Here is a 57,306-nt window from a genome sequence, read left to right as displayed (position 1 = left end):
AAGTTGCGGAGGTCCGGCGCGGTGCCGTCGCGGATCATGTCTTCATCCGCCTCGTCGCCGAGGCTTTTCGTCAGGCTTTCGCGCGACCAGACGGCCATGAGTTCCAGGGCTTTTTCCGGGTCCCCGAACAGGTCGGCAAACTCCAGCCGCCGCCCCGAGGCCAGGTCATAATTGCGGCAGGTGATGACGAGGTTGCCGTGCGCGCCGCCGCTGTAGCTGTAAACGTTGAACGTGACGCTGACGATGTCCGGCGAGGGACGCTCGAGGCTGAAGATGCCCGTCAGATCCCACATGCCGTAACTGCCCGGTTTTTCGCCGTCCGGGGCGATGCTGCCGCGCACCTCTTCGTCATAGGAGCGTGCCACGCCTTCGGCCCAGGCGCGGATGTCGGCATCCACGGCATCCACCCCGAACGCGGGATAGTACAGGCTCACTGCGGGCGAACCGTCGCCGCCGCTCTGGATATGGACATTCCGCACATTGGGGTACACGGCCTGCTCGGGCGCGGCGTTTTCCGGCTCGGGCGCAGCGGCGGGACTTTCCTGAGTGATGCTTTCGATACGGGACACAGCGGACTCGTTCGGGGTGTCTGTGGTTTCGGGCGCAGGGTCGGCGGCTGCGGGAGCTTTGCCGGCGCTTTCCGCATCGGGGGCGCCCGCTTCCCGCGCCGGCGTTTCAGGGGGCGCCGCGTTCACGCGCGGGACAAGGAAAATACAGGCCGCCGCCACGAGGATTGCGAAAATCACCAAAGTGGAGAAGGCTGTGCGCTGCATGGCGTTTCCTCATGCTTGGAGGGTGCCCGGCGGGCCGCTTCAGGCCCGGAAGCCGCGCCGAAGCTCCCATACGCCGTGCCGGTGCCTGATGAGGAGGAGCACGGCGAGGACCAGATAGAGCCAGGCATAAACATTGTGCAGACGCAATGGATCGTGCGCCAGCCCCAGAAAGGCTTCCAGCTGTGCATCGTACAGCGGCGAAAGCAGCTGGGCCGCAAAAAGCGTCAGCAGGGCAAGCGCCTCACGAACGCGCAGGCGCAGGTCGGCCAGAAGCGCCACGGCAAACAGGGATTGCCCCGCTGTCAGTAGTATTTCCTGGAACTGGTGGCTGTCAAGATTTATGGGCGCAGAAAATCCGCCTGACGAAGCGGCGTAGACCCCGGGGATCATGCCGACGAGGAGCGTCCACTGATTGAGCTTGGAGGAAAGCAGGCTGCCCAGGGCCAGCGCGGCGTTGCCCCGAAAGGCGAACATGAGCGCCACGATGAATTCCGGCGCTTCGGAAGCGATGGGCGCGAGCCACTGCACGAGCAGAAATTCATTGATGCCCAGGAGCTTGCCGCTGGCGACAAGGCTTTCGCTGAAGGGTTCCGCATTGCAGAGGATGACAAGCGCCGCAAAGACGAACAGGCCAATGATGGCCGCGAGGCGTCCCTTTCTGGGCAACGTGGCGAGCGCCGCGGCCGGACCTTCCGGTTCTTCATCGACACAGGGGCGGTGCGCCACGATCCAGATATACCAGGCGTAGATGCAGAGCAGGATGACGCCGTCCACCCAGGTGAGCGAACCCTTGAGAGGGATGAAGAGGGCGTACACCGTTGCCATGCCGAGAAAGAGGACATCCGTGCGCTTGTCGTCGGGCAGGGCCACCCCCTTGTGATAGCGCATCGCGAAAATAAGCACGATGGCCGACCAGCCCACACCGATGAGCAGCCGGTTGGCGCCGGTCATGTTGGCGATGGCGTAATGGGAGTAGGCGCTTTCGGGGTGCTGGCCCGCCATCCAGGTGAAATACATGTCCACGGCGTATTCCGGGAGCACGGCGATGAACGCCACCACGGCCACGGCAATGGCCTGGGGGATGTCAAGCTGGGCGACCTCGCAGGCCCACGTCAGCAAAAAGGAGGCGCCGAGGATGGCTACTCCCGCCAGGAGCGCCGTCCAGAGCGGCGAGATGTCGGGATGCGTGACACGGAGCGCAAGCCCTGGAACTGTCAGCAGGATAGCCAGAAAAAACGGCCTGAGGGCGCGGAGGGACATATCTTCTCCTTGCGTTTGGCGACCAGGGGCGGGAGCTGCTCCAAAAACAAAAAAGACCTCGGCATTGCTGCCAAGGTCTCACTCATCGGCGTGGCCGACGACGACGCCAGACCGTGAGGTCATGCTGTTGACGCCGTCCGGGTCTCCAGGACCCAGTTACTCCCCTTGTCCGCGACAAGTATGCCCGTCGCCGCGTGACGTGTCAAGGGGAGGAGGCGTACTTCCCCTTCCGGGCTTGCCAGCGTTGCCGCCAGCGGCTATTAAGGGCGGAGGATGACGCGGTGCCTGTTTCACAAGCGAGAGGAGAAACGCGTGGATATCGTGTGCCCGCAGTGCGGTTTCAGCCGTCGGCTGCCGGAAGATCGCCTGCCCGGAGAAGTGGTCATTGCCACCTGCCCTCAATGCGCGTGCCGGTTCCGTTTTTCCGTTCGGGAGGGGGTGCTGACCGTCCTGCCCCCGCGGGGGCAGGATTCCGCCCCGCAGGCACGCGGCCCCGCGCAGGGGGCGCCTTCCGGCGCGGCGCGCGGGGAAGATCTGCCGCCGGGCGCCGTCATTCCCGGCCGGGACGTCTCCCCGGGGGACGCGCGCGCGTCCGCGCGGGACGACCATGGCGCGGATGGCAACGCCTCGGCGGGAGAGGAAGAGGAGGATATCCGCGAGACGGCGCGGCGCGCCTATGCCCGCGAGGCGGAGCGTTTCTCCCGCGCGGACGCGGCGCCGGAGCCTTCCGGCATGGCGGATGGCGCGATTTCGGAAGAAAACCCGTGGGACGCGGCCCCCGGCGATGGGGGCTGGCTCCAGGCATTTTCCCAGACCGTTCTCCGGGTGATGTTCGCCGCGCCACGGTTTTTCGCTGTGCTGCGGCCGCATGCGCCGCTGGTGCGCCCCCTGATCTTTTATCTCGTCATCTGCGTCATCCAGACCATTGTGGAGCGCTTCTGGGGCACGATGCTCATTTCCGCCCTCACCCCCTCGGCGGCTACGGACCCGCAGCTGGCAAAACTGCTGGAAATGCTCGCGCCCAAGAGCGATCTGGCACTGAGCCTGCTGTTGCGCTGCGGTCTGCTCGTGCTCCAGCTCTATGTGTTCACGGCCCTCATGTTTCTGGCCTACCGCATCGTGGCCCGCGAGCGCACGAGCTTTTCCCTCATCTTTCAGATCATGGCCTACAGTTCGGCTCCCGCATTGCTGTGCGTGGTGCCCGCGCTCGGCTCCCTGGCGGGGATGATCTGGGGACTTGCCTGCCTGGCGGTGGGCTGCCGCGCCGCGCTGCGCCTGAACTGGGCGCAGACGCTGTTCGGTTTCGTCCCCCTTGCGCTCGTTTTCGGGCCGCTGCTGTTGCAGGCCATGACGGCCCTTCAGGGCTGACGCGCCCCGCTTGCCAGAGAATGTTTGGCATGGATATCGCATGATGTCCGGCAGCCGGTTGCGTCCGGCGGCATCGGTGGCTGTCGTCCCCCTGCCGCACGACGCGCAGCGTGTTTGCGCGTCAGGATGAACGGACGTGGCCGCAAAGGGAGGGACTGTCATGACTTCGACGCCAAATGCCGCCGGCGTTGCCGCCGGAACCGGCATGACCACACGGAAGGGCCATCTCGCGCGGGTGGCGCTTGTCGCGTTTTTGCCGCTGCTGGTGGCGCTGACTGCCCCGGGATGCGCGAAATCGCCTGATGACAGCCGCTCTGCGGTCACGCTCACCGGCGACCTGAGCACCCCCATCCAGATCCAGACCGACAATTTTGTGCGCCGCCAGCCGCCCGTGGCCTATGTTTCGCCCATTGCCCCGCTGGGGCACAGGCCGCGCGCCCTGTTCGTGCCCCTGCGTATGGTGCAGCAGACCACCAATGCCGTCAGCTTCAGTGATCTGCTCTCCCGGCAGGTCTGGCAGGTCTGGCTCTCGCTCGGGGCGTTTGAGGCGCTCGAATACGCGCCCTGGGCCGGTCCCTTCGACCGCGAGCGCGCGTTGGCCCTGGCGCGGCAGCAGGGGGCCGAGCTTCTGGTGGGCGGCTATATCAATCATTTCATCGATGGCGGTTCCGGCGGCGAGAGTTCTATTTCGCTTGCCATGGAAGTCTATGACGTGAAGAGCGGCTCCCTGATCTGGTCGCTGGCCGAAGGGGGCAGCATGGAAGCCCGCAAAGTGCATGATTTCTATCTTTTTTCCATCGCCGAGCGCAATCCTGCCGACCCTTCGGGGCTGATCGCGCGCAGCCTTGCCTGGGACATGGGGCGCGTGATCCTTGGCTGGGTCGATCCCACGGCTGTCCCCCGGGGCGAAAGCTCGCTTCTGGACAGGATCTTGGGCAATCAGGCATTTTAGAGCGGTCTGGTACGTACTGAAAATATCCAACATGCCCCGCTTCGGCGGGGCTTTTTGTATGAAGAAAAGGGCTGCTTCCCCGCAGCCCTTGATATTCCTTGGTGCCCGGAGCGGGGGTCGAACCCGCATGGCCTGTGGCCGAGAGATTTTAAGTCTCTTGTGTCTGCCTGTTCCACCATCCGGGCATGTCCTGAGGGAGCCGCCATGCTCCCGGTCCGGCATCGGCGAAGCGTAGCAAAAGCGCGGCGGGCGGACAAGCCGTGGCAGGGTCGTTCGGCTGTCAGCATCGTCTGCGGGCAGGATATGCGGGCCGCCGCATGCCGGAAAAGTTTTCAGCCTGGTATCGCTGTCTGTCAGAAGCCTCCCCTTTCGGGAGGGTCAGGCGGAGGGGGCGCTGTCCTCCGGAGCGTCCTGGGGCACCGGCCACAGAGTTTGCCGCCATTGCCCCTTCTGGAGCCAGAACAGGTGCAGCCCCGAAAGGCTCTTGTCCAGAAAGAGCAGACGTCCCTTGATGCCATCGGGCAGGATCGCGGCGATGTGCGACGCTATGTCCCGGAAATTTTCCGGATCAAGGGTCTCAAGCGCGCACTGGAACCTGAGCATGTCGCCAAGGGGAGTGAAATCCAGGTGCTGGCCGCCTGCCCCGGCAAGGATGTGCTCAAGCCGGGCCATGAGCGCGCTTTCCGCGTTCAGGAGTTCATCGTATGTCAGGCTGTCGGCGTAGGTGAACTGGGCGAAAACTTCACATTGGTTCTTGTCCATGGTAACCTCAATGATGTGCAATCCACGCGAGAGCGCGGGTGCAGCGGACCCGGGGCGCAGCGGGTGCCGGGGAGGAAGAATGCGGTTTCAGGATTCATGTACGCTGGCGTTCTGTCGGCTGGGGATCGCGGGCCTTGCCCCCCGTGCTCCGGGCACCTGGGGCACGGCGCTTGCCTGCCTGATGGCGCCGGTGTGTTTTTTGCCGCTCGGTCTCGGCTGGCGCGTGCTCTTGCTCATGGCGCTTTTTGCAGCGGGCGGCGTGGCCGCCGGCCGGGCCGAAACGCTTTTGGGCCGTAAGGACCCCGGCGAGGTGGTCATTGACGAACTCGTGGGTGTGTGGCTCGTGCTGCTGCCGTTCGCCCATCCTGATTTCTGGCTGATCCTTTCGGCCTTTGTCTGCTTCCGCATTTTCGATATTGCCAAGCCCTGGCCTGTGCGCGCTTCGGAAACATGGCTTCCCGGCGGCTTTGGCGTCATGATCGATGATGTGCTGGCAGGGCTTTGGGCGCTCGTGTGCGTGGCGCTTCTGCACTGGATCGGGATCGTGTAGGCGCCACCGGGGCGGGGACACGCGGCCGCCGGCCGGGGTATGCACGCAAGGAAAAGGATGAAACGACGGGAACGGCATCCATCACATGAAGAGGGCGCTGTACGGTGATGGGCCGTTCTGCCGCTGCTGCGCCACGGGCGCGGATATCCTGCCGGCCCGCGAATGCGCCTCCTACTTCATGCGATAGGTGATACGCCCGCGCGAGAGGTCATACGGCGAAAGCTCCACCTTGACGCGATCGCCGGGAAGGATACGGATATAGAATTTACGCATCTTGCCGGAAATATGGGCCAGCACTTCGTGGCCGTTTTCCAGCTCCACGCGGAACATGGCATTGGGCAGGGCTTCCTGCACCACGCCGTCAACTTCAATGGACCCTTCTTTCGCCATGATGCCTCCGCTGCAAGATATTCAAGCGGCAAGAGGATGCACAAAAAAACGCCGTACTGTCAAGCCGCAGGGCCGCGGTCCTGTCCGTCCCGGCCTTGTGCGCCCGGCCCGGATGCCTGAGAAGGAGATGCCATGCTGTTTCCCGTTTCCGGTGTCGAATGCTCCGCCGCCCTGCCCGTGGCCGCGGCTTTCTGTATCTCTTTTCTGACATCCATGGGGGGGGTCTCCGGCGCCTTTCTGCTGCTGCCGTTCCAGATCAACGTGCTTGGCTACGTCCATCCCGGCGTGAGCGCCACCAACCAGGTTTTCAACATCGTGGCGTGCCCGTCGGGGGTCTGGCGCTATTGGCGCGAGGGGAGGCTCCTCGGGCCACTCACCCTGCTCATGGCCCTGGGCACTCTCCCCGGTGTTTTTGCAGGCGCGTTCATCCGCGTGACCCTTTTGCCGGAGGCCTCGCGATTCGCCCTGTTCGCGGCCATGGTCCTGCTGTATATGGCGGGCCGCCTCCTTTTCGACGTCTGGCACCCGCGCCGGCTCCGGAAACCGCGCACGGGGGCTGCCGGCACGGCCGCGCCCTGCCGCGTTCTGCATTTCGGAGTGCGGGAATTCGTGTTTGCCAGCGGGGAGGAGACATTTCGCGTTTCCTGCCGGGCGGTATCCCTGCTGAGCCTGGTGGTGGGGCTTGTGGGCGGCATTTACGGCATTGGCGGAGGCGCCATCATGGTGCCGTTCCTCATTTCCTTTTTTGGGCTGCCGGTGCATGCCGTGTCCGGGGCCTCCCTGTTCTGCACGTTTCTGACGTCCATTGCGGGCGTTTGCTTTTACAGTCTGCTCGCGCCGTTCTGGCCTGCCCTGGAGGTGCGGCCCGACTGGCTCCTCGGTCTGCTCTTCGGTGTGGGGGGCATGGGCGGCATGTATCTGGGCGCCCGCTGTCAGAAGTTCGTTTCCGCGCGCATGCTGAAATACCTGCTGGCCGCGATTTTGCTCTTTACAGCAGTGCGCTGTCTGGGCCAAGCTCTCTAGCGCTTTCGTCCCCTTTTTTTCTCCAAGGAATGCCCCATGCAGGACTCTTCGCAATTGCCCATCGCCATTTTTGATTCCGGAGTGGGCGGCCTGACGGTGCTCAAGGCCGTTTCCCGGCGTCTGCCCGCTGAGAATCTGCTGTATCTGGGCGATACGGCGCGCCTGCCCTATGGCACCAAGGGGCGCGACACCATTGTCCGTTATACGCTCCGTGCGGCGCGTACCCTGGTGGAACGTGGGGCAAAAATGCTGGTGGTGGCATGCAATACGGCCACCGCCGCCGCGCTGCCGGCCTTGCAGCGCGAATTTGCGCCGCTTCCGGTCGTTGGCGTGGTGGAGCCGGGCGCGGCCGCGGCGGCGCGCGCCAGCCGCAATGGCGAGATAGTGGTCATTGCCACGGAGGCCACCATTTCCGGAGGGGCATATCAGGAGGCCATTGCGCGCATCCGGCCCGAGGCGCGCGTGCGCGGGCGCGCCTGCACGCTCTTTGTGCCCATGGCCGAAGAAGGCTGGATGGAGGGGGCGCTGGTGGAGGGCGTGGCACGCCGCTATCTGGATGACCTGTTTTCTCCGGTCATGACGGCATCGCGTCCGGACACGCTCGTGCTTGGCTGCACGCATTTTCCGCTCCTGCTGCGCGCTTTGCAGAATGTGGTGGGTCCTGAGGTGGTCATTGTGGACTCCGCCGCCACCACCGCCGAATGCGTGGAGGGGGAACTGCGGCGCCAGAACCTGTTGAACCGTTCGGGAATCGGCGGAAGCTGGCGTTTCCTGACAACGGACAATCCCGATCGTTTCGTCCGTACCGGGGGGCTGTTTCTGGGCAGTCCACTGCGTCGTTCCGAGGTCGAGCTGCTGGATCTCTGAATCTCCGGCGCCGTTTTCCGCGCTTTTTCTGTTGACATGCCCGCGCCCATTACTTAGAGAGGAGAGCAACTAAGGGTATTGTCATCAGGCCGGCGGTCGTGACCGGGCGTGTTTCCGGCGCGAGGCGCTTGTCCCGTAACAGGCAACGGCGTTCACGCCAGGATGCCGTTGCAGGGCTTTGGTTTCTGGCCTGCCTTTGGCATTTGCACGTCAACCTGAACTTCTGGAGACACATCATGACGAAAGCTGAGCTTGTGGAAAAAATTTACGCCAAGGCCGGCCTGCCCACCAAAGCCAAGGCTGAAGAAGCCCTGGACGCGGTGGTGGCTTCGTTGCGCGACGCCCTGGCCGGTGGCGAATCGGTGACCTTCACCGGTTTTGGCAGTTTCAAGGTCGTTTCGCGCGCCGCGCGCAAGGGCCGCAACCCCAGGACCGGCGCCGAGATCACCATCCCTGCCAGCAAGGTCGCCAAATTCACGCCGGGCAAGGGCCTGAAAGACGCCATCAAGTAGTGGCTTTGTCCGTTCCGATGTTCAGGCGGCGCCGTTTCCCCATGGAAGCGGCGCCGTTTTGCATGCGGGGCGCGTCCGTCCGGAAGGAGGGGGCCGCAGACAACAGTTTAGTTTTTCCGTCGGCAGTTCTGTTTTGTTTTAATATTCACAACCTTGAAATACGTCCTTCCAGTTGACCATGGGGCAAAAAGTATCTTATTCATTTTTTGAGGCAGAGTACCGCTGCTGAAATACAGGACCACCGTTACGTGGGAACCACTGTCCGGGGTCGTCGTGAAGCATATGAGGGGATGACGCGCGTCAGATCCACGGTCCAAAAACTTGCCGAGGTGCCTATGTCGATGCAAAAACCGGAAAATCTGTTGTATGAAAACAGCAGCTATCTTCCCCCTCGTCACGGCAAGGATGTGGCGCGCGTACGCAGCAGAAGGGAATATGAAGAATTGTGCCGACTGGCGCGGACAGATCCTTCCGAATTCTGGGCGAGCCGTGCCAGAAGCCTTCTGCACTGGTTCAAGCCGTGGCATACGACAGATGCCTCGGATTTTTCCATCCCGAAAGTTTCCTGGTTTGCCGGCGGCCGGTTGAATGCCGCCTATAATTGCGTTGACCGGCATATCATTACCGATCATCGCAACAAGGCCGCCCTGATCTGGCAGGGTGAGCGCGAAATGGAAGTGCGCGCCTACACCTATCAGATGCTGTATAATGATGTTTGTCGCGTGGCCGCCGCCCTGGATGCCCTGGGAATAAAAAAGGGCGATCGCGTGGCCCTGTATCTGCCCATGATCCCGGAGCTTGTCATCGCCATGCTGGCATGCGCGCGCCTGGGTGCCATCCATACCAATATTTTTACCGGCTATGCCGAAGGCGCCGTCCAGGGGCGCATCCATGATTCAGGCTCGAAAGTCGTCATCACGGCGGACGCCGTGATGCGGGGCGGTCAGCCGAAACCGCTCAAGGCAAATCTGGACAAGATCCTCAACAACTGCCCCACCGTGCAGAAGGTGGTGGTCGTCAATCGCACCAACGACAGCGTGAGCATGCTCCGGGGGCGGGATATCTGGTGGCAGGATTTTCTGGAGGATTTTACGCTTGACGCTGATTTTCCCTGCGCCTCCATGGATGCCGAAGACCCTCTCTTTATCCTGCACACGAGCGGGAGCACCGGACGCCCCACAGGCGTGATCCATTCCACGGGCGGCTACCTGACCTATGCCGCGCACACCACCCAGTGGGTCTTTGATCTCAAGGATACGGACGTGTACTGGTGCACGGCCGATTGCGGCTGGATCACGGGGCATACCTATCTGGTTTACGGGCCTCTGAGCCTGGGGGCCACGACCATCATGTTCGAGGGCACGCCCACATGGCCCAAGCCCGACCGCTATTGGCGCATGGTGGAAAAATACCGCATCAATATCCTCTACACAGCGCCCACGGTCGTGCGCAGTCTCATGCGTCATGGGGTGGACTGGGTCAGCCGGTATGACCTTTCCTCGCTGCGGATCCTTGGCTCGGTGGGCGAGCCTATGAATCCCGAGGCCTGGATGTGGTACCACACGCATATCGGCAAGGGCGAGCTGCCCATCGTGGACACCTGGTGGCAGACCGAGACCGGCGGGGTCATGATCTCTCCGCTGCCCTATGCCACACATCTGCGCCCGGGTTCCGTCACCAAACCGTTGCCCGGCGTCGAAGCGGAGATCCTGCGTTCCGACGGCGCGGCCGCTCAGGCCAATGAGGCCGGGAACCTGGTCTTTAAAAGGTCCTGGCCGGGCCAGTTCACCGGCGTGTTCCAGAACGAGGACAAATTCAAAAGCTATTTTGACCGCTTTCCGGGAAACTATTTCTCCGGAGATGGCGCAAAAAGGGATGAAGACGGCAATTACTGGATTTTGGGGCGCATGGACGACACGATCAATGTCTCGGGCCACCGCCTTTCCACTGTGGAGATAGAATCTGTTCTGGCGGCCCATCCCGCAGTGGGAGAGGCCGCGGTGGTGCCCATTCCCCACGAGATCAAGGGCGAAGCCATCTATGCGTATGTGGCGCTCCGGGGCGAAGTGGACTGGACGGAAGAACTGCGTAACGAACTGCGGGACTGGGTACGGAAAAATATTGGCGCCCTGGCAAGCCCGGAGCGCATCCAGTTTGTGGAAAACATGCCCAAGACGCTGTCGGGAAAAATCGTCCGGCGCCTGTTGCGGAAAATCGCTTCCGGCGAGGCGCTGGAAAACCTGGGGGACATATCGACCATCGCGCGGCCGGAAGTCCTGGAGGAAATCCATCGCGCGTGGCTTCGGCTGGAGGCCGGACAAAGCGAAAAATAGCGACCGTGGCGCCATGTGGGTGGCGGAGGCTGCCGGCTTTTCGACGATCCGCGGGGGGGCCGCGGGCCGATGCCGTCCGTTGCGTTGCAGTCGGGGCATCGCTGCCCCTGCCATGCCTGTTCTGATGACGGCAGCGCGGTTTGGATACTACCAGCACCAAACCGCGCTGAGTGCTGACCGGGCAGCGGCGGCAGGGGCATCCTCCCCTGGCGCAGCTCCGCTGCCGGGGAGCGCGGACGGGCAACGCGAACGCGCGCATGGCATGCGCGCTTGATCCCGGTGCGAACCAGCGCCGCACTGCGGCGGAAAAATCACGCTTTTCCGCCGCTTGTCCCGCCCTGCGAGAAAATGCCGGCAGCGGAAACTGAGGAAAATATATGTCTTGCAGATATTTTCCTCAGCAAGATGCTCTAGGAAGCGCGCCGCAGGATTTCTTCGGTCGTGGTCAGATGACCAAACGCCGCAAGAATATCCACGATATGCTCTTTCATGTCCTGTTCATCAAAGCGGGCCGAACGTTTCGCGCAGGTGGCGTCCGCAACGAAGGTAAAGTCGTAGCCGCGATGATGGGCGTCGATCATGGTCGACAGGCAGCACATGCTTGTGCCGTATCCGGCAAGGATGATCTCGTCGTGCCGGTATTTATCCACCAGGGCCTGAAACTCGCGGCAGGAAAAGCAGGAAAAGTTTGACTTCACCATGCTTTCCTCCCCTTCCTGCGGGCCAAAGCCATCGATGAACTCCGCATAGGGGCTTCCGTAGGTGAAGCACATGGAATTCTGCTCGTGGCGCATATGCGCTATCTTCCAGTCGTGCTTCCTGGCATGGGCCAGGAGTTTTTGCAGGTTCTCCAGCGAAGGGCCGATGGTTTCAAGATAAAAGGGGCGTCCTTTCGTCACATATTCCTTTTGCGCGTCCACGATGACCAGAACAGGCATGTCCGCTCCTTGGCGATTTTCCTCAACGTCGCATGTCGGTATCCATCTGTGCTGACGGTACAGGAGAATCCGGGGAAAAGGAAGAGCCGCGGCCCTGATAACTGCGCCTTGGATGGCGCCGGGAAACCTGCGACCGGGAAAGGCCGGGGTCCGGGCGCGCCCGGAGGACGGCCGGACCGCAAAAAACGTCCGCCTGATCTGCCACACAGGGCGCATCACGCGGACGTTTGTCGGCCGGACCTGGCGCGCGCCTTCAGGGCCTGTCGCCGATGGCGGCGGTGATCTGCGCTTCGGCCGCCAGTTTGCCGTCCACATAGGCGCGCGCTTCCATTTTGCAGAGCTTGAGTTTCATGCGCATGTTGCCGCATTCAAGATCAAGCCGATCCCCGGGAACCACCTGGCGGCGGAATTTCACGCCGTCAAGGCCGGTGAAGAGAAAGAGCTTGTTCCCCAGGTCGCCCATGCCGGCCGCGGCGAGCAGGCCGCCGGTCTGCGCCAGCGCTTCAAGGATCAGCACGCCCGGCATGATGGGAACGCCGGGGAAATGCCCCTGAAAAAATGGCTCGTTGACGCTGACGTTCTTGTAGGCGCGGATATGCGAACCAGGCACGCATTCCACAACGCGGTCCACAAGGAGGAAGGGGTAGCGGTGGGGCAGGAGGGAAAGGATGCGCTGGATGTCCATGGTTTGCGCGTCTGCCGCGGGGGACTGGCTCATGGTTGGCTCCGTGGGATAGGCATTATTATATTTTGGGGTTGATGACGCCCCTGCGCTGTGTGGGCAATGCCGCAATTATCCGTCAAAAACAGCCTCTTCGGCGCTGGCGGCGTCAGAGAAAAATTTTCTTGGTCGAGTACCTGAGTACACTCCCTGCGAAAATTTTTCTCTTCCTTGCCAGCGCCGAAAAATCGTATTTTTTCGGATTCTTCCGGCACCAGCATCCGTCTGTCGCTCCGCTCCAGACGGAACCTGGAATATCCATCAACCGCAGTATACAACATAACCGTGGGATGATGGGGATGATTCGGGGCGGAACGGGGCACCGGCAGGGGGCGCCAGCAAAAAGCCTCCCGCGCGGGGAGGCTTTGCGTCCGAAGTTACTTCTTGTCGGCCTTGCCGCTCTTTTCGGGCTTTTTCTTTTCCTTGTAGAGCTTGTTGACCTCGGCGAGCACATCCTGGGTGAGATCCATGGACTGGTCGGCATAGAGAACGCCGCCCGCCGTGACGTCAACCACGAAGTTGAAGCCCTTGGCGCGGGCCACTTCATAGGTGGCGCTGAAAACCAGGGTCACCATGTCCTGGCGCAGCTTGATCTCGTCCTGCTCCACCTTGCGGAGGAAATTGCGGGTCTTCTGGTCCAGTTCCTGCTTGGCGCGGATAAAGGCGAGCTTTTTTTCTTCGCTGGCCTTGGGGTTCTTGAGGGCTTCCGCCTGTTTCTTGAGCGATTCGCCCTGTTTTTCAAGGCTGGCCCGCTCCTTGCCGTACTTGCTTTCCATCTGTTCCTTGGCGGCCTTGGCGGGGTCGCTCTGCGTGGCGACGGTCTGCATGTCCACGACGCCGATCTTGGCGGCAGGCACGGCCGAAGCGTCCGCTGCGATAGCCGGTGCCGACATGAGCAGGCAGGCGGCAAGGATCGTCAGAACACTATTGCGCATTGAGGTTCTCCTTAAAAAATGACTGTGTGATGTATGAGAAATGGTGCCACCCCTGCAACACGGGCGTGCCGGAAAGTTCCGGCGCGAAAAACGCGCGCAACGCCCGCGCAACCAGGGATCGGCTGAGCGACGATGAGCGCGCAAGGCTGCAAACTGGGGCTACATAGCATCAGGGGGGGCGGCAGTCAAGGAATTCTCCGCAGTGCGGCGCTTGAGAAGGCGGTCCCGGTAGGCGAGAATGCCTTCGGCAAGTCCTTCGGCAAGGGCATGCCGGTAGGAACTCGTGCCCAGGTTCCGGGCTTCGCCTCGATTGGTGCAATAGCCGAGTTCCACAAGGATGGCCGGCATTTGCGCGCCGAGCAGCACATGGAAGGGGGCGGCTTTCACGCCGTTGTTCCTGACGGCATATTCCCGGCGCTTGAGACGGAACATGGAAAGACGCTGGATGTCGCCTGCCAGGCGGCGCGATTCCTCGACGCGCGCGCTGAGCATGACATCAGCGAGCATGCACTGCATGTCCCCGAGGCGGCGGTCGCTGCCGGCGTTTTCCAGCATGGCTACCCGGGCCGCCTGCGGATTGCTGGCAAGATCGAGATAATATGTTTCAAAGCCGTTGATCTGGGCGTTGTCATTGGCGTTGACATGGATGGACACGAACAGGTCGGCCCGTTCCGCGTTGGCCTTTCGCGTGCGTTCGCTCAGGGAGACGGAGACATCCTTGCGGCGGCTGTAGACGACATCCAGGCCATTGGACTCAAGCAGACGGCCGAGGCGCAGGGCCACGTCAAGGGTGACCATCCGTTCCAGAACGTCATTGTGGCTCGTGCCCGGGTCCTTGCCGCCGTGCCCGGCGTCGATGAAGACTTTCCGCACAGTAAGCCCGAGCTGGCTCGCCATGTCGGAGACCTGGCGCGTTTTGAGTGCCGCTGCGCGCTTCACCGGCGGCTCCTGGTCGGCATCGGCCTCCGCATATCCCTGGCGGCTGCGCCCCTTGCCCTTGTGCGGCAGCGTGGCCTTGCCCGCCGCCACGCTGAGAACGATGCGGCAAGGGTCATCCTCGCTGCGCGTGTCAAAACGGCGCACTTCACGGAAATCGAACTGCAGGGTGGCGCCCCCCTGTTTGCGGTCGCGCACGCGCACCGCCTGGAGCAGGCTGCCGCGCACGGTGACGCCCTTTCGGACGTCATTGACCACGCGCGCATCCTCAAGATCGAGGAAGAGGCGCGCCGGCGCGCCCTTGCGACTTTCCTCGAGCCTGGTGCTGAACTGGGCGGGAGCGCTCATCTCCAGCACGATCTCCACCAGGTTCCGGCTGGGTGAATCCCAGGAAAGCACCTGAAGTTCCGGTGGTTCGGCGGTGCGGCGTCGCGCCTGGGCCTCCTGCCCGTCCTCACGCAGGGCGGTCTGGAGGCGCCGCGCCTCGGCAGCCATGTCGCCTTTGGGATAGGTGTCCAGAAGGGTCTCCAGCAGGTCCAGCGCCTTTTCCCTGCCGGAGGCGCGCCCCGCGTGAAGGCGGGCGGCGGCCAGCAGGGCGTCGTCGGCAACGGCGCTTTTGGGATGCCTGTTCGCCACGTCCAGATAGAGCTTCTGGGCCTGGTTGAAGTCCGCGGAAAGGTTGGAGCAACGGGCCAGCGACTCCTGGCAGGCCGCGGCATGGAAGAGCGCGCCCGCAGCCAGGGGCAGTTTTTTGCCGCTGTTCGCAATGCGGAGGAATTCCTCGCGCAGATCCTCCCAGGGCTGGCGCCAGCATGCCTTGACCGGATCGCCGCGAAGCGCGGCCATGCGGGACTTCGCCGCCCGATATTTGAGCGGAAGGTCTTTTCCCGCCGCCGGGGAGCCATTCTTGGGCGCGGCGTTTGCCGCGGGCGGGTCTTCCTGCGCCTCGCGGCGGGATGCGGCAGCCACCGCTTCCGGTGCCGTCCGGCCGCTGGCCGAGGCTTTGAGCGCTTTTTCCAGGGCCGTGGCCTCGGCGATCATGTCCCCCCGGGGATACTGTTTTTTCAGGCGCGCCAGCAGGGCGAGCGCGCCTTTGTCATCCCGCAGCCAGGCCGCGCGCAGGCGTGCGGCACGGAAGAGAGCATCGTCGGCAAGGCGGCTGCCCGCATGCCGGAGCGCGAGGGTCTCGTAGCATTCCACGGCCTTGCGGGCATCGGATTTGGCGAAAGAGCGGCTGGCAAGCTCCTCAAGGCTTTCCGCCGCGCGGAACAGGGCTGCGGCGCGGTTGGGCCACGCCGGGTCGGCATCGTAAATGGAGCGGAATTCTCCGGCAAGTTTTTCCCACGGTTCGCGCAGCTTGCTGTTTTTTTCATCGCGCTTGAGATTGATGATGCCGGCCTTGGCCGCGGCATAGCGTTTTTCCGTGGGGGGAAGGCCGCTGTATCCGGAATCGTAGCAGCAGATCACCAGCAGGCAGATGGCAAGCACAAAGGCCAGTGGCGGCGCCAGTCGTCTGGACAGGGCCTTTTCCTGGGTGTGTTGCGCGTCGTGGCTGGTGTTCACTGCGGCTCTCGCGGTTCTGGGGTGGAGACAGGGCGCGCGCCTCTGCCTGGCATCACGTCGCTTTGGGCGGGTACGTCCGTGCCGGAGTTTACACCGCCAGAGGTAAAGACGCAAAAACAGTTGCAGGACCGCATGGCGGGACCGCAGTCTGCTTCCGATTTTGGGAGCTGCGGCCTCACGCAGCCCTGGGCGTGGTTGCCTGTTGAGGTTATCGTCCGATTTCCGGCACGCTTAAGGGCGGCAGGAAGCGGACAAGACCCTGCCGATTAAGCACATTTCATGCCAGAAAGGCCGCCGTGATATGCACGACGGCCTTTCCTGATCAGGCGGGGCGGGGTTTTTGATGAGAGCGTTTTCGCAATGAAATTGTGGAACTCTCTGGCGGCTGCGGGAGCAGACGCCCGCGCCGAGTAATAAGGCGGAAAAACCACGCTTTTCCGCCACTTGTCCCGCTTTGTGGGGAAATGGCGCTCGCCGTTGGCAGGCTCTGCCTGCGTACGGATAGCGACAGCGGTTCCGTTGACTGGCTGTCGCGGTAACCAATTGCTGTCTCCATCCGTAGCTTCCTGCGTCGCAACGGCTGGAGCGAGGCAGCGAAACCTGAGGAAAATATCTGTTCTACAGATATTTTCCTCAGCAAAATGCTCTAAAAGAACTGCCCCATGCTGAATTCAAGGCGTCCCTGCTCGCGTTCCCCGTCATAATCCTGAACAAGAGGGATGCCGTAGGCGATACGCAGGTCGCCCATGGGCGAGCGCCAGCGCAGTTCCAGCCCGGCCGAGGCCACGATGTACTTGTCCAGCTCATCGCCCATGGTTTTCTGGTCGATATTGAAGCCCGCGTCAAAGAACGGCACGATGGCAAGCCCCATGTCTTTCTGGAAGGTCCAGATATACTCCACATTCAGCACGCCCATGCGGTCACCGCCGATCTGCTCGCCCTCGTACTTGTAGTCACGGGGCGAAAGGTCGGAATAGGAGTAGCCGCGGATGCTGTCCATACCGCCGAGCCAGAAACGCTCGAATACGGGCACGGGGTCGTCGCCATTCTGGAAAACGCCGCCGACGCGGGCGCGCACATGGAACGTGTTTTCCGGATTGAACGACCAGAAGCCCTGCCAGTCGGCAACGGCCTTGATGAAGTTGTCCGTGCCGCCGAGGATGCCGCCACCGTATTCGCCCCAGAGCCGGGCGATGGTGCCGCGCGTGGGGCGATCCCGCTGGTCGGTGGTATCGCGGAGGATGCGGCCGGAGAGCGCGCTTGTCCAGTTGGTGCCCTTGTAGTCGCTGATATAGGGCGAGGCATATTCATCCACGTCATAGAGTTCGTAGCGCTCCAGGCGGTAGGCAAGGCCCACGGTGGTGTATTCCCCGATGGGATAGGAGGCGCGGATGGTGTCGCCGATGGTGTCCTTGGTGAAGTCGTCCCAATAGTCGTGGGTATAATAGAGATCGTTGCCGACGGACAGGTCCGTGTCATAGAGGCGCGGATTGGTGAACGACAGGACGCCCGACGTGCGCCGCCAGGAAAAGAATCCCTGGAGCTGGAGCCAGTAGCCCCGGCCAAAGAGGTTGCGCTCCATGATGGAGGCGGTCACGCCCACATCGTAATAGGTGGAGTACCCGATGCCGCCCATGAGCGCGCCGGTATTGGCCTCCTTGACCTTGACCTTGAGGTCCACCTCGTCCTCATTGCCCGTGGGCACGAGTTCCATGTCCACGGCGGAGAAATAGCGCAGGCGGTTCAGGCGCTCCGTGGAGCGGCGCAGCTTGGCGCCTTCGTACATGTCACCGTCGCCGAGGCGCATCTCGCGCAGGATGACGTTGTCGCGCGTCTTGGTATTGCCCTCGACGCTGAGGCGGCGGATGAAGACTTTCTGCTTTTTGTCCACAAGATAGCCCACATCCACCTGGGGGCTGCCGTCTTCGGCCTTGATGAGCTTGGTGTCCACCTCGGCGAAGGCGTAGCCGTAATCGGCGTAAAAGTCCGTCAGGCGCTTGCTGTCCTCCTGCATGACGGTGAGCGAGAAATAGTCGTTGTCCTTTTTCCAGTCATCCATCTGGACGACTTCCAGCATCTTGTCTTCGCTGTCGATGATGTCGCCGGCAAACTTGACGTCGCGCACCGTGTAACGGGGGCCTTCATGAACGATGAATTTGACGTAGATGCCGTCGGGCTTGTACTCGACCTCGGGTGCGGAAACCTGGATGTCGATGAAGCCCTGGTTGAGTCCGTAGGCGGCGATGGCGTTGGTGTCGCGCTCGAGGTATTCCTCCTTGAGCACGCCGGAACCCGTGAGCCACGAGAACATGCCCCGGGGCTTGAGGGCCAGGTACTTGTCCATGTCGTCCTTGTCGAGTTCCTTGATGCCCTCGATGTCCACTTCCTTGATATAGAGCTTGTTGCCCTCATTGACCGTGATGACGAGCACGGCGCCACGGCCGCCGGGGCGGTCCTGCAGGCGGTAGCTGGCCTTGGCGAGATAGAAGCCGTCCTTGCGGTAGAGTTCGGCGATCTTTTGCAGGTCGTCGGAAAGCATCTGTTCGTTGAGCACGCTGCCGGGCTTGGTGCCCATGGCCGCTATGACGTCCTCGGCGTCCACCTCATGGGACCCCTCGACGATGATATTGTCGATGCGCGGCTTCTCCACCACGGTGAAGATCAGGACATTGCCCTCCAGCGAGGCCTGGACGTCGCTGAAATAGCCCATGTCCCAGATGCGCTTCACTTCTTCATTGATGGCGTTGGCATCCGGGGTGTCACCCTTGCGGATGGTCAGGCGCATAAGGACGGTATCCGGGTCGAGCACGTTCATGCCGCGCACCTGGACGTCCGCCAGGCCGCCGGTGGCGGCAGCGGGCGACCCCATGGGCACCAGCCCGGTGCCGGATGCGGCGGGAGCCGGCTGGGGAGCGGCAACCGCAGGCCGGGCCACCATGGAGGAGGCGCGCGCGGCCAGAGCGGACGCGCATTCGCCAAGAGCCAGCAGGGACTGGCGCTCAAAGGCCGCGGGGACCACCTCGCCCTTGTCCACGGGCACAAGGCGCGTCTCCATGGTGAAGCCGTCGCCAAGCTGGTTGAAATTGCCGTAGATGACGAGGTCGGCGCCCGCCTGGCGTCCCAGGCGGCGTGCGGCGGCGAGGTCGATGGTTTCGCTGTTGGAAGCCCGCAGAAGGCCCGCCGCGCGGTTCAGCGGAACCGCGCGCAGCCCGTTTTGTTCAAGATTGGTGATGATGAGCTGCGGCACATCGCGGGAGGCGTCCGGCATGTCGGGTCCGGCAGTGGCCTGAAAAGGCAGGACGAGCACCGTGGGCTGCCCGGCATTGGCGGCCTGGGCGGCCGTGTGCGGCACGAGGGCCGCAGCGCAGGCCAGCGCCGCCATGCACAGAATCCCGCGCAGCACCCTAGGCAAAAACTTTCTCATAGAGAGCCCCCGCTCGAAGTTCCAGGCCGCGATCCATGCGCGCGGCCAGTTCCTGATTGTGCGTCACGATGACCAGGGTCATGCCCAGTTCGCGATTCAGCTCAAGCAGCAGATCGCCCACCTGGGCGCCGGTATTCTCGTCAAGGTTGCCGGTCGGTTCGTCGGCCAGAAGCACCCGCGGGCGCATGAGCAGCGCCCGGGCAATAGCCACGCGCTGGCGCTCGCCGCCGGAGAGGGTGGCGGGCTTGCTGTCCATGCGGCGCGCAAGCCCCACGCGTTCAAGCATGGCGCGGGCGTGCGGCGCGATTTCCGCGAACCGTTTTCCGCTGATGAGCGCAGGCATGGCGACATTTTCCAGCGCGGAAAATTCCGGCAGCAAATGATGGAACTGAAAGACGAAGCCCAGGCTCTTGTTGCGGAAGGCCGCCTGTTCGTCCGGACCCATGGCGGCCATATCCCGCCCGTCAAAACGGACGGTCCCGGCGGTGGGCCTGTCCAGCGCGCCCATGAGGTGCAGCAGGGTGGACTTGCCCGAACCCGAGGCCCCCACGATGGCAAGGGCCTCCCCCTCTTCCACCGCAAGATCGAGATGCCGGAAAATCTCCAGATCTTCCTCCGCGCCCGGGAAGGACTTGCTCACATCGGAAAAAACGTAGATGGCGGCCATGGCTATTCGTACCGCAGGGCTTCGGCTGGTTCCAGCCGGGCGGCCTGGCGCGCCGGATACAGGGTGGCGAGGAAGCAGAGGAGCATGGCGCTCGCGCCTACGATGAGGACATCGGAGAGCGTGATGCTGATGGGCAGATGGTCCAGCGTATAGACATTTTCCGGGAGCTTGATGAAGCGGTAGCGCTTGAGCAGCCAGCCGAGTCCGAGGCCGAAGCCATAGCCGAGCAGCGTGCCCACAAGCCCGATGATGCAGCCCTGGAGCATGAAGATGCGACGGATCATGCCGCGTGTGGCGCCCATGGACATCATGACCGCGATATCGCGGGTCTTTTCCATGACGAGCATGACCAGACTCGTGACGATGGAGAAGGAGCCGATAAGCACCACCATTGCCAGCAGGATGAACATGCCGATCTTTTCCAGCTTGAGGGCGGCAAAGAGATTGGCGTTCATGTCCATCCAGGTGCGGACGTAGAACGGCGCGCCGAGGGCCTCGGCCAGCCGGATGGCGGTTTCGTCGGCGCGGAAGAGGTCGCGGACGGTGATCTCGATGCCCGAGAGAAAGCCGGGGGGCAGGCCCAGCACATCGCGCGCGGCCTCCAGGCTGACAAAGGCCAGCGAGGAATCGTACTCGAACATGCCGGTCTTGAAGATGCCCACCACTTCAAAGGGGCGGATGCGCGGGGAATAGCCGGCGGCGCCCTTCTGGCCGGCCGGTGACAGCAGGTTGGCGCGGCTGCCCACGAACAGGCCGAGGCGGCGGGCAAGCTCGTCGCCCACGATGATGCCGGGCGTTCCCTCGCGCTCCAGGTCTTTTGCCTGGCCGGAGCGCAGTTCCGTGAGCATGGAGAGCACGGTGGGGGCCGTGGCGGGGTCGATGCCGCGCAGAACAACGCCCTTGACGCCGCCCCCGGCGGAAAGCATGACTTCCGTATAGATGAAGGGCATGGACCCCGTGACACCCTCCACCGCGCGGATGCGTTCCAGCAGCGCGGGCGTGTCCTGCTCAAAGGCCGCGGGCACATGGGACATGACGATGCCGTGGGCGTTGGCGCCCAGGATCTTGTCGCGCATGTCGGTGGTGAGTCCGTTGTAGACGCCGAGCACGAGCACCAGCGCGCCGACGCCGAGAGCCACGCCGAGGATGGACATCAGTGAGATGACGTAGATGAAGGTCTGCTTGCGCCGTGAAAACAGGTAGCGCAAGGCCACGAAGAGTTCGAAAGACATTTGCGGCATTTTGGCCCAGCTTCGGGCAAGATTCAAGAGTTTTTTTAGAGCATTTTTCCTCCGGCCCAAGGCCGCCGGGCCTCAGGCATCGGATTCCTGCGGCGGTATCGGGGCGGCATTCGCGTTCCAGAGCGTTTCCAGCCGGCGGCGCAGGGCGTTTTCTTCGGCGCGCCGCTGCTCGGCGAGCGTGGTCAGCACTTCGCCTGCCCGTGCCGCCAGGGCTTCGCGCGATCCCGTATTGTCCACACAAATATCGCAGGCGCCCAGTTTGCGCGTTTCCGGCCATTGCCAGGATTCCAGGGCGGCCATCCTGGCTTCGTCCCAGTGGCGGTTCGCCGCCATGCGTTGCCACCGCGTCCCGCGCGGGCAGGCGACGCCGATGGTCACGGGCCGGGGGACAAATGCCGTTTGCCAGCCGCATTCAAAATAGAGCGGCACTTCCGCCACGGCCACGGCTGCGCCGTCGCTCTCTTCCGCCTCCCAGAAATTTTCCAGATCCCGATATACCAGGCCATGGACCACGCGCTCCAGTTCCGCGCGCAACGGCGCGTCATCCTGCAGGGCCGTCATGAGCGCGTTTTTGTCAACAGCGCCTTCAGGGGTGAGGAACGCCTCCCCCTTCAGGGCGCGGAGCCAGGCGGCGGCTTCTCCCTGCCGGGCATAGAGCGCGGCGACATCCGCATCCGCGCTGAAGGTGGGGATGTGCCGGGCGGCCATGGACTCGCGCAGGGCGGATTTTCCGCTGCCGGGATTGCCCGTGATGACGATGCGCTCCATCCGGCGGCAAATGCGGAGGATGGTCTCGGGAAAATCCTCGGGCGGGGGGTCCGAAAACTCCAGCATCTCCCCGCTGCGCGGATGGGGAAAGCGCAGCCGCCAGGCGTGGAGCATCTGGCGCGGCGCCCGGGCGCGCGCCGCTGCCGGCGCATAGACGCCGTCGCCCAGCAAGGGGTGCCCCATATGGGCGAGATGCACGCGGATCTGGTGGGTGCGGCCGGTGAAGATCCGCACGGCGAGCAGGGAAGCGCTGCCGTCCTGTGCATGCCAGAGGCGGCGCCAGCGGGTGTGGGCCGCTTTGCCCCCCTTTGCGGCGGGAACAACGGCCATGCGGGTCTTGAGGCTGGGGTGGCGTCCCAGCGGTTCCCTGCATTCGCCGCGCTCCGGCGCAAGCCCGTCCACCAGAGCGAGATATTCCTTGCGGACCTCCCGGCGCGCGAAGGACCCGCTCAGCGACAGGCGCGCCGGTTCCGAAAGCGCCACCACCATGAGACCGCTCGTATCCTTGTCGAGCCGGTGGACGATGCCGGGGCGCTCCCCTTCCAGTTGCGCCAGCTGCGGAAAACGGCCCAGAAGCCGCTGGACGAGCGTGTGCTCCGGGCAGGAAGGGCAGGGATGCACCGTGAGTCCGGCAGGCTTGCGGCAGACGAGGAGATCCCGGTCCTCATGAACGATGCAGAGTTCGCCCGCTTCCGGGGCAAGGCGGCTCTCCGTTTCCGGCAGGTCGAGGCGCACCGTCTGGCCGGTGCGGGGGCGGAAATCCGGCGCGGAGACCGCTGTTCCGTCCACCAGCGCGCATCCCTGGCGGATGGCCCGCTGCACGGCGCCGCGCGAGAGTCCGGGAAGCGCCTGGCTCAGGATGCGGTCCAGCCGCTCGCCGTCCTCTTCCCGGGCAACGGCATGTTCCAGGCGTTTCACGGGCGCGGCCCGGCGGGCGTGGTAAGGGTGCGGAGCCTGTCCACGAACGTCACGGGACGGTAGAGATTCTTCAGCTCGCTCCCCGGTGTCAGCGAGGTGACCACGGCCCTGCCGATGACGCAGCGGGCATCATCGTCGCCGTCTTCCACCACGCGCACGCCCCAGACATTGTGGAAGATGGCCGGGCGTCCCTTGTACGGTCCCACATAGAGCATGATGTGCCCGCGCATGCCCACAAGGCTCAGGAAGGGCACGCCGTCCGCCAGGACGCGCGCTTCTTTTTCCCTGGCGCTCAGGCCCTCCAGCGGCACCACGACGCCGCGCCGCGCCTGGGCCACGGAATTGCGCGGCAGCCAGATGCCGAAGGGCGTGAAAAGATCGCGGGTAAGGGCGGAACAGTCGCGCTCGCCGAACATGCCGCCCCAGCCGTACGGCTGCCCCATCATGACATTGCCGACCATGGCAACATTGCCGGGCGTGAGCGGCAGCGGCTTGCGGGCAGCCACCCCGGCGGGCAGGGTGACTTCCGCGCCCGCGGCCATGCCGTCCGGACCCCTGAAGGGAACAAGAACATCGCACGCGCCGTCGGCATGGACGCGGACGAGCGGGAAGACCGCGCCGATGCCGGCCTCCTGCCCCGCCGGACCGGGCAGGCGCACCCTGTCGCGCAGCAGGGCCGCAAAGGTGCCGCCGCGCCAGAGCTGCCTGAAGGCGTCATCCACAAACGCCACATCTCCGGCGTCCACCCATCCCCCGGCCACGGGACATTCCACAAAGTACCAGCGGCCATCCAGACTGGCGTGGGCCACAAGGAGCGGCGTGCCCGGCGGCAGGAGCGAATACTGGAAATAATCGAAAGGATTGGCCCTTGGGTCGGGCGTTGGCTCGGAAAAGCGCGGCTCGTGCGTCGGCATCTCGCGCAGATCGGTGGCGCGCAGCGTGATGGCCCGTGCCGCGCGCGAAGGGAAGGCCGCAAGATGCGCGTTGCGGGCCATGGCGTCCCATTCCTCCTGGCTCCAGCGGGCGCCGTCCCTCCGAAAACCGCGGGCCTTGCGGAAGATGCTCCCCACGTCACGCCTGCGCATGCTCGTTTTCGTCATCTCCCACGGGCCAAAGAAAATACGGTCGAAACCGGCATCCATGGCGGCCTGGGCATCGGCGTCAAGCAGGCGGCGGTCGCTGCCCGCATGGCGGGCGTAAACTTCCAGATTCTGGGGAAAGTCGCGCAAGTCCCGGGGCGTCTGCATCCAGGAAGGCAGCGTGCCGTCGCGGGTGGGCACGTTTTTGCCCGCGCATGCCGCCAGCAGGCAGGCGGCGAGACAGAGAAGGACAAAACGGAAGCGTGTGCGTCGCATGGAGACCGCCTTTGTGGAACACCGAAACGCGCGGCGTGAAGGCCGCGTCCGGCGTCATGGGAAATGCGTGGCGATTCCGTCCTATAGCACCCCGCCAGCGGGCAGGCAATGGCAACGGACATGCCAGCGCGCGTCGCGCTTGACCGCGCGCGGCAATGCGCTTATGCGTGAAAAATGCTCCGCCATTCCATGTTGTTCCCGGCGGAGCCTGGAGGGCGTATGCGAAAAGCTCCCAAAGGCTTCTGGCACTATCTCGAGACCTGGCGCGGTCTCTTTCCGCGCAGGCGGTCTGTGCGCTGGCGCGGCACCTGGCTCCAGAACGGCTATTGCCGTGATTGCCGGTACTGTTGCGGGCCGCAGGACTCCAGCGTGCCATTTCCCATGGCGCTCCTGCCGTCCCAGATCCGTCCCGATCTGGACAAGGATTTTTTTCTGCTCGACGGGGACACCGCCTATATAGGCGCCCAGGGCTGCAAATCGGACACGGCGCGCGGCTGCCGCCTGCCGCTTGCGCTCAGGCCGGTGGCCTGCGGTCTGTTTCCGCTGGTGCTCGCCAATGGCGGTCTCTTTCTGTATAAAACCTGTCCCGCTGTCCTGTTCACGCCCCTGCTCCGCTTTGCCGATCTGGGGCTTGAGGCGGCGCACTTTTTGCGCCGTTTCAGCCTTGAGGAACTGCGGCACATTTCGCTGGAACTCCCGTGTGAGACCCTGTCGCGGGACTATATCGATCTGCGTATCTCGCTCTTTGATGCGGAAGGCAGCGCGGAGATCCTCCGCTGAGGCATCCGTCGCGGCGCGAAGGTCATGGGCGATTTTTCGCCAGAGAACGTCTGATACGTTTATTTCCTGTGTACAAGAGAGGATCTGATGGACGAGACCACACTTTTGCTTGAAAAAGACGAGATGGGGCGCGTCCTGGAGCGGCTTGCCGCCCAGGTGCTGGAGCGGCACCCCCGGTGCGCGGGGCTTATGCTCGTGGGCATCCAGCGGCGCGGCGTGGACCTCGCCCGGCGCCTCGCCGGCCTGCTCGAGGCCCGCGCCGGGGTGCGCGTGCCTCTCGGCACGCTGGATATCAATCTTTACCGGGATGACTGGACGAGCCTTGAGGGCAAACCCCATATCGGCACGTCACATATCCCCGAAAGTCCCGATGAACGCGTCGTCCTTCTGGTGGATGACGTGCTCTTCAGCGGCCGCACCGTGCGCGCCGCCCTGGAGGCGATCCTGGACTACGGCCGCCCCCGGGCGGTGGAACTGGCCGTGCTTGTGGACAGGGGACACCGGGAATTGCCCATCCATGCCGACTATGTGGGGCGCCAGATCACCACGGAACGTGACTGGCATGTGGATGTCCTTCTGGAGGAGCGGGACGGCGAGGATGCGGTGAAGCTGAGCATGCGTCATTAGGGTCTGGACCTGTTGTGTGACTGCTGGCTCGGGATGTGGCAGCTTGTGCAATGCCACAATCATCCGTCAAAAACAGCCTTTTTTGCGCTGTCGGCGTCACGCCTGCCGCTGCCGGTGCTGCCGGCGCCTCCGGCGCTGCCGCAACAGGAGCCGCCAGCACCACGAGACCATGAGCACCACCGTGATGCCGAGGAATGCGCGCAAGGTGCGGGAGGCATTGAAGGGGCGTTCGAATCCCCAGGTGGTCGCCCTGTCCCAGGCCGGGTGATACAGGAACCAGCCCAGAAGAAAGACCAGACCGAGCGCCGCCAGCGCGCCGAAGAGCCAGTAGGCGGGAATGGGTTCCTCCCAGAAGAAGGAGCGGCGATAAAAGCGCCTGTGCGCCAGGCACACGGCAAGCAGGACGACCGCCACCATGAGGGCCGGTTCCCACGCCAGGCCCTTGAGCAACGCCCCGATGATACCGAAACAGAGCAGGCCCGTTGCCAGATGGAAGGCGCGGGCCTGACGCCGTTCCAGCCCGTAGGCCACAAAAAGCAGGGCCGCGCCGGAGAGCGCGCAGACGAAATGCCCGACCCCGAGCACGCCCATGGGCAGCCATTGCGTGAGCAGGGCGATGGTGCGCGGCGCGGTGGGGAGCGTGGCGGAGACAAGCAGGATAAGCCCGGCCACAAAGACCAGGTAGGCGCTGATGGAGTGCGAGAGCACGGAAAGCCAGCGGCCCGCCTCGCGGAGCATGGAACGGCGCTGGCGCGCCTCGTAGGCGGCGAGCAGGAGCGCCGCCGCAAGGAGCGGAAGGATATAATAGATGAGACGAAAGAGCAGGACCGCCGCAAAAACGGCCTGTTCATGGCTCGTGTGCGAGAGTTCGAGGATGACAAGCTCGAAAACGCCCACACCGCCTGGAATATGCGTCAGCACCACAGCCACCTGCGCCATGAGGTAGCTGGGCAGAAAATCCAGGAAGCTGATGCCGATGTCGCCGGGCAGCAGCACATACATGCAGGCCGCCGCCGCCACGATGTCCACCCCGGCAACGATACATTGGGCCACGGCGATGCGCGGCGCGGGAAAGACAAATTCCCTGCCGAAAATATGGACAGGCTTGCGCATGGTGAAACAGAGCACCAGATAGGAGCAGGCCACGAGGGTGAGCAGCAGCCCGAGGACGCGCACATCCTTGATGGGCATGTTCGTGAGCAGTTCTTCCGGAATATAGGGGGGCGCCAGCAGGAAGATGACGCCGCACAGGCCAAGCGCGCCCACCCAGAACGTGACGGCAAGCATGAGGACGAGGCGCACGATCTCCGCCAGCGAAAAGCCCCAGGCGGAATAGAAGCGGTAGCGCACGCTCGTGCCCCCGAGGAGCGCCCCGAAATTGTAGCTCACGGCCTGCCCGACGAAGGAGACCAGCCCCACCCGCGGCAGCGGGAGCTTTTTGTGGATGGCCTTGAGGGCCAGCCAGTCGTAGCCCACGAGGATCATGTAGTTGATCACCATGAGCACCAGGGAGACGCCGATGCGGCCATAGGAGATCTGCTGGATGCTCTCCCGGATCTGGGCGATGCTGTAGGCCTTGAGCTTGTGGTAGAGCAGATAGACGGCCAGCAGGAAGATGCCGGTCACGAGCAGGGGCCCCAGATAGCGCAGGTACTTTTTCATGGCAAAATGTCGGGAGGCTTGCGCGCGGCCGCGGTCGCCGCGCCGGTGTCAGCATATACGTCCGCCCCGCGGCGCGCAAGCGCAAAGCTGCCGCTGCCGGGCATGGCGCGCATGGGGTTGACTCTGGCGCGCATGCCGTCTAGGATGCGGTTTCAGGGCAGCCGCGAGCGTTGCCTGTCTTCCCAAACATCCATGATGTCCCTGAGCCTGCGCTGCCTGTGCGGCGGAGGTTTTTTTTCGCATGAGGTCGAACATGACGAGCATTCCCATTTCCGTCCAGGGGTACAAGCGGCTTGAAGACGAGCTGGCGCGTCTGAAGAGCGAGCGCCCGGCCATCATCCAGGCCATCAAGGAAGCCCGTGAAGAAGGCGACCTGCGTGAAAACGCGGGCTATGACGCCGCGCGTGAGCGGCAGGGCATGGCCGAGGCGCGCATCAAATACATTGAATCCCGTCTGGCCCTGTATCAGGTGATCGATCTGGACACGCTCTCCGGCGACAAGGTCATCTTCGGCTCCACCGTGGAAGTTGAAGACGTGGACAGCGGCGAATCCCGGACGTTCACCATTCTCGGGCCGGACGAGGCGGACCCTGCCAAGGGGTCCATCTCGTTCCTTTCGCCGGTGGGGCAGGCCCTGCTCGGCAAGGAAGTGGGGGACGAGGTCAGCGTGGATATCCCTCGTGGCCGCGTTACCTATGAAGTGGTGGACATTTCGTTTCAGGGGAGCAAGGCCGTGGCCTGACCGGGCCGGCCGGGTCGAAGTCCATGGCATTCAGGGCGTCTGCTCTGGCGTTCCGTCAAGAATGAGCCGCCAGCCATAGTCCGGCGCGGCGCGCAGATTGGCATTGCGCTGGCCGTGCCGGCGCACGGTCGCGCCCCACTGGGCGCGGAAGTGTGCCTCCGCCTCCGGCGTCAGCGGCTCGTGTTCCGCATCCGCCGGAAGTTCCCAGTGCCCCCACGGCGAAACGAGGGTGAAGCGCCCCTCGGATTCCTGGCGCAGCGTGTAGTCCACGCCCGCGAGGCTGCCCATGCGGGCATCAAGTGCCCTCTCGTCAAGCAGGAGTTCCCTGCGGCAGGCCATGCATTCTCGGGCGACGCCCAGCGCATGCCGCGCCAGGAGGAACTGCCCCCAGCAATGGGTCCGCAGGTCTTCCGGCGTGGTGCCGCGCAGCAGCGGGAAGGGCAGGCCCGTCACATCCGGGGCGAACCCTCCGTTCCAGAGGACGCCCCGTTTCCAGACAAGCCCCCCCACCATGGCAAGATCCCGGCGCGCGGCCTGGACCACCAGCTGTTCCGGCCGGCAATCCAGGACCGGTGTCAGCCCGGCGTGCAGAAAGAAGAGCACGTCGCCCCGGGCCTCGCGGGCGGCCGCCCGGCAGGCATCGCTCCAGTGGCGCCCGACAGGGGGGAGAAGGCGGGGCAGGGGCATGATGTCCTCCGCCCAGTTCCAAGGCCGGGATGCCTCCGGGGCAAGCGGCTGCCAGCAGAACTCCGCGGGCATGCGCGCGGCCAGCGCCGTCAGGGCCTTCATGAGCGCCGGGGGCGCCGGACGCCCGGCGCAGCCCCGGTCCGCAAGGAGAATGACGCTGCACCGCAGCTGCGGAGGCACCCCGAGGACAAGCTTGAAAAAGTTGTTGCGGACGGATGCCGTCCCCTCGACCGTCTGCCCGCGTCTGCGCGCGCTTTCCGTGTGCGCCCGGCGCGTGGCCTCCAGCACATAGGGTTTTGCCGCGAGGCTGCCCGTGGTGCTCCCCTCATGGAAGCGCCAGTGATAGAGCACGCGCGGGATATGGGCCACGGCGCGCGGGTCGAGCCGTTCCGTGGCGCGCAGGCTGAGGTCCACATCCTGAGAGCCTTCCAGCCCCGGACGCAGGCCGCCGACGGCGCGCAACAGATCCGTTGCATAGGTGGCGAGGTGGCCCACGCTGTGGAGGTCGAAATCAAAATCGGGTTTGAAGATGGGGGTACGGCGCACGCCGTCGTCATCGATCTTGTCTTCGTCGCTGTAAATGAGGCGCACGCCGGGCCGCGCCGCTATGACGGCGGCTGTCTCCTCCAGGGCCGAGGGCGCGAGCAGGTCGTCGTGATCGAGCAGCGCCGCCCAGGGGGCATCCGCCAGGGCAAGGGCGCTGTTGGTCGCCCGCGAGATGTGGCCGTTCCTATCCCGCGTGATCAGCCGGATGCGCGGGTCCCTGGCGGCATAGGTTTGCAGCAGCTCCGGGATCTCCGGGTCTGTGGAGGCATCGTCGGCCACGCAGAGCTGCCAGCGATCATATCGTTGCCCCAGAACGGAATCCAGCGCTGCCGCAAGGTGCGCGGGGCGGGGATTCCACACCGGCATGAGCACGGCGATCTCCGGCCACTGGCCGCCCGCGTCCACCCGGCCGGCGGGAAGGGCAGGCTCGCGCAGTTCCATCCAGGCATCATAGGAGGAAGGCGCGGCATCCAGCGAACAGGTCCATACGCCGGCGTTGGCAAGGGCGCGCATCCCCGGCCTGAGCAGGCTGTGATGGAATCGCGCCTGGCTCCGGCGCCAGCGCGCGGCTTCCGCGCCCAGCCCCGGCAGATGTTCGCGCCGGGCGAAATCCTCGATGTGCGCGGCCAGCGCGGCATACCATGCGAACATATGCGGAAGCATGCAGGGGAACGAACGGCAGTGGTCGATGAGACGTGAAAGCTCCGCCGCGTCGGAAGCGGCCAGCAGGCGCAGCAGGCTTGCCGGTTCGGGCGCGTGCCGCCAGCGCAGCCAGGCATCCGTCCAGCCGTCGCCCCGGGGCGCAAGCCCGGGTCCGCGCGGTCCCTCTTCCAGCCAGGGCGTGAGGCCATAGTCCAGGCCGTCGGCGCGGACATGGAGATGATAGTCCGGGTGCGCTGTGGCCGGGGGGATGCGTCCCCGCTGGACGAGGCTGTTCCAGCAGGCGGCGCTCCGCCAGCCGGCATGGATGTCGTCAAGCGAGGCCAGGGCCGTGGGTTCTGTGGAAAAGGCCGGCCGCCCCCCGCCGAGACGGAGGCAGAGGTCCAGGGGCGCAAGGTCGCCCAGTTCCGGCAAAAAACCGCCCGCCGCGCGCAGCTCGCTCTGGCGCACCATGAGGGCGTCTTCAAGGGCGATCTGGAAGCGCCGTCGCCGTTGCGTGAGCGGATGCGTGGCGGGAATGCCCTCATACAGCGCATGTATCTGACGCCGACTGTCGAAGACGCTGCCCAGATGACGCACGCGGCGCGGCGCTCCATCCCGCGCCGGCGCCAGCAGGAGCGGACCGACCCCCGCAAGGTCCGGCTCAGCGGCGAGGCGTGACGCCATGGCGCGCAGGCAGCCCTCTTCCGGTATGACGGCGGAGGAAAGAAAAAGGACGAATGTGGGGAGCGCGTTTTCGGCATCGGGCGTCATGGCCGCCAGAACGGCATTGGCGCCCTGCCGCCAGTCGCAGCCGCTGGGCAGGGGATGCCAGGCAAAGGCGCCCAGCGCGCCCTGGCGCGCGAGGCGCCCGCCCAGCGCGCGGGTCTCCTCCGCCACGGCGGGGGAGGCGTCTGACGGCCACAGGACCGTGACCAGCGGGCGACCGCCGGCATGCCCCAGCGCCGCGAGGCTGGCCCGCGGATCGGCGCCGCCATGGAGAAAAACCAGCGTCATGCAGTTGCCGGAGGTCTCCGGTACCGGGGGGGACGAGGAAGGCATGCCCGCATGCTATGCCACTTGCCCCCGGTGTGCAAGGAAGCCCCGGCAAAGGAAAAGGCCGGGACCGGATGTCCGGTCCCGGCCTGGGGATTAGCGGCGGCCCTGGCTACTTGAAGGCCTTTTCAAAGTTGGGCACCACCTGCTTCTTGCGGCTCATGACGCCGGGCAGCCACACGGAGTCGCCCTCGACCTTGACGTCGAAGGCGGCTTCCACCACGGCGGGGTCGTCGGAAACGATGAGCATTTCCGAACCTTCCTTCATGATGTCCGTCAGCAGGAGGAAGACGCTGTGGTTGCCTTTTTCGCCCTTGACGCGGGCGATCTCTTCACGCAGGCCGGCCTTGACCGCGTCGAGGATGGAAAGGTCCACCACCTCGAGCTGGCCGATGCCGACCTTCTTGCCGTTCATGTCAAAGTCCTTGTAGTCACGGAAGACGAGGTCGCGCATGGGCGTGCCGTCAACGGCGCTCTTGACCTTGAACATTTCCATGCCCAGGGCCACCACGTCATCCACGCCGGCGATGGCGGCAAGCTCGGCCACGGCCTTTTTGTCGGCCTCGGTGCAGGTGGGCGACTTGAAGATGACCGTATCCGAAAGGATGGCGCACAGGAGGCCGCCCGCGATGTTCCGCGAAAGCTCCACGCCGTAGAAGTCATACATGTTCTTGAGCACCGTGCCCGTGCAGCCCACCGGCCAGATCCACGCCTCGAGGGGGGAGGCGGTGGTCACGTCGCCCAGCTTGTGGTGATCGACGATGCCGAGCACGGTGGCCGAATCCATGCCCTTCGGGGCCTGGGGCAGGTCGGAGAAGTCCACGAGGAAGACGTCCTTCCCGGCCACATCGGTGACGACCTGCGGCGCGGTAAGCCCGAATTTTTTGAGCACGAATTCCGTTTCGGGAGCGGGCGCGCCCTGGGCGGCGGGGGTCACGTCAATACCGCGCTTCGCATAGAGGTCGGCGGCGGCAATGGCGGAAATGATGCTGTCGGTGTCGGGGTTCATGTGACCAATGACTACTGCGGACATGAAGATGCCTCCTTTGTGCGCCGCCAGGATGCGGCAGGCGATGCCATGGGATGCGGCTCACAGACGCCGCGTTGTTCTCTTTAGCACAAAGTCCCCTCCATGCCAAGACCCGTGGGAACATTTCCCTGCTTCCCCGCCGCGCGGCCTTCCCGGAAGGCGGGGCCATGGCGCCCGCGCATGAAGCATGGCCGCCCGGGCCGGTATTCCGCTATGCTTTCTTTGCGCGGGGATGCGCCTGATCGTAGATACGCATGAGCCGTTCCAGGCTGACCTGGGTATAGCGCTGTGTTGTGGCGAGGCGCTTGTGCCCGAGCAGCTCCTGAACGCTGCGCAGGTCCGCCCCGGCATCCAGAAGATGGGTGGCGAAGGAATGCCGCAGCGCGTGCGGCGAGATGCTCACGTCAAGGCCCGCCTCGCGGCAGAGGCGGGCGATGCGGCGTGCCGCCTCGCGGCGGTCGAGGCGTCCGCCCCGCGCGCCCACGAAGAGCGCCGGGCAATCCACGGCGGCAAGGTAGGGCCGTTCCTCCAGCCACGCGCGAAGCGCATGCAGGGACGCGTCCGAAAGGGGGGCCATGCGTTCGCGGGCGCCCTTGCCCATGACGCGCGCCATGCCCTCCGCAAGCTGGATGTCGTCCAGATCCAGCCCCAGCGCCTCGGAGATCCGCAGGCCGGAGCCATAGAGGAGTTCCGCAAGGGCAAGATCGCGGCAGCGCAGGCGTGCCGCATCGGGACTTTTGGGGGCGGCCGCCGGTGATGCGGGATCCGCGCCCAACAGGGCGCGGGCTTCCTCCACATTGAGGATGCGCGGCTGGCGCCGTTCCTGGCGCGGATTGCGTACCAGAGCGGCGGCATTGGCATCCGTCAGGCCCCGGCGCTGCAGATGGCGAAAGAAGGTCCGCGCCGCCGCGAGCTTGCGCGCCATGGTGCTGCGCGCCATGCCCTGACGGTAGAGCTGGCCGATCCATGCCTGGATGTGCCGGTAGTCGACGTCCTCCGGGTGTCCCATATCCACGCCCCGGGCAGCCAGGGCGCGGACAAGCTGGTCGAGGTCCGCGGCATAGGCCGCGCGCGTGGTTTCGGGCGCGCCCCGTTCCACCGTCAGCCATTCAAGAAACTCCGCCACAAGCCGTGCCGCTTGGGGTGAGGGCCGGACGGGGGCGCCGGGAGCGCCGCCGGCAGAAGTGGGCGGCCGGGAACGCTTCATGACGTGGCCTCATAGCGCGCGCCGGGGAGCCTGCGTACCTCGCCCAGGATCTCAAGCCCGACGAGCAGGGCGCTGAGTTCCGCCACGGGGATTTCCAGCGCCTGCGCGAGCGTGTCGATGTGCACGGCGCCATTGGCGCGCAGGTGGGCGAGTACAGATGCCTTGCGGTCTGCGGTGCCCAGTGTTTCCGCCGCCGCGCGGGCGGCTCCGGCGAGGGGCGGCGCGGGGGACGGCGCCGGCGGGGCGTCATCCTCCGGCGGCAGGTTCGCTTCGCTGATGCTGAAGGGGCGCAGGACTTCGGCAAGGTCGCGGAGGATATCCTCAACGCTGAAGACCGGCCGCGCGCCCTGGCGGACCAGCTCCTGACACCCGGCGCACTGGGCATCAAGCGCCGGGCCGGGCACGGCAAAGACCTCACGGTCCTGCTCCAGCGCCATGCGCGCCGTGATCAGGCTCCCCGAACGGCTTGCGGCCTCGACCACCACCACGCCAAGCGCAAGGCCGCTGATGATGCGGTTGCGGATGGGGAAATTTCCCGCCAGTGGCGGCGTGCCCGGGGCGAATTCGGAAACAAGGAGGCCCCGGCGCCCCATGTGGTCGAAGAGTTCCCCCCCGGAACGGGGGTAGATGCGGTCGATGCCGGTACCGAGAACGCCGATGCTCCGGCCCACGCCGTTCAGCGCCGCCGCGTGCGCCACGCTGTCGATGCCCTGGGCCATGCCCGAGATCACGGTGATGCCGCAGGCGGCGAGACGGCGCGCCATATGCGCGGCCACCTCCAGAGCATGGGGAGCGGCGCGGCGCGAACCGACCACGGCGATGGCGGGAGCGCGGAGCAGCGAGGCATCGCCACGGCAGTAGAGCAGGGCCGGGGCGTCGGGAAGCTCGCGAAGCAAGCGGGGAAAGGCGCGATCGGTCCACAGGAGGATGGCGGCGTCGAGGGCGCGGGCGTCATCCCACTCCCTGCGCGCTCCGGCGCGCCAGGCCCCTGTGGCAAGTTCCCCGGCCTGGTGCCTGTTCACTCCGGCCTGAACCCATTGCCCGGGCGCGCGGACAGCCGCATACGCGGAGCCGAAGGTCCGGAGCAGGCGCGCGCGGGAGCGCGGCCCGATGCCCCGGCAATGCCGCAGGGCGAGCGTTGCCCAGTATTCGGTGCGCCCCGCCTCATCCAGCGCGGAAAACGGACGCGGCTGCGCGTCGCTCAGCGCGCCACCCCCATGGCCCGTGCCCGGCGCGCGGCGTCGGAATTGGGGAACTGCGTCATGAGCGCGCGATACTTTTCCGCCGCGCCGGCCTTGTCGCCGAGGCGGCTCAGGGTCATGCCCGCCTTGAGCAGGGCGTCCGCGTTCTTGTGGTGCCGCGGATGCGTGGCGTTCACGCCCTGGAACTGCGCGAGCGCGTCCTGATACTTGCCCTGGGAGTACAGGCACTCGCCGATCCAGTATTCGGCATTGGCCGCGTAGCGTCCGTCGGGGTACTGCTGGAGAAAGTCGCGGAAGAGGCGGATGCCTTCGGTCGTCCTTCCGGCAAGGGTGGCATTGAGGGCGGCCTTGTAGGCGGCTTCCTCCCCGCGCGGAGAGGCAGCGCGCGGCGTCGGCGTCACAGCGGGCGCCGCCTGGGCCTGGGCAGCGGCCGTTTGCGGAGCGGCCGCGGGTGCCGTGGGTGCCACTGGCTGCGGCTGCCCCACGGGCGGAAGATCGGGATGCTCCGGCGGCAGGGCAAGGCTGGAGGCGGGGATGGCGGGCACAGGAACGGCGGTGCCGGTCGCGGCGCTCGCGGTTTTTGCCGGTGCCGCCTGCGTTCCGCTGGTGGCCGGGGCCTGCGCTGCCGGCGGAAGGTCGACGGGCGGCAGGGCCGCCGGAGCCGGCGCGGTCTGGGCGGCAAGGGAGCCGGACGGCCCGGCGACGGCTTCGGGACGGCCCACGCTGCCTGTGGCGCCCGCGCTCCGTTCCGCCTGGCCCCGTTCCGTCTGGGTCCGCGTCGTTCTGGAAACAGCGACAGGCGCCGGGATGGGCGTTGGCGCGGCAGCCGGGTCGATCATCCTGCCGATGGGGGGCGTCGCCGCGGCATTTTGCGTGCCGGAAGCGGCCGCGGCGGAGGCGGAAGCGCCCTGCGCGGCCTGGTTGCGGGCGGCGGCCGCCCTGCGCGCCGAGGCAAGGAGCGCCTCGGCCCGGCTGTTGGGATGCGTTGCGCGGGGCGCCGCTGCGCTACCCGCCACGGGCGCCGCGGCTGTTGCGGCCGGAGCTGACGACGCGCCCGTGGGCGCCGCGGCCGCGGTCGCGGGGGAAACGGCCGGCGCCTGCGTCGGCGGCACGATGGGCACCACGGTCATGGAGGTCTTCTTGCCGTTGCGGGTGCGGACCTCATAGACGCGGTTGTTGAGCTGCGCCACCTGGGAATTGAGGGACGAGACGCTTGTTTCAAGGTTTTTCAGGCGTTGCTCGTTTTCTCTCAGGAGCCGGGTGTTGGTTTCGCTTGCGGATTCAAGCTGGTGCACCTGGCCGTTGGAAGCGCAGCCGAGCATGCCCACTGCCAGCGCCATGACCGGGATCTTCAGGAAGTTTTTCATTTCCCCCTCCGGCTTTTTTGTGCCCCAAAGTGACGGATATTTCAAGGAGTCTTGCGGGACGGGCGTTTTTGGGGCAAGAAAGATGCGGTTTTGCCCTGCGCCGGGATGCGTTCCGGCGTGGGCGGGCCGCAACCCGCAACCGCCGGCACGCGGCATGGGAGCCTTCGCATGAACGCCCTGGAACAGATCCTTTCCGCCTTTCCCCATCTGCGGACGGCATTTGACGCCCTGAGCATCATCGTTCCGCTCTTCGCGCTTTTCGCCTTTGCCGGCATGGGGTTCATTTCGGCCACGGCGCGCATCCTCGCGGACACGAAGGGCAGGAGTTCGTTTGAGAAATGCGCGCGGCAGCTCGCCTTTCTGGGCATGATGCTCGGCTGGATACTGCTCGTGGGCGGCCGGGTCTGGCTGCATTTCACGCGGGACGTCTATGCGCCGGGCAGCGTGGGGGCCTATTTTCTGGAAATGAGCTGGCTGCTCCTGAGCCTGGGCGTCATGCTGAACAGCGTGTACTATACGCTCTGGCGCGTGCTCAGGGAGCTGCCCATCCTGCATGCGACCATCGGCATGATCAGCGCCGCGCAAAGCAGTTTTGCCGTTGTCGCCGTCCTCGGCACGGCGCGTCTTCTGGCGGCCTTTGCCCACCCGGGAGCCGCCGCCCCCGGATTGCTAAACCTGCTGCCCGGCGACTGGTCCTCGCCACTGTGGACGGTCATGGCCTGCACCGTGCCCCTGCTGCTGGCCGTGCCCGCCGCCGCCGGCGCGTTCTGGCTGCCCCTCAGGCGCACGCGCGACGATTTCGGCCGTGACCACTACAATGCCATGATCCCCTGGTGCGCCGCATGGGCGCGCAATGCCTGGGCCGCGCTCTGGCTGGTGCTTGTCGCGTTCACTGCCCTTCGGATCTCCCAGACCTGGGGCGACGGGGGCTTTACCTGGCAGGAGGCCATTCTGGAAAGCTCGCGCCTTCTGTTCTGGCTCATCCCCGTCCTGCTCTGGACGCTGGTGCGGCGCAGCCCCGTGCCCCTGCGGCACAAGCCGACCCTTGCGGCGGCCCTGCTCATCGCCATGAGCTTCATGCTTCCGTATTATCTGGACCTCACGGCATTTTAGCCGCCAGCGGCTGCCCGGCGCAGGCTATTTTTTGTATTGCTTGCGCCATTCGTCCAGAAAGAGCAGGCTGGTCTCCGCTTCACTGAGGGGACCCGTGCGCCGGCGCAGCCGGTCCATGACATCCGCGAATGCCGCATGCGGCGGCAGACCAAGCCCGGCGGTCAGCCGTGCCAGTTCTTCGCGCAACGGGGCGTCAAGGTCGGGCGTGTCCCCGTCCTCACGCCGGTCGTCCCGCCACGGGCCGAGGCGGGTCTCCATGGCTTCGAGCAGCGCCGTCATGCGCTGCTGATAGGTATGCGCGGCGAGCGCGCGCTCCCGCGCGCGGCGCGCGTAGGCTTCCCGCTCCTGCGGATGGGCGAGGAAGTAGTCGATCTTCCTGTAGAATTCTTCAGGCGTGTCAAAGGTCGCCAGTTCGTCCGGGCCGAAGAGTTCATCCATGAGCGAACGGCGGTCCACAAGCTGGAACGCGCCCATGGCCGCCAGCTCGAAGGTGCGCGGATTGACGAAATCCCCATGGCTGACGAGATCTTTCGCCGACATGCTGGAGTGCAGGTTGAGATTCACCCTGGCGGCGTTGTAGATCCTGACGCTTTCCTCCTCGCTGATGCGGCGGCCCTGCCGCTGGATATTGCCCGCAAGCAGGGGTTCTCCCTCCCAGTCCGAACCCCAGATCTTGAAATCCCGCCCGGCGAGCGGCCGGAAGGCCACCCGGCGGTTGGGGTAGCCCGCGCCGAGAAAGGCGATGTCCGAACCGTATTCCCGCTGTTCGGCGGGGCTGAGCGCAAGGGGCCTGTGAAATTCCGGCAGGGCCGCCAGCGGCAGATAGAGGGCATGCGGCTGGCCGATGGCGGCGAGTTCCGAAAGGAATGGCTCTTTCTGGATGACCGCGAACAGGTCATAGAGCGGCGCATAGGTCCGCCAGTAGGTAAAGAGGCGGTGATCCTCCACAAACCACATGGCCGTTCGCACCCCCGCGCGACGCAGGCGCTGGAGCAGGTTGCGGCTCATGGGCGCCTGGGCCAGCGCGAGCACAAGATGGGGACCCAGTTCCTCGGCCTGCGCCCAGATGGCCTGGGCGACCACCTGCAGAAAGGCCGCTTCGAGCGGCGCCCTGCGCGCGGGCGCAAGGTCAAGCCTGCCCAGGCCCGTGAAGGCCGGGTGAAGTTCCGGGGCCTCGAACACGCGCACCGTATGCCCCATGTCGCCCAGGGCGCGCGCGCAATAGCGGCCGATGGGCAGGGAACCGCCGTACATGGGCAGCACCACGAGAACGCGCAGGGCCTGTGTCATGCGTACCTCCCTTGCGGCAGCATCCATTCGGAGTCGGGCAGCAGAAGTTCCCGGAGGCGGCGCAACTCGCCGGCCGTTTCAGGGGTGTCGGGCGCGGCGTCCGCCACCGCTCCCGGCGGAAGGCCCAGCCATTCCGCCAGCAGGGCGCGGGCGCTCCGGCGCAGGCGGCCATCCGCGTCTTCACCCGCCGAGAGGCGCAGGGTCGCGCCGAGGGCGTCCAACCCGCTTTGCCAGCATTGCAGCCCGGCGGGAAGCGCGGGCGCGGCGCCTGCATCGGGGGCGGCCCAGGCGCGGGCCAGAAGGCGCGGGAAGTGCTCGTCCCGAAACGCATCAAGGCAGGCCACATTGCGGGGGCACGGGGCGGATTCCAGACAGGGCGCGCAGGCGGGGCAGGCCTGCCATACGCTGTGCCCCAGGCCATAGGGACCGGTCTCGTGGCACCAGGCGGACGAGAGGAAAAAGGCCAGCGTGGGCACCCCCAGATGCGCGGCCAGGTGCATGACGCCCGTATCGGGCGTGACGAGAGCATCCAGCCCCGTGACGGCATCCGCCAGGCCCCGCCAGTCCGTTTTGCCGCTGAGGTCCTCGACCTGCCGCGTCATTCTGGGCGGCAGCAGCCGCAGGAGCCTGTGCGCGGCGGGGCGTTCGGCGGCGCTGCCCAAAAGGACGATGCGCGGACCGCCCAGAAGGCCGGAGAGCGTCTGGATCACGCTCGCCAGCACGGGCGACGGCAGCGAACGGCGCGCCTCGCGTCCGGCAAGCGCCACGCCGAGGCCCTGGCCTCCGGGCCTTGCCACGGGATTGACGCGCTCCGGCGCCAGCGGGGACGGCGCGAACCAGGCCCAGAAATCCACCAGATTCAGAGGGGAGGGCCGCCGTCCCCTGCTCAGCTGAAAGGCGAGCCGCGCCCAGGGCGAACGGAGAAGGCCGCCTTCCGAGGCCGGGGCCGGGCGGTAACCGATGACCCTTTCCGGCGCGAAGAGGCGGCAGATGGCTCCGGTAAGGCCGGAAAAGTTGCAGTTATAGACCGCATCCGGGCGGAGCGCGCGCAGCGCTGCAAAGGCCGGGCGGTTCGCCGCCATGGCCCGCGCCTCGTCATGCCCGTGGAGGAAGAGCGGATGGATGACGGCATCCGGATAGAGCAGACGCGCCAGCGTTTCCAGGCTTTCATCCACGGCAAGATGCACCTGCCCCTGCGTCTGGAGGGTGAGGACCAGCCGCTTGCTTTGGACAAGATCGCCAAAGCGCGCGGCCTGCAAGACAAGGAATTTCTCCATGGGGCACTCTCGCGGAGGGGGCCGGAGCGGGGTCCGGCCGTGACGTCTGCTGCCGCATGGTAGTCCATGCACCGGCGGGAGACAAGCGGGCCTTTCCACGAGGGAACGAAGAAAGCGTTAGCATCCCCGGCGGTTTTTCAGGCCGGGGCGATGACGCATGCGGGAGGCGACCGGAGCTAGGCCGACAGCAACCCCGCCATCATCTGTGGCAGGCTGTTGGCCTGGCTGAGCATGGCGACGCCCGCCTGGGTCAGAATCTGGTTGCGGACAAAGAGCATCATCTCGATGCCCACATCGGCATCGGAAATGCGCGCTTCGGCAGCTTGCAGGTTTTCGGCCTGCACCGTGAGGTTGGTCACGGTATTTTCCAGCCGGTTCTGTGTCGCGCCAAGGTTGGCGCGCACCTTGTCCTTGATGACAATGGAGTTGTCGATGCGCTCCAATGCCTGCTGGGCCTTGTCCTGCGTATCAATGGAAATGATGTCGCCCGTGGGCTTGACCCCACCGGGAAGATCGGGATTGAAGGGATTCACAGGATTGGGAGTCGGAACGCTTGCGGGATCCCAGTAAGCTTTTACTCCACAAGAAAGAATTCCTGGAAACCAGACAATTAAATCTTCTGTTGCCTCATCTATAGTCAGAGTTTCATAATCTTCCCATGTATCAGGAATGCCATTATTTGGATTAGCATCATATCTATCGGCGTCCCCAGAGTAACCAATATTCATTCCGTTATATGAAGTGTAGTTAAGATTTTTCCCCGTTGGGTCATACTTTCCCCCACCGTCATTTAGTTGTGTTTCATCAGAAGATGTAAATCCAAGCTGATTGCTATTTCCAGATATTGAATTGTCAATACCATTCCATATATCAAAAGATATATCATCTAGTGGTGTTCCAGCAAGATGTATCCCTGACTTTGTAAAAAGTTGTATGTCGTTATCACCAGGATATTTCCCGCCACTATATGAACCATACATATTAATAGTGATGCTTTTAGCCCCTTTTGGGATAACAAACATAAAATTTTGACTAAATTGTGTACTATTTGCTGTTGTGTACCATGTTCCTTGGTTTGGAATGATATCTTGAATTTGTATCAAATTATCAGTTGTATAATGAAGTGGCGCTGTATAACTATAATCATTTAGTGCTGGATTTTGGAAGGAGTCATTATTGGACGCATCTCCCTGTCCTGTTATAGCTGTATTATTGTGTGTATCCTGCCCTCCCAAGTCGAAAACTTCATGCTCCCTCAACCCCAAGCCGGACAGTGTGCAGTCCCCTATGGAAACATAGTAATAATCTTCCGCCGAGTCATTGCCCGAACCGAAATGGATCTTTAGCCTGCCTGTGGCCTCCAGGCCGCTGCCGTCATGCTCGCCTTCGCGGGAGCCGTCGAGCAGCTTGATGCCATTGAAGTCCGTGGCCTTGGCGATGCGGTCGATCTCCTCGGCCATTGCCTTGAACTCGGAGTCGATCATGAGGCGCTGGGTGGAATCGTAGGTTCCGGTGGCGGCCTGTTCGGCAAGCTCCTTCATGCGGATGAGCTTTTCATCAATAACAGCCAGCGCCCCATCGGCCACCTGGATCATGGAAATGGCGTCATTGGCGTTGCGCACGCCCTGCTGGAGCGCCGCGATGTCCGCCCGCATCAGCTCCCTGATAGCCAGCCCGGCGGCATCGTCATCCGCCGAATTGACCCGCAACCCGGAAGACAGCCGCTCCACCGAGGTTGCAAGACGGGAGTAGCTGTTTTTCAGGTTTCCGGCCGTGTTGGCAGCTAGCATATTGGTGTTGAGGGAGACCATCACGCGCCCCCTTGGGCAGCGGCGAAGGACGCGCGACAGTGCAAAATTTCAGCTATGATTCCGGGAAGATGGGATATTACGGAGGCGGAAGGACGCAGCCCGGGGGAGAAACCCGCAGCTACTGGCGGATGTATCGCGGGAAGACTGTTAAAACGCGGTGTTAATGTGTGTGTGTGTGTGTGTGTGTGTGTGTGTGTATATATATAGCAAAAATCATGCAGGCGCGCATCTTCAGCCTCCGGCGATGGAAGACGACGGGAACAGCACGTTGACGCATGTATCGTAGAGAAGCAATTTTTGTGCCATCATCGTTCGTCCCTCGGGGAGTCAGCGCGCGAAGTGCAGGATCCTGGCGGCGCCGGCCTTCATGCCGGAAGAAGCCGCGGCCTCCAGCGCGGGCAGATGCTCATAGGTCGCGCGGCAGCAGGGGCACTCCAGCCCGTGTTTTCTTTTGTCGAGGCGGATGAGTCCGCCTTCGGTCTCGTAACAGCGGGGGCAGAAGGGTCCCTGGCGCACGCCGCCCGTGTGGAGCCAGTAAAACCCGTTCTCCTCGAACAGGTTTTGCGCGAGGTAGAGGACATCCTCAAGGCTTTGCAGGCGAATTTTGAGCATGCTCATCTCATCGCGCAGGGCAATGCAGCGCGACTGCATCTCCATGAGCAGATGCCGCGCCTTTTCCGTCTGGCCGGAAGCAAAAAGGTCGTTGATTTCCTTGAAGCGGCGATAGTCCAGCATGGCAGTTCCCATCCCTTATGCCAGCCTATCGGAATATGGCGGCAAAACCTTTAGAGGGCGCCGGGGGCGGAAATCGTGGCCGCTGTATCGATATTTTCAAGAAAACAAGGATATTATATTTTTTCTCAAAATTTTCTCGCGGGCGGATTTTCTTGGGCGGGGCCTGCGGGGAAGAGGCGCCCGGAAGGGGCGGTTCAGCCTTGCGGCGGCAGCGCCTGAGCCACAAGGCTGTGGCGCCTGGACTCGATGATACGCACCGGGATCAGGCTGCCGGCGTGATCCGCATGGGCGGGCAGGGAGACATGGACAGGCACGCCATAGGGGTCGCGGCCCTGCCAGTCTTCGCGGGCGTCGGGACCTTCCGCCCCGCCGGGTTCCCCCTGCCTGCGGCTCTTCGCCTCCAGCAGGAGCGTGGTGGACTGGCCCACGCGGGCATCCAGCCAGCGTTGTCCGAGCCTGTCCTGAAGCGCCTGCAGGCGTTCCAGCCGCTCATGCTGCACGTGCGGCGCCACCTTGTCGGGAAAGCGCGTGGCCGCCGCGCCCGGCCTGTCCGAATAGCAGAAGGAAAAACTGGACATGAAGCCGCAGGCTTCCATCATCTCCAGCGTGGCCTGGAAGTCCGCTTCGGTCTCGCCGGGGAAGCCCACGATAAGATCGGTCGAAAGCGCAAGATCGGGGCGGGCGGCGCGCAGGTCCCGCACAAGGCGCAAAAAGGCGGCGCTGTCATATCTGCGCCGCATGCGCGCGAGCACCGCGTCCGAACCCGATTGCAGCGGCAGGTGCAGGCGGGGGCACAGCGCCGGCAGCGTGGCGAAGGCGGCGACATCGTCCGCGCCCATATCCTTGGGGTGGGGCGTCACATAACGCAGACGCTCAAGGCCGGGCAGGGCGGCGACCCGCTCCAGCAGGCGGAAGAAACTGGTGCCGTCCCCCGTTTTGTCCTGCCCGTAGGCGTTGACGTTTTGCCCAAGCAGGGTGATCTCGCGCGCGCCCCGGGCAATGCACAGCCTGCATTCCTCAAGGATGGCGCCGGCGGCGCGGGATTTCTGGCGCCCGCGCGTAAAGGGCACGATGCAGTAGGCACAGAAATTGTCGCAGCCCTGCATGATGGTCACCAGGGCCGAAGGCGCGCCGAGGCGGCCGGGCGCCGGCTCGCGTTCCGGAAAGCCCGGGGTGAAGGCGCACAGTGCGAGCCGGGTCTCCGGCTCGCGCAGCAGGCGCTCGATGGCTTGTGGGGCCTGGGCGATGCCGTCGCTCCCGGCCACCAGGCGCACCTGGGGCGAGCGCTCGAACAGAGCGGACCCCAGCTGCTGCGCCACGCAGCCCGTCACGGCCACCAGGACGCGCGCATCGTCGCCCGTGGCCTGCCGGACCCGGCCCAGGGCGCTCATGACTTTTTGTTCCGGCTTTTCCCGCACCGAGCAGGTGTTGATGATGACGACCTGCGCGTCCTCGAGCGGCGCCGTTGCAAAGCCCCGCGTTTCCAGCGCGGCGCCCAGCCACCCGGAATCGTGGACGTTCATCTGGCAGCCAAAGGTGATGATGTGGTAGGAGCGTGGCTGCATGGCGGCCTGTGGCGCGGTTATTGTTCCAGGCCCGCATCGGGGGTGAACATTTCGCCGCCGCCTTCTTCCTCCAGCGCGGCCACGCGGTCTTCGAGCCACTCCAGCACGGCGCGGGCGGTGTGGTAGTTGAGCAGGACGCGGCTGTGGATGTGCCGCGTGATGTCGCGCACCTCGTCGTTGCCGGGGATGATCTCGTGGCCGAGCGAGCCGTCGGGGGCGATGATCTGCTCGGAGCAGGCGGGCAGCGCGTCGCTCTCGTGATAAAAATTCATTTCGATCTCGCCCTGGGGATTGATGCCGCCCCAGACGCCGTGGGCGGCCTGGAGGCGGGCCTCCGGGGCCATTTCGTAGCGGTAGCGGATGCGGGAGGGCGCGGCTGTCTCGTCCTTGCTCATGGATCTTCCTTGGTTTTCAGGGGGAAAATTTTTCCCATGGATACGCAAGTCAGGGGCGGAAGTAAAGGGCGGCGCCCCGCGAGGCCGCGCGGGACGCCACCGGACGGACCCCCCTCAGGGGAGCAGGGTCACATCATAGGCATCGTTCGGGAGAAGGTATTTGCGGGCCACGGCGCGCACCTCTTCGGCGCTCAGGGCCGCGGCCCTGTCCAGCAGGGCTTTCTGAAAGTCCGGCGGGTAGTGGAGCAGGGCGTCCGTGGCCGCCTCCCCCGCGCGGGCGGCGAGGCTCTGGCGGTCGCGCAGGTATTCGCCCAGAAGGCGGCTGGACCCGGCGCGGAGGGTCGCCTCCGGCAGGGGCTTTTCACGGATGCCGGCGATGACCTCCGCAAAGCCCTTGCGGGCCTGTTCCAGCTTGTCGGGCGTGGTGCCGATGTACAAGGCCATGAACGCCGCCTCAGGCATGTTGCGGTTGAAGGCCGTCACCGTGTAGCCCAGGCCCTGCTCGTCCCGCAGCCGGGTGAACAAAAGCCCGCTCTGCCCTGAAAGCACGGATTGCAGGAGCAGGAGCGCCGGGGCGTCGGGATGGGTGAGCGGCACGGTGGGGAAGATCTGGAGCAGGTGCGCCTGATTCCGGCCGGCCAGGGTCAGGGCGAGGCGCTTGTCCGCGTTCCAGCGCGGCGTGGGGACCGCCACGGGCGCCGCATCGGGCGCGGGCAGGCTTTTGGCGAAGGCGATGACGGCCTCGCGGTCGAACGTCCCGGCCACGGAGAGCACCCAGGGCTGGGCGCTCTGGCGCTTCCAGAAGGCGCGCACGGCGGACTCGTCATAGCCCGCGAGCAGCTCCGGCGTGCCCAGGCTGTCGTAGCCGTAGGGCTGCCCGCCGGGGAAGAGGAACGGGCTTACCCGCGCGAACATGTAGGCGAGTGGCCTGTCCGCGCGCTGGCGGATGGCGGACTGCATGTTCTCCACCTCGCGCGCCAGTTCCCGGCGTTCAAAGCGCGGCCTGGCGAGCATGTCGCGGAGAAGGGCGAAGTAGTCGGCATTGAAGCGCGAGGGACCTGTCAGGGCGATGCCGAAACTCTGCAAGCCCGCCGAGGCTCCCGCTGAAGCCGCCCGCTCGGCGAGCCAGCGCTCCATGCCCTGGGCGTCCAGATCGGCGCAGCCGTCCGCGAGCAGGCGCGCGGTCAGGTCCGCGAGGCCCTGCTGTTGCGGGGAAAGCAGGGCGTTGCCCCCGGTGAAGAGCAGATCCAGCGACACATAGGGCACGGTCGCGTCCGGGATGAGGATGAGCGTGCGGCCGTTCCCGAGTTCCACCGTCTCGCGGGCGGCGGTGTTCCCCTCACGGGGTCCGGGCGCAGCCACGCCTTGCGGGGCGGTGTTCCAGTTCGCGCGCAGGGTCGTTTCCAGCCGCGCCGCAAGGTCCGGGTCCGCGCCTTCCGGCGCCAGCGCCCGCACCCGCGCCCTGGCCGGGTCGAACCACAGGCCGATGGCGTTTTGCAGTTGCGCGCTGTCCACATTGCGCTGGGTGAAGCGCAGGTTGCGCTCCGCCTGTTCGCCGCCAAGGTCGAACTGGATGGTCCCCTTCCAGGCGGCAAGGCCGTTGAGCGTCTCCCCGGCGCGGTCCATGCCGTCCTCAAGGTTGAACTTGGCGCGCGCCACGGCCTCGGGCGTGAACTCGCCCGCGGAAAGCCGGGCGAGGTCACGGGTCAGCTCGTTCCAGAAGGTCTCCACCTTGTCGGCGTCCAGCTGGGCGGTGATGGTGAGCAGCCCGGCGCGGGCAAGACTCATGTTGTCCACGCTGATGCTGTCCACCAGCCGGCGCTCGTACTTGTATTTGCGATACAGGGCGGATGTGCCGTCGCCCCCGAGCAGGTAACAGAGGACATCCAGATCCACGGAGCGCAGATCGCGCAGCCCCGGCGCGGGAAACGCGATGCCGAGATAGACCTTGTTCCAGGGGCCGCGCGCGACCTCGACCCGCGCGCCCCCGGGAGCGGCCGCCAGGTCCAGCGGCGGGGGCACGGCGAGGTCGGAACTGTTGCGCAGGCCGCCGAACAGGGCCTGGGCGTGGGCGAGCACGGCTTCAGGCTCGATATCGCCCGCCACGAGGAGCATCATGTTGTCCGGCTGGTACCAGCGGTCCACATAGGCGCGGAGATCCCCGGCGGTGATGGACCGGATGGTGTCGGCATAGCCGATGATGGGCCGTCCGTAGGGCGTGTTCGAGAGCGCGGCCGTCTGGAGGTTCTCGTACAGCTTGCGCTGGGGAGAATCCTCACCCCGTTGCAGCTCGGAAATGACGACGTTTTTTTCCGCCTCCAGCTCGGCCGGGTCCAGGGTGGCCTGAAACGCCATTTCCCTGACCACCTCCATGCCCACGCGCCAGTGGCGGGCGGGCATGTCGGTGAGGTACCAGGTCTTGTCGAAGCTCGTGGCCGCGTTGAGGTAGCCGCCGAGCGCCTCCACATCGCGGGCGATCTGGCCCTTGGGGCGATGGTCGGTCCCCTTGAAGACCATGTGCTCCAGCACATGGCTGATGCCCGCGTGTTGCGGCTCCTCATTGGCGGAGCCTGTGCGGACATAGAGGCGCGTGCAGACGAGGGGGAAGCGGGCGTCCCTGAGGATATAGACAAGGAGTCCGTTGGGCAGGCGCGTGAGGATGCTGGCCTGCCGGACAGGAGAGACCGCCTGCGCTGCGGTCGAAACAGGCATGGCGGTGTCCTTGGCGAAAAGGGGCGCACCGGGGACAAGCAGGAAGATCGCGAGGAAAAGGCGGAGGACGAGATGGCGCATGGACGCTCCTGGATGCATGGCGGCAGGCGCGGACATTCCCGCGCGGACGGGCTTTGGGCGCGTGCCGTCTGAAGGTTGCATGGACACGGCGGCCGCCGCGCGACCGCCAGAAATCATGAAAGCATTTTGCTGAGGAAAATATCCGCAGGACAGAGATCTTCCTCAGGTTTCGCTGCCGTCCTTTCCCCGCAGAGCGGGACAAGCGGCGGAAAAGCGTGGTTTTCCGCCGTAGTCCGGCGCGGCGTCCGCTCCCGCATCCGCCGGACGTTTCCGCGATTTTCGTGCGAAAACGTTCTGGTCCCGGCCCGAAGGCATGGCAAGACCGGGGGCGGCTTCCGAAACGCGGCCCGCACGCAGGGTGAAAACGGCAATTTCCGAGGGGGTGGCGATGCGGATGGGGAAGCCGCCCCACAATCCCGCGCCGGGGCTGACATAGAGCGGCATGCCTTCCACCTCGTACCAGCCGCGCAGAAAGCCGTTGTTGAAGGTGCTCACCAGTTCCCGCAGGCCCGGCGCCTGGCCGCCGTGGGTGTGGCCGGAAAGCTGGAGATCCACGCCCTGGCGCGAGCTGCGCGGCGCCATGCCCGGCCGGTGTTCCAGAAGGATGCGGGGGGCGGTTTCGGGCGCTCCGGCAAGGGCGGCTTCCAGATCCGGACCCGGCAGCCCGAAGGTTTCGGCCACGGGGTCGGTCACGCCCGCCACGACCAGCTCCCGGCCGTTGACGGCAAGCGTGCTGTGGCCGTTGAGGAGCATATGCAGGCCAAGCTCCCGGAAGACCTCCACCCAGGCGGCATATCCGCTGTAATATTCGTGATTGCCCACGCAGGCGAGGACGCCGAGGGGCGCCGCCAGCCGCCGCAGCTCCGCGGCGCATTCCTTCCGCGCCCGGGGCGGGCCGTCCACCATGTCACCGGTGAGGACGATGAGGTCCGGCCGTTGCGCGTTTGTCAGGTCCACCACCGCGGCCACCCAGTCGCGCCGCAGCAGGGAACTCATGTGCAGATCGCTGATCTGGGCCACGCGCAGGCCATCCAGTTCGGGGGGCAGACGACGCACCGCGACTTCGTGCCCGCGAACGGCGGGCACGGCCACAGCCTCGCCCACGCCCCAGGCCGTGGGGCCAAGGACGGCGGCCCCCAGGGCGATGCGTTCCGCCGGGGCCGCGAGGAGAAGGCCGCCGCAGCCTGCCCTGAGCAGTCGCCGCCGCGAAGGGGATGTCGGGAGCGGAGCGGCGGCGGGCCGGGCTGCCCGCGCCCTGAAGCGGCGTGTCATGGCGCGGCCGGCGGCGCGCAGGAGACGCAGAAGATCCCGCAGGAGCACAAGGACGAACAGCAGAAGCGAGGACGCGAACAGCCAGCCCTGAAGCATGAGCAGCCAGGGCGGCAGGTCGGGAGCGGCCAGGTCGCCCAGGAGGAAGCGGTTGATGGCGAATGCCTGGGTGATAACGAGGAGCAGCAGGGCGCAGCCGATCTTGGCGCCCGCGCCGAGCCGCGCGGGCAGCACAAGGCGCGCGAGCAGGTAGAAAAAGGGGACGAGCGGCCAGAGAAAGAACATGCGGCTCCTTGGGATGATCGTCGCGCTCCGGTCCGCGGGCGTCCGGGCGGCGCGGGATGCTAGAGGATATAGCGGCTCAGGTCCTGATCGTCGCGCACGTCGCGCAGGTGTTCGCTCACATAGGCCCTGTCCACGATGATCTCCGCGCCTGCCATTTCCGGGGCGGCAAAGGAAATGTCCGCCAGGATCTTTTCCATGATGGTGTAGAGGCGCCGCGCGCCGATATTTTCCGCGCGGGCATTGGTCTCCTCGGCGAAGGCGGCGATCTCTTCAAGCCCGTCGGGCATGAAGCGGAGCGCCACGCGCTCGGTGCCGAGCAGGGCCTCGTACTGCTTGACAAGAGCGTTGTGCGGCTCGGTGAGGATGCGGAGGAACTCCTCCCTGCCCAGGGGCTGAAGCTCCGCGCGCAGGGGAAAGCGGCCCTGGAGTTCGGGGATCATGTCCGAGGGCTTGCTGAAATGGAAGGCGCCCGCCGCGATGAAAAGGATATGGTCCGTCCTCACCATGCCGTGCTTGGTGTTGACCACGCTCCCTTCCACAATGGGGAGCAGGTCGCGCTGGACGCCCTCGCGCGAGATGTCCGAGGTGCGGTTTTGCGAGGAGCTGGCGATCTTGTCGATCTCGTCGATGAAGATGATGCCGCTCTGTTCCACGCGTTCGCGGGCCTTTTCCGTCAGGGCCTCCTGATCCACGAGCCTGGCGGATTCCTCCTGGACGAGGATGGCGAACGCCGCCCTGAGCTTGAGTTTTCTGCGGCTGCGTTTGGGCGGGAAGGCCTTGCTGAACATGTCCCTGACCTGACCGCCCATCTGCTCCATGCCGGGAATGGCAAAGATGTCGATGCCCTTGCCACCCTGTTCGGCGACTTCCATCTCCACCTCGCGCTCGTCCAGAAAGCCGAGGCGGAACTGCTGCAGGAGTTTTTCGCGGGTGGAGCCGCGCTCCTCCTGGCCGAAGGAATGCGGCAGGAGCAGGTCCATGAGCCGCGATTCGGCGGCGGCTTCCGCCGCGGCGCGCACGCGGGCGTTCTCCTCCTCGCGCACGAGGTTGATGCCGATCTCCATGAGGTCGCGCACCATGGATTCCACATCGCGGCCCACATAGCCCACCTCGGTGAACTTGGTGGCCTCCACCTTGAGGAACGGCGCCCCGGAAAGACGCGCCAGGCGCCGCGCGATCTCGGTCTTGCCCACGCCCGTTGGTCCCATCATGATGATGTTCTTGGGCGCGATCTCGTCGCGCAGCTCGGGCGCAAGGTTCTGTCTGCGCCAGCGGTTGCGCATGGCAACGGCCACCATGCGCTTGGCCTGTTCCTGGCCGATGACGAACTTGTCCAGTTCCGCCACGATCTCGCGGGGCGTCAATGCGCTCATTGGCTGCTCCTTTGGCTGGCGCCCGGGCAGGCTGTTGCGCCGGGCTGCTGTTGAAATAGGCACGTTCCGGCCGATGGCAATGCCCGCGCGGCCGGGCGGCGCAAAATACCGGCGCCGCGGACGGCGGGAGCAGCTTGCGGGACGCGGAGTTTCCGGCTTAACATGCGCCATGCCCCGTTCGCCCCTGGAGATGACGACATATCCGGACCCTGCGGCTGTGAGGGAAGTTGCCGTGAGCGCCCCGTTCCTGCCGTGGCTCGCTCCGGCCTGCATCCTTGCCGGCGCGGCCGTGCAGCTTGCCGCGCTGGCCCTGTGCCGGGCGGACGGCAAAAATCTCACGGCGCGGCGCGCCCTGGCCTGCGCCGCGGGGGCGCTCCTTGTGTTCGCGGGCGCGGCCCTGGACAGGGACGTGACCGTGGGCGTGGGGCAGGCGCTGGCCTGCGTCGGCATATGGTTCGCGTGGCGCGGCTGATCCCCGGTTCCCGGACGGGGGCGCCGTTCAGGCGTCGCCCAGGCGGCGGAACCAGTCCGGCATGCGGACCGGGCGCCCGGCGGGGTCCGCCAGGGCGTGCTGGGTCATGCCCTCGGCGAGCAGGCGCGTCTTGTCCTCGTTCCACATCTCATATACAAATCGCAGAGAGGCCCGCCCCCATTCGCTGATGCCCGCGTGCACCAGGACGATCTCGTCATAGCGGGCCGGCGAGCGGTAGCGGCACCGGGCCTCGCGCACCGGAAGGATGATGCCCCGCTTTTCCACATCGGCGTAGCTCATGCCGCGCTCACGGATGAAGGCGCTGCGGGCGCGTTCAAAGATGTGCAGGTATTCGGCGTAGTAGAGCACGCCCATGCAGTCCGTTTCACCGTAGGACACACGATGGGGAAACCAGGTTTCCGGAGTGGGAAAATCATGCATGGTTCGTTTCCTTGCGGAGCTGCGCCCGGCCGGCGGAACGTGGCCGGGCGGATCGTGACCGCCGGGCTGGTCGTGGTGTTCTGCATGGCGTTGGCGGCCTGCGCGCACAAGACGGCGCAGCCGCCCGCGCGTCCCTCGGGTCCGCCCGTGGCCGCCGGGGAGAGCGTCGGGGTTTTCCTGGCCCATCTGGCCCCCGCCAATCAGGAGCTTTCGGGCTGGAAGGACATGGCGCCTACCGTGCGAAAGTCTCTGCGCTATGTCAACTCGAAGCCGCGGACGGCGACGGCCATCCGGCGCCCCGGGCTGGAGGTGACCTGGGGGGAGCTTGCGCGCACGCTCACGCGCCTTCAGGAACTGCTGCCCCGGCTGGATGCCGAGCCGGGCCTGCTGGCGGAGAATTTCCTCTGGGTGCCGGTGCCCGGGGGGATCGACTATTCCGGCTATTACGAGCCGCGCGTGGCCGCGAGCCGGACGCGCAAGCCGGGCTATGAGCAGCCCATCTATGCCGTGCCGCCGGACCTGGCCCGGGTGCGCGCGCGGCGCGGCCGCTACCACGACCGGCGCACCATCGAGGAAAAGCAGGTGCTTGCCGGGCGCGGGCTGGAACTGGCCTGGGCGGCGGACCCCGTGGATGTCTTTTTTCTGGAGATCCAGGGTTCGGGCAAACTCGTCTTTGACGACGGCACCGAGTCCTATGTCAACTATGCGGGCCAGAACGGCCATAAATACAAGAGTTCCGGCCGCATCATGCGCGAAAAGGGCCTGCTCGAACGCGGGGACATTTTTGAGCAGCGCGAGTGGTTCCGCAACAACCCCGGCCGGGTGCGGGAGATCCTCAACGAAAACCCGAGCTACGTCTTTTTCAGATACGGGGGCCGCGGTCCCACGGGCGCCATGGGCCATACCGTGGATGACTGGCTTTCCCTTGCCACGGATCGCGCCTATATTCCCCTTGGCTCGGTGGTGGCCTACGGCGTGAACATCCCCGATGCGTCCGCCGGCTCCGTGCCCCTGCGCGGCATCGGCTTCGCGCAGGATGTGGGCGGCGCCATCAGGCGCAACCGCATCGACATTTTCTGCGGCGGCGGGGAACGGGCCAACTATGTTGCCAGCCATCTGGACGCCCATGGCCCGGCCTGGGTGCTGCTGGCCCGCTGAGGATGAGAAACGGCGGCCGCCCCCGGCGGCCGGGGAGGACCAGCATGCTGGACAAGGATCATAACGCGCTCGTTGCCATGGCCGGAGACCGGGAACTCTGCATCCTGCCGGCCATGGGCAACCGCCACGGACTCATCACCGGCGCCACGGGCACCGGCAAGACCGTGACCCTGCAAAGTCTCGCCGAGACCTTCAGCGCCCTGGGCGTGCCGGTCTTCATGGCCGACGTCAAGGGCGACCTTTCCGGTCTCGCCAGGGCCGGCGGCACGGGCAAGGCGGCGGAACGGGCGGCCCTGCTCCACCTGGAGGCGCTCGGCTACGCGCCCCGGGCCTTCCCCGTCTGCTTCTGGGACGTGTTCGGCAAGAACGGGCACCCCCTGCGTACCACGGTGAGCGAAATGGGACCGCTCCTGCTCGGGCGGCTGCTCAACCTCAACGAGGTGCAGGCGGGCGTCCTGCAGCTGGCCTTCCGCATCGCCGACGATGCCGGGCTGCTCCTGCTCGACATGAAGGACCTGCGGAGCATGATCCGGCATGTGGGCGAGGAGCGCGACGCCTACAAGACCAGCTACGGCCAGATCTCCACGGCCAGCGTGGGCGCCATCCAGCGGGCGCTGTTGCGCCTGGAGGAGGAGGGCGGCGACGCGTTCTTCGGCGAGCCGGCGCTGGACGTCATGGACCTGCTCCAGACCGATGCCGACGGGCGCGGCATCATCAGCATCCTGTCGGCGGAATCCCTGATGAACGCGCCGGGCCTGTATTCCTGCGTCCTGCTCTGGCTGCTTTCCGAACTTTTCGAGAACCTCCCCGAAGCGGGCGACAGGGACAAGCCGCGCCTGGTCTTTTTCTTCGACGAGGCGCACCTGCTCTTTGACGGCATCTCGCCGGCCCTGCTCCAGAAGATCGAACAGGTGACGCGGCTCATCCGCTCGCGCGGCGTGGGCATCTATTTTGTGAGCCAGAACCCGGCCGATATTCCCGACAGTGTCCTCGGCCAGCTCGGCAACCGTGTCCAGCATGCCCTGCGGGCCTTCACGCCCAAAGAGCAGAAGGCCGTGCGCGCGGCGGCGCAGGCCTTTCGCGCCAATCCCGCCTTTTCCACGGAAGAGTCCATCGGCCAGCTGGGCGTGGGCGAGGCGCTGGTCTCGTTTCTGGACGACCGGGGCGCGCCCGCCATGGTGGAACGGGCGCTCATCGTGCCGCCGGAAAGCCAGGTCGGCCCGGTGAGCGCGGAAGAGCGCGCGGCGGTCATGCGCCGTTCGCTGGTGGCCGGGGTCTATGACAAGACGGTGGACCGGGAATCGGCGTATGAGATCCTGGAGGCCAGGGCGCGGGAACGCCAGGCCGCCGAAGCCGCCGAAGCGCAGCGCGCGGACGCCGCCAGGGCCGCCGAGGCCGCCGAGCGCGAACGCGCGCGGCAGGAGGCCGCGCTCCGCAAGGCCGAGGCCGAGTCCCGGCGCCGTGAAGCGGCGGAGCGCAAGGCGCGGAAGGATTCGGGCGTGGATATGGGCGATATTTTCGGCTCCGTGGTCAGGCAGACCACGCGCACGGTCACCACCACCGTGGGCCGCGAGATCGGCAAGACGCTCCTGCGCGGGCTTCTGGGCGGTCTGTTCGGCGGCAGGCGCTGAGGCGCGCGGGTCCCCGCTGCCGCGCGCCGGCGGACGCCGGAGGGGAAAACCTCTAGATTGTGTCTTGAATAATTCTCCAATGTGGTGTAGGGCATGGCAATACCGCATGGCACAGCGCATGGCACGGGGCGACAGCCCGGCCGGTCGGGCTGAAATGCAACGGGGGCATCCATGCCGCAGGTCGCAGCACGCATCAATGACGATCAGGAACGCTGGCTCAAGGACTATTTCCGCACCAAGAGCGCCGGCGCGGAATTCATCCTGCCCTGGGCGGTGGACACCTTTTTCCGGGCCATCACGGGCATCAAGCAGATCTTCAGCGCTTCCGAGCTCAAGACCATTGTGGACGCCCACAAGGACATGAAGCTCATGCCGGACAATACGCGCCTGTCCTACCTGCTGCTCCGCGTGTCGGATGCCTGCGAGATGAACGGCATCCACATGCGCCACGGCGCGAGCAAGTCCAGCCTGGAGTCCAAACTCAAAAGTCTGGATGACACGCAGGCCACGGCGCTCATGGTCTGGGCGTCCGCCTTCTGGGTGAGCCGCAACTGCTCCGCGGAAAGCCTGGACGACTATATCAAGGCCTACTAGGCGGCCACTGGGCCTCGGCCGCGCGCCTCCGGCGAAAGCGGCACATCATCGATCGGGAACCGCCGCGAAAGCGGCGTTTTTTCATGGCGCCACGGGCCGCCATGCAGGCAGGGACCGCAATGCTCAAGATCCTACGCGCCAAATTCCACGGCATCCGTGTGACCGCCAGCGACCTCGACTATCACGGCTCCATCACGCTCGACCCGGAGCAGTGCGCCCTGGCGGGGATCTGTCCGCTGGAGTTTGTGGAGATCTGGAACAAGAATTCGGGCCAGCGGCTCTCCACCTATGTCATCTACGGAGAGCCAGGCTCGCGCTGCTGCGTGCTCAACGGGGCCGCCGCGCGCACCTGCCAGAAGGGCGACGAACTCATCATCTGCGCGGTGGAATATGTGGCGGATGCCCGGGAACTGGCGACCCGGCGCCCCGTGGTCCTCTGTTTCGGGGCGGACAACACGGTGACGGAGCGCCTGCGCTATGAAGTGGGCGACGCCGGGGCGGCGGGCATGACATTCGCCGTGCGCCCGGAACGCTGACGCGTTCCTGGCCGCGCGGGGACTCCCTGCCGCTCTGTGCCCATGTCAGCCCTCTCCGGTTCTCTGCCGGCGTGCCCTTTTCAGCGCCCGCGCCCGGTGCTATAGAGGGGACGCGGGGCGGTCCCGGGCATGGGCCGCCGCGTTGCTGACGAGGCATGCATGAAGATCCTCATCCTGAGCAATCAGTCCCGCTCCATGGCGAATTTCTGGAGCGTCCTCATCCGCCATATGCGCGCGGCGGGCCATGAGGTGACGTGTTGCGCGCCGCCGGGCGATGCCGCCGCCGAGGCCGCGCTCCACGCGCTGGGGGCGGCGTTCCTTCCGTATCCGCTGGACCGCAAGGGCCTGGACCCGCTCCGCGATGCCGGGAGCTTTTGGGCGCTCGTGCGGCTGTTCCGCGTGCAGCGGCCCGATCTGCTTTTCGCCACCACCATCAAGCCGGTCATCTATGGCTGCCTGGCGGCGCGCGTGGCCGGCGTGCCCCGCGTCTACGCCACCATCACCGGCCTGGGCTACGCCTTTGAGGCGGACACGCTATTCAAGAAGTGCGTCAACAGGCTCGGCGTCTTTCTTTATCGGCATGCCCTGCGCCGCGCGAACGGCGTCTTTTTCCAGAATCAGGACGATATCCGGGTGTTCCGGGAGCAGGGCATTCTGGGTCCGGACGCCCGTGTGCTCACCGCGCGCGGCACCGGGGTGGACACGGCGCGTTTTGCGCCGGAACCGTTCCCGCCGCTGCCGCCCGCGGGTCCGGTCGTCTTTCTTCTGGTGGGGCGTCTTCTGGAGGCCAAGGGCATTGCCGAATATGCCGAGGCCGGGCGTCTGCTGCGCGCCATGGGCGCCGGTTGCCGTCTCCAGTTGCTTGGCCCGCCGGAGACGGGGCTTGGCGGGGTGGATCTGGCGCAGGTTCGCCGCTGGGAAGCCGAAGGCCTGCTGGAATATCTTGGAGAAACGCGGGACGTGCGGCCCTTCCTTGCCGCCTGCCATGTGCTGGTCCTGCCCTCGTGGCGCGAAGGAACGCCCACCTCCGTCATGGAGGCCATGAGCATGGGCCGCCCCGCCGTGGTGACGGATGTGCCGGGCTGCCGCGAAGTTGTGCGCAATGGCGTCAACGGCCTTTTGACGCCCGCGCGCGACCCCGAGGCCCTGGCCGGCGCAATGGCGCATTTTGTCAGGGAACCCGGTGACATCGCGCGCATGGGCGCGGCCGGGCGCAAACTGGCGCTTGAGGAATTCGATGCCGAGGCGGTGGCCGCCCGCATCCTGCGGGACATGGGCGTGCCCGGCGCGGCGGAGGATATCCTGGAAGAGAAAGGGGAACGACCGTGATCAGCGCATACCGCAAGGCGTTGCTGCAGACCCTGGACATTTTCTGCCTGCTTCTGGCGCTCACGGTGTCCGGCGTGACCACCATCGCGCCGGATCTGAGCGTTTTTCATGACTATACTGGCGCGTCACTGTTCACGGTCTTTTTTTACATGCTGTTCTTCTACATCCTTGACGCCTACAGCGTGGCGCAGGAGGATTTTCGGGAGACCACGGGGCGCGTCCTCGTGGCCTGCTGCCTGGGCATCATTTCCTCGGCAACGGCGTCCTATGCCTTCGACCACTGGCGTTTCGACCGCGAGACCCTGCTCCTGCTGTTCACGCTCTCGCTCCTCTTCTGCCTGGGCTGGCGCTGGCTCTATTATCTGAATGCCGACAAGGTGACGCACCCCCTGCGTGTCCTGCTGGTGGGCGTGGACAGGGCGGGCAAGGTCCGCCAGCTTCTGGCCGAGGGCCTGCCCAAGGCCAGGATCATCGGCTATGTGGGCGAGCCTGACCAGGGACCGGAAGCGGGGGAATACCTCGGGCCTCCGTTCCAGGCACTCTCCGTCGCCAGGGAGAAAGGCGCCACCATGATCGTCCTGCTGCCGGATGCGCCGCTGGACGACGACATCGCCCATGAACTGCTCGAGGCCAAGCTGCGCGGCAGCATGGTGGTGGACATCCGCTCCTTTTACGAGCATGTGGTGCAGCGGCTGCCGCTCTCGCAGATCAACGACGAATGGCTCCTTCAGACCGAGGGCTTCTCTCTCAACACGCGCGGCTCCCTGCGGCGGCTCAAGCGCGCGCTGGATGTCGGCATTTCGCTGGTCCTGCTGCTCCTGACCCTGCCCATCATGCTGCTCACGGCGCTCATCGTGCGCCTGGAGTCACCCGGCCCGGTCATTTACCGGCAGGATCGCGTGGGCCTGCATGAAAAGGAATTCACCGTTTACAAGTTCCGCTCCATGCGGTCGGATGCGGAAAAGAACGGCGCTGTCTGGGCGCAGGCCAACGACGCCCGCGTGACGCGCTTCGGCAGATTCATCCGCAAGGTGCGTATCGACGAGCTGCCCCAGCTCTGGAACGTGCTCAAGGGCGACATGAGCTTCATCGGGCCGCGCCCGGAGCGCATGGCCTTCGTGCGCGAACTCAGGAAGAGCATCCCCTATTACAGTCTGCGCCATACGGTGAAGCCGGGCCTGACGGGCTGGGCGCAGGTCTGCTATCCCTACGGCGCCTCGGAGGAGGACGCGCGCCGCAAGCTGGAGTACGACCTGTATTATATCAAGAATATGTCCGTCCTGCTCGATATCCACATCCTTTTCAAAACCGTGGGCGTGGTGCTCTTTCCCAAGGGGGCGCGCTAGGGTCTGGACCTATTATGTGACTGCTGGCCTGGGCTGCGGCAGCTTGTGCAATGCCACAATCATCCGTCAAAAACAGCCTTTTTTGCGCTGTC

Annotated in this window: 46 protein-coding genes, 1 tRNA gene and 2 pseudogenes (1 of these 49 only partly in view); 18 read left to right on the top strand and 31 right to left on the bottom strand. The window is 65.4% G+C overall.

Annotated features, from left to right (window positions below; all coding sequences use genetic code 11):
- Both QZ294_RS04180 and QZ294_RS04175 read right to left on the bottom strand, forming a co-directional pair.
- A protein-coding gene (locus tag QZ294_RS04180; RefSeq protein WP_297047159.1) for a DUF3298 and DUF4163 domain-containing protein crosses the window boundary here: on the bottom strand, positions 1–773 show its 5' portion. The gene continues 241 nt to the left of window position 1, outside the view; only the first 773 of its 1,014 coding nucleotides appear in the window; its start codon is at positions 771–773; its stop codon lies beyond the left edge, outside the window.
- A gap of 39 nt (positions 774–812) precedes the next feature.
- A complete protein-coding gene (locus tag QZ294_RS04175) occupies positions 813–2,033 on the bottom strand; it encodes a sodium:calcium antiporter (protein ID WP_297047158.1) in 1,221 nt (406 codons plus the stop codon).
- Between the two features lie 312 nt (positions 2,034–2,345).
- Here QZ294_RS04175 and QZ294_RS04170 point away from each other — a divergent pair, with 312 nt between their 5' ends.
- Positions 2,346–3,401 carry a YIP1 family protein gene (locus QZ294_RS04170; RefSeq protein WP_297047156.1) on the top strand — a complete coding sequence of 352 codons (1,056 nt, stop codon included), beginning with the start codon at positions 2,346–2,348 and terminating at the stop codon, positions 3,399–3,401.
- 160 nt (positions 3,402–3,561) lie between these two features.
- The gene (locus QZ294_RS04165; protein ID WP_297047154.1) at positions 3,562–4,353 is read left to right on the top strand and encodes a hypothetical protein; all 792 of its coding nucleotides are present in this window, start codon (positions 3,562–3,564) and stop codon (positions 4,351–4,353) included.
- A 99-nt stretch (positions 4,354–4,452) separates the two neighbouring features.
- Here the strand turns inward: QZ294_RS04165 and QZ294_RS04160 are convergent.
- A tRNA-Leu gene (locus QZ294_RS04160) sits at positions 4,453–4,538 on the bottom strand.
- A gap of 193 nt (positions 4,539–4,731) precedes the next feature.
- Entirely contained in the window at positions 4,732–5,115 is a 384-nt protein-coding gene (locus tag QZ294_RS04155) for a hypothetical protein (protein ID WP_297047151.1), read from the bottom strand.
- Between the two features lie 79 nt (positions 5,116–5,194).
- Between QZ294_RS04155 and QZ294_RS04150 the strand changes: the two genes are divergently transcribed.
- On the top strand, positions 5,195–5,665 hold the full coding sequence (locus tag QZ294_RS04150) for a phosphatidylglycerophosphatase A (protein WP_297047149.1): 471 nt from the start codon (positions 5,195–5,197) through the stop codon (positions 5,663–5,665).
- A gap of 171 nt (positions 5,666–5,836) precedes the next feature.
- On the opposite strand, the gene infA is transcribed toward QZ294_RS04150, so the two are convergent.
- Positions 5,837–6,055 (bottom strand): translation initiation factor IF-1, encoded by a 219-nt coding sequence (gene infA / locus QZ294_RS04145; protein WP_291485970.1) that lies wholly within the window; start codon positions 6,053–6,055, stop codon positions 5,837–5,839.
- Between the two features lie 132 nt (positions 6,056–6,187).
- Here infA and QZ294_RS04140 point away from each other — a divergent pair, with 132 nt between their 5' ends.
- The 4 genes from QZ294_RS04140 (at position 6,188) to acs (ending at position 10,790) form a co-directional block, all read left to right on the top strand.
- Positions 6,188–7,078: a sulfite exporter TauE/SafE family protein gene (locus tag QZ294_RS04140; RefSeq protein ID WP_297047145.1), complete on the top strand. Its 891-nt coding sequence runs from the start codon at positions 6,188–6,190 to the stop codon at positions 7,076–7,078.
- A gap of 36 nt (positions 7,079–7,114) precedes the next feature.
- A complete protein-coding gene (gene murI / locus QZ294_RS04135; RefSeq protein WP_297047143.1) occupies positions 7,115–7,945 on the top strand; it encodes a glutamate racemase in 831 nt (276 codons plus the stop codon).
- Between the two features lie 236 nt (positions 7,946–8,181).
- Entirely contained in the window at positions 8,182–8,457 is a 276-nt protein-coding gene (locus QZ294_RS04130; protein ID WP_297047140.1) for an HU family DNA-binding protein, read from the top strand.
- Between the two features lie 335 nt (positions 8,458–8,792).
- Positions 8,793–10,790: an acetate--CoA ligase gene (acs, locus tag QZ294_RS04125; protein WP_297047138.1), complete on the top strand. Its 1,998-nt coding sequence runs from the start codon at positions 8,793–8,795 to the stop codon at positions 10,788–10,790.
- A 410-nt stretch (positions 10,791–11,200) separates the two neighbouring features.
- On the opposite strand, the gene QZ294_RS04120 is transcribed toward acs, so the two are convergent.
- The 9 genes from QZ294_RS04120 to QZ294_RS04080 all read right to left on the bottom strand — a co-directional run bounded on the left by QZ294_RS04120 (position 11,201) and on the right by QZ294_RS04080 (position 24,256).
- Positions 11,201–11,728 carry a cysteine hydrolase gene (locus QZ294_RS04120; protein ID WP_297047136.1) on the bottom strand — a complete coding sequence of 176 codons (528 nt, stop codon included), beginning with the start codon at positions 11,726–11,728 and terminating at the stop codon, positions 11,201–11,203.
- 253 nt (positions 11,729–11,981) lie between these two features.
- On the bottom strand, positions 11,982–12,446 hold the full coding sequence (fabZ, locus tag QZ294_RS04115) for a 3-hydroxyacyl-ACP dehydratase FabZ (protein ID WP_297047134.1): 465 nt from the start codon (positions 12,444–12,446) through the stop codon (positions 11,982–11,984).
- Positions 12,447–12,826: 380 nt separating this feature from the next.
- Positions 12,827–13,384 carry an OmpH family outer membrane protein gene (locus QZ294_RS04110; RefSeq protein ID WP_297047131.1) on the bottom strand — a complete coding sequence of 186 codons (558 nt, stop codon included), beginning with the start codon at positions 13,382–13,384 and terminating at the stop codon, positions 12,827–12,829.
- A 159-nt stretch (positions 13,385–13,543) separates the two neighbouring features.
- Entirely contained in the window at positions 13,544–15,883 is a 2,340-nt protein-coding gene (locus QZ294_RS04105) for an N-acetylmuramoyl-L-alanine amidase (protein WP_297047130.1), read from the bottom strand.
- A gap of 646 nt (positions 15,884–16,529) precedes the next feature.
- Positions 16,530–19,265, bottom strand: a complete 2,736-nt coding sequence (gene bamA, locus QZ294_RS04100) for an outer membrane protein assembly factor BamA (protein ID WP_297047128.1) — start codon at positions 19,263–19,265, stop codon at positions 16,530–16,532.
- Between the two features lie 22 nt (positions 19,266–19,287).
- Positions 19,288–19,974, bottom strand: a complete 687-nt coding sequence (locus QZ294_RS04095; protein WP_297047126.1) for an ABC transporter ATP-binding protein — start codon at positions 19,972–19,974, stop codon at positions 19,288–19,290.
- Between the two features lie 2 nt (positions 19,975–19,976).
- A complete protein-coding gene (locus QZ294_RS04090; protein WP_297047124.1) occupies positions 19,977–21,206 on the bottom strand; it encodes an ABC transporter permease in 1,230 nt (409 codons plus the stop codon).
- Between the two features lie 81 nt (positions 21,207–21,287).
- A complete protein-coding gene (locus QZ294_RS04085; RefSeq protein WP_297047122.1) occupies positions 21,288–22,901 on the bottom strand; it encodes a dephospho-CoA kinase in 1,614 nt (537 codons plus the stop codon).
- On the bottom strand, positions 22,898–24,256 hold the full coding sequence (locus QZ294_RS04080; protein WP_297047120.1) for an SH3 domain-containing C40 family peptidase: 1,359 nt from the start codon (positions 24,254–24,256) through the stop codon (positions 22,898–22,900). Before QZ294_RS04080 ends, QZ294_RS04085 begins: the two co-directional genes overlap by 4 nt.
- A gap of 219 nt (positions 24,257–24,475) precedes the next feature.
- Between QZ294_RS04080 and QZ294_RS04075 the strand changes: the two genes are divergently transcribed.
- Positions 24,476–25,036, top strand: coding sequence for a hypothetical protein (locus tag QZ294_RS04075; RefSeq protein WP_297047119.1), 561 nt, complete (start codon positions 24,476–24,478; stop codon positions 25,034–25,036).
- 87 nt (positions 25,037–25,123) lie between these two features.
- Positions 25,124–25,663: a bifunctional pyr operon transcriptional regulator/uracil phosphoribosyltransferase PyrR gene (gene pyrR / locus QZ294_RS04070; RefSeq protein WP_297047116.1), complete on the top strand. Its 540-nt coding sequence runs from the start codon at positions 25,124–25,126 to the stop codon at positions 25,661–25,663.
- Between the two features lie 96 nt (positions 25,664–25,759).
- Here the strand turns inward: pyrR and QZ294_RS04065 are convergent, their stop codons facing one another.
- Positions 25,760–27,325: a lysylphosphatidylglycerol synthase domain-containing protein gene (locus QZ294_RS04065; protein ID WP_297047114.1), complete on the bottom strand. Its 1,566-nt coding sequence runs from the start codon at positions 27,323–27,325 to the stop codon at positions 25,760–25,762.
- A gap of 253 nt (positions 27,326–27,578) precedes the next feature.
- Between QZ294_RS04065 and greA the strand changes: the two genes are divergently transcribed.
- Positions 27,579–28,067, top strand: coding sequence for a transcription elongation factor GreA (greA, locus tag QZ294_RS04060; protein WP_297047112.1), 489 nt, complete (start codon positions 27,579–27,581; stop codon positions 28,065–28,067).
- Positions 28,068–28,097: 30 nt separating this feature from the next.
- Here greA and QZ294_RS04055 read toward each other — a convergent pair whose 3' ends face one another.
- The 5 genes from QZ294_RS04055 to ybgF all read right to left on the bottom strand — a co-directional run bounded on the left by QZ294_RS04055 (position 28,098) and on the right by ybgF (position 35,801).
- Complete coding sequence (locus QZ294_RS04055) at positions 28,098–30,956, bottom strand: glycosyltransferase (protein ID WP_297047110.1); 2,859 nt, start codon at positions 30,954–30,956, stop codon at positions 28,098–28,100.
- 151 nt (positions 30,957–31,107) lie between these two features.
- Complete coding sequence (locus tag QZ294_RS04050) at positions 31,108–32,028, bottom strand: manganese-dependent inorganic pyrophosphatase (RefSeq protein ID WP_297047108.1); 921 nt, start codon at positions 32,026–32,028, stop codon at positions 31,108–31,110.
- 208 nt (positions 32,029–32,236) lie between these two features.
- Positions 32,237–33,232, bottom strand: a complete 996-nt coding sequence (locus QZ294_RS04045; protein ID WP_297047107.1) for a tyrosine recombinase XerC — start codon at positions 33,230–33,232, stop codon at positions 32,237–32,239.
- The gene (gene dprA, locus QZ294_RS04040; protein WP_297047105.1) at positions 33,229–34,254 is read right to left on the bottom strand and encodes a DNA-processing protein DprA; all 1,026 of its coding nucleotides are present in this window, start codon (positions 34,252–34,254) and stop codon (positions 33,229–33,231) included. Before dprA ends, QZ294_RS04045 begins: the two co-directional genes overlap by 4 nt.
- A gap of 179 nt (positions 34,255–34,433) precedes the next feature.
- On the bottom strand, positions 34,434–35,801 hold the full coding sequence (gene ybgF / locus QZ294_RS04035) for a tol-pal system protein YbgF (RefSeq protein ID WP_297047103.1): 1,368 nt from the start codon (positions 35,799–35,801) through the stop codon (positions 34,434–34,436).
- Positions 35,802–35,969: 168 nt separating this feature from the next.
- On the opposite strand from ybgF, the gene QZ294_RS04030 reads away from it, so the two are divergent.
- On the top strand, positions 35,970–36,914 hold the full coding sequence (locus QZ294_RS04030) for a hypothetical protein (RefSeq protein WP_297047101.1): 945 nt from the start codon (positions 35,970–35,972) through the stop codon (positions 36,912–36,914).
- A gap of 24 nt (positions 36,915–36,938) precedes the next feature.
- Here the strand turns inward: QZ294_RS04030 and QZ294_RS04025 are convergent, their stop codons facing one another.
- The 10 genes and pseudogenes from QZ294_RS04025 to hslU form a co-directional block, all read right to left on the bottom strand.
- Positions 36,939–38,204: a glycosyltransferase gene (locus QZ294_RS04025; RefSeq protein WP_297047099.1), complete on the bottom strand. Its 1,266-nt coding sequence runs from the start codon at positions 38,202–38,204 to the stop codon at positions 36,939–36,941.
- Positions 38,201–39,481, bottom strand: coding sequence for a glycosyltransferase family 9 protein (locus QZ294_RS04020; protein WP_297047097.1), 1,281 nt, complete (start codon positions 39,479–39,481; stop codon positions 38,201–38,203). Before QZ294_RS04020 ends, QZ294_RS04025 begins: the two co-directional genes overlap by 4 nt.
- A 176-nt stretch (positions 39,482–39,657) precedes the next feature.
- Positions 39,658–39,957, bottom strand: a pseudogene (locus QZ294_RS04015) (flagellin); the annotation flags it as partial.
- 780 nt (positions 39,958–40,737) lie between these two features.
- Positions 40,738–41,295: pseudogene (locus QZ294_RS04010) on the bottom strand (flagellin); the annotation flags it as partial.
- A gap of 324 nt (positions 41,296–41,619) precedes the next feature.
- Positions 41,620–42,027, bottom strand: coding sequence for a hypothetical protein (locus tag QZ294_RS04005; protein ID WP_297047095.1), 408 nt, complete (start codon positions 42,025–42,027; stop codon positions 41,620–41,622).
- Between the two features lie 194 nt (positions 42,028–42,221).
- The gene (gene miaB, locus QZ294_RS04000; RefSeq protein WP_297047093.1) at positions 42,222–43,592 is read right to left on the bottom strand and encodes a tRNA (N6-isopentenyl adenosine(37)-C2)-methylthiotransferase MiaB; all 1,371 of its coding nucleotides are present in this window, start codon (positions 43,590–43,592) and stop codon (positions 42,222–42,224) included.
- 17 nt (positions 43,593–43,609) lie between these two features.
- Positions 43,610–43,987, bottom strand: coding sequence for a hypothetical protein (locus QZ294_RS03995; RefSeq protein WP_297047092.1), 378 nt, complete (start codon positions 43,985–43,987; stop codon positions 43,610–43,612).
- Between the two features lie 114 nt (positions 43,988–44,101).
- Positions 44,102–46,780, bottom strand: a complete 2,679-nt coding sequence (locus QZ294_RS03990) for a pitrilysin family protein (RefSeq protein WP_297047090.1) — start codon at positions 46,778–46,780, stop codon at positions 44,102–44,104.
- Positions 46,781–46,942: 162 nt separating this feature from the next.
- Positions 46,943–48,334, bottom strand: coding sequence for a metallophosphoesterase (locus QZ294_RS03985; protein WP_297047088.1), 1,392 nt, complete (start codon positions 48,332–48,334; stop codon positions 46,943–46,945).
- A 59-nt stretch (positions 48,335–48,393) separates the two neighbouring features.
- The gene (hslU, locus tag QZ294_RS03980; RefSeq protein ID WP_297047086.1) at positions 48,394–49,707 is read right to left on the bottom strand and encodes an ATP-dependent protease ATPase subunit HslU; all 1,314 of its coding nucleotides are present in this window, start codon (positions 49,705–49,707) and stop codon (positions 48,394–48,396) included.
- Between the two features lie 232 nt (positions 49,708–49,939).
- On the opposite strand from hslU, the gene QZ294_RS03975 reads away from it, so the two are divergent.
- Positions 49,940–50,179 carry a hypothetical protein gene (locus QZ294_RS03975; RefSeq protein WP_297047084.1) on the top strand — a complete coding sequence of 80 codons (240 nt, stop codon included), beginning with the start codon at positions 49,940–49,942 and terminating at the stop codon, positions 50,177–50,179.
- Between the two features lie 27 nt (positions 50,180–50,206).
- Here the strand turns inward: QZ294_RS03975 and QZ294_RS03970 are convergent, their stop codons facing one another.
- On the bottom strand, positions 50,207–50,620 hold the full coding sequence (locus QZ294_RS03970; protein WP_297047082.1) for a thioesterase family protein: 414 nt from the start codon (positions 50,618–50,620) through the stop codon (positions 50,207–50,209).
- Positions 50,621–50,659: 39 nt separating this feature from the next.
- Here QZ294_RS03970 and QZ294_RS03965 point away from each other — a divergent pair, with 39 nt between their 5' ends.
- The 6 genes from QZ294_RS03965 (at position 50,660) to QZ294_RS03940 (ending at position 57,214) form a co-directional block, all read left to right on the top strand.
- A complete protein-coding gene (locus QZ294_RS03965; RefSeq protein ID WP_297047081.1) occupies positions 50,660–51,778 on the top strand; it encodes an MltA domain-containing protein in 1,119 nt (372 codons plus the stop codon).
- 44 nt (positions 51,779–51,822) lie between these two features.
- Positions 51,823–53,409 carry a helicase HerA-like domain-containing protein gene (locus tag QZ294_RS03960; protein ID WP_297047080.1) on the top strand — a complete coding sequence of 529 codons (1,587 nt, stop codon included), beginning with the start codon at positions 51,823–51,825 and terminating at the stop codon, positions 53,407–53,409.
- Between the two features lie 171 nt (positions 53,410–53,580).
- Positions 53,581–54,003 (top strand): hypothetical protein, encoded by a 423-nt coding sequence (locus tag QZ294_RS03955; RefSeq protein ID WP_297047079.1) that lies wholly within the window; start codon positions 53,581–53,583, stop codon positions 54,001–54,003.
- A 119-nt stretch (positions 54,004–54,122) separates the two neighbouring features.
- Positions 54,123–54,539, top strand: a complete 417-nt coding sequence (locus tag QZ294_RS03950) for an aspartate 1-decarboxylase (RefSeq protein ID WP_297047078.1) — start codon at positions 54,123–54,125, stop codon at positions 54,537–54,539.
- 159 nt (positions 54,540–54,698) lie between these two features.
- Entirely contained in the window at positions 54,699–55,868 is a 1,170-nt protein-coding gene (locus QZ294_RS03945; RefSeq protein ID WP_297047076.1) for a glycosyltransferase family 4 protein, read from the top strand.
- On the top strand, positions 55,865–57,214 hold the full coding sequence (locus QZ294_RS03940) for a sugar transferase (protein ID WP_297047074.1): 1,350 nt from the start codon (positions 55,865–55,867) through the stop codon (positions 57,212–57,214). Before QZ294_RS03945 ends, QZ294_RS03940 begins: the two co-directional genes overlap by 4 nt.
- Positions 57,215–57,306: the final 92 nt, after the last annotated feature.

The sequence above is a fragment of the uncultured Desulfovibrio sp. genome (assembly GCF_910584445.1).
GTDB lineage: Bacteria > Desulfobacterota > Desulfovibrionia > Desulfovibrionales > Desulfovibrionaceae > Desulfovibrio.
This window is presented reverse-complemented; position numbering and strand designations above follow the sequence as displayed.

Bases quoted from the DNA above. Each gene is read 5' to 3' on its own strand.
- QZ294_RS04175 (WP_297047158.1), bottom strand. From the start codon at position 2,033: ATGTCCCTCCGCGCCCTCAGGCCGTTTTTTCTGGCTATCCTGCTGACA.
- QZ294_RS04165 (WP_297047154.1), top strand. From the start codon at position 3,562: ATGACTTCGACGCCAAATGCCGCCGGCGTTGCCGCCGGAACCGGCATG.
- QZ294_RS04155 (WP_297047151.1), bottom strand. From the start codon at position 5,115: ATGGACAAGAACCAATGTGAAGTTTTCGCCCAGTTCACCTACGCCGAC.
- QZ294_RS04150 (WP_297047149.1), top strand. From the start codon at position 5,195: ATGCGGTTTCAGGATTCATGTACGCTGGCGTTCTGTCGGCTGGGGATC.
- infA (WP_291485970.1), bottom strand. From the start codon at position 6,055: ATGGCGAAAGAAGGGTCCATTGAAGTTGACGGCGTGGTGCAGGAAGCC.
- QZ294_RS04140 (WP_297047145.1), top strand. From the start codon at position 6,188: ATGCTGTTTCCCGTTTCCGGTGTCGAATGCTCCGCCGCCCTGCCCGTG.
- murI (WP_297047143.1), top strand. From the start codon at position 7,115: ATGCAGGACTCTTCGCAATTGCCCATCGCCATTTTTGATTCCGGAGTG.
- QZ294_RS04130 (WP_297047140.1), top strand. From the start codon at position 8,182: ATGACGAAAGCTGAGCTTGTGGAAAAAATTTACGCCAAGGCCGGCCTG.
- acs (WP_297047138.1), top strand. From the start codon at position 8,793: ATGTCGATGCAAAAACCGGAAAATCTGTTGTATGAAAACAGCAGCTAT.
- QZ294_RS04120 (WP_297047136.1), bottom strand. From the start codon at position 11,728: ATGCCTGTTCTGGTCATCGTGGACGCGCAAAAGGAATATGTGACGAAA.
- fabZ (WP_297047134.1), bottom strand. From the start codon at position 12,446: ATGAGCCAGTCCCCCGCGGCAGACGCGCAAACCATGGACATCCAGCGC.
- QZ294_RS04110 (WP_297047131.1), bottom strand. From the start codon at position 13,384: ATGCGCAATAGTGTTCTGACGATCCTTGCCGCCTGCCTGCTCATGTCG.
- bamA (WP_297047128.1), bottom strand. From the start codon at position 19,265: ATGGCGGCGCTGGCCTGCGCTGCGGCCCTCGTGCCGCACACGGCCGCC.
- QZ294_RS04095 (WP_297047126.1), bottom strand. From the start codon at position 19,974: ATGGCCGCCATCTACGTTTTTTCCGATGTGAGCAAGTCCTTCCCGGGC.
- QZ294_RS04090 (WP_297047124.1), bottom strand. From the start codon at position 21,206: ATGTCTTTCGAACTCTTCGTGGCCTTGCGCTACCTGTTTTCACGGCGC.
- QZ294_RS04080 (WP_297047120.1), bottom strand. From the start codon at position 24,256: ATGCGACGCACACGCTTCCGTTTTGTCCTTCTCTGTCTCGCCGCCTGC.
- QZ294_RS04075 (WP_297047119.1), top strand. From the start codon at position 24,476: ATGCGAAAAGCTCCCAAAGGCTTCTGGCACTATCTCGAGACCTGGCGC.
- pyrR (WP_297047116.1), top strand. From the start codon at position 25,124: ATGGACGAGACCACACTTTTGCTTGAAAAAGACGAGATGGGGCGCGTC.
- QZ294_RS04065 (WP_297047114.1), bottom strand. From the start codon at position 27,325: ATGAAAAAGTACCTGCGCTATCTGGGGCCCCTGCTCGTGACCGGCATC.
- greA (WP_297047112.1), top strand. From the start codon at position 27,579: ATGACGAGCATTCCCATTTCCGTCCAGGGGTACAAGCGGCTTGAAGAC.
- QZ294_RS04055 (WP_297047110.1), bottom strand. From the start codon at position 30,956: ATGACGCTGGTTTTTCTCCATGGCGGCGCCGATCCGCGGGCCAGCCTC.
- QZ294_RS04050 (WP_297047108.1), bottom strand. From the start codon at position 32,028: ATGTCCGCAGTAGTCATTGGTCACATGAACCCCGACACCGACAGCATC.
- QZ294_RS04045 (WP_297047107.1), bottom strand. From the start codon at position 33,232: ATGAAGCGTTCCCGGCCGCCCACTTCTGCCGGCGGCGCTCCCGGCGCC.
- ybgF (WP_297047103.1), bottom strand. From the start codon at position 35,801: ATGAAAAACTTCCTGAAGATCCCGGTCATGGCGCTGGCAGTGGGCATG.
- QZ294_RS04030 (WP_297047101.1), top strand. From the start codon at position 35,970: ATGAACGCCCTGGAACAGATCCTTTCCGCCTTTCCCCATCTGCGGACG.
- QZ294_RS04025 (WP_297047099.1), bottom strand. From the start codon at position 38,204: ATGACACAGGCCCTGCGCGTTCTCGTGGTGCTGCCCATGTACGGCGGT.
- QZ294_RS04020 (WP_297047097.1), bottom strand. From the start codon at position 39,481: ATGGAGAAATTCCTTGTCTTGCAGGCCGCGCGCTTTGGCGATCTTGTC.
- QZ294_RS04005 (WP_297047095.1), bottom strand. From the start codon at position 42,027: ATGCTGGACTATCGCCGCTTCAAGGAAATCAACGACCTTTTTGCTTCC.
- miaB (WP_297047093.1), bottom strand. From the start codon at position 43,592: ATGCAGCCACGCTCCTACCACATCATCACCTTTGGCTGCCAGATGAAC.
- QZ294_RS03995 (WP_297047092.1), bottom strand. From the start codon at position 43,987: ATGAGCAAGGACGAGACAGCCGCGCCCTCCCGCATCCGCTACCGCTAC.
- QZ294_RS03990 (WP_297047090.1), bottom strand. From the start codon at position 46,780: ATGCGCCATCTCGTCCTCCGCCTTTTCCTCGCGATCTTCCTGCTTGTC.
- QZ294_RS03985 (WP_297047088.1), bottom strand. From the start codon at position 48,334: ATGTTCTTTCTCTGGCCGCTCGTCCCCTTTTTCTACCTGCTCGCGCGC.
- hslU (WP_297047086.1), bottom strand. From the start codon at position 49,707: ATGAGCGCATTGACGCCCCGCGAGATCGTGGCGGAACTGGACAAGTTC.
- QZ294_RS03970 (WP_297047082.1), bottom strand. From the start codon at position 50,620: ATGCATGATTTTCCCACTCCGGAAACCTGGTTTCCCCATCGTGTGTCC.
- QZ294_RS03960 (WP_297047080.1), top strand. From the start codon at position 51,823: ATGCTGGACAAGGATCATAACGCGCTCGTTGCCATGGCCGGAGACCGG.
- QZ294_RS03955 (WP_297047079.1), top strand. From the start codon at position 53,581: ATGCCGCAGGTCGCAGCACGCATCAATGACGATCAGGAACGCTGGCTC.
- QZ294_RS03950 (WP_297047078.1), top strand. From the start codon at position 54,123: ATGCTCAAGATCCTACGCGCCAAATTCCACGGCATCCGTGTGACCGCC.
- QZ294_RS03945 (WP_297047076.1), top strand. From the start codon at position 54,699: ATGAAGATCCTCATCCTGAGCAATCAGTCCCGCTCCATGGCGAATTTC.